The organism is Streptomyces sp. NPDC048295 (assembly GCF_040652135.1).
Classification (GTDB): domain Bacteria; phylum Actinomycetota; class Actinomycetes; order Streptomycetales; family Streptomycetaceae; genus Streptomyces.
Genome location: NZ_JBEZLL010000003.1, coordinates 334,024 through 390,573 on the forward strand (window position 1 = coordinate 334,024; position 56,550 = coordinate 390,573).

Annotated in this window: 52 protein-coding genes (2 of these 52 cut by a window edge); 32 read left to right on the forward strand and 20 right to left on the reverse strand. The window is 72.0% G+C overall.

The annotated features are described in order from the left end of the window. Both AB0D53_RS06160 and AB0D53_RS06165 read right to left on the reverse strand, forming a co-directional pair. Positions 1-386, reverse strand: the 5' portion of a protein-coding gene (locus AB0D53_RS06160) for a hypothetical protein (RefSeq protein WP_362440735.1). It extends 211 nt beyond the left edge of the window; 386 of the gene's 597 nt are visible here — the first part of the coding sequence; the start codon lies at positions 384-386; its stop codon lies beyond the left edge, outside the window. 154 nt (positions 387-540) lie between these two features. Continuing rightward, positions 541-1,158 carry a hypothetical protein gene (locus AB0D53_RS06165; RefSeq protein WP_362440738.1) on the reverse strand — a complete coding sequence of 206 codons (618 nt, stop codon included), beginning with the start codon at positions 1,156-1,158 and terminating at the stop codon, positions 541-543. 222 nt (positions 1,159-1,380) lie between these two features. Between AB0D53_RS06165 and glmS the strand changes: the two genes are divergently transcribed. The 8 genes from glmS (at position 1,381) to AB0D53_RS06205 (ending at position 8,956) form a co-directional block, all read left to right on the forward strand. Continuing rightward, entirely contained in the window at positions 1,381-3,228 is a 1,848-nt protein-coding gene (gene glmS, locus AB0D53_RS06170; protein ID WP_362440741.1) for a glutamine--fructose-6-phosphate transaminase (isomerizing), read from the forward strand. 21 nt (positions 3,229-3,249) lie between these two features. Beyond that, positions 3,250-3,657, forward strand: a complete 408-nt coding sequence (locus tag AB0D53_RS06175; protein WP_329818666.1) for a holo-ACP synthase — start codon at positions 3,250-3,252, stop codon at positions 3,655-3,657. 4 nt (positions 3,658-3,661) lie between these two features. Next, the gene (locus AB0D53_RS06180; protein ID WP_362440744.1) at positions 3,662-5,113 is read left to right on the forward strand and encodes an NAD(P)H-hydrate dehydratase; all 1,452 of its coding nucleotides are present in this window, start codon (positions 3,662-3,664) and stop codon (positions 5,111-5,113) included. Positions 5,114-5,163: 50 nt separating this feature from the next. Beyond that, positions 5,164-5,550 (forward strand): DUF488 family protein, encoded by a 387-nt coding sequence (locus tag AB0D53_RS06185; RefSeq protein WP_362440747.1) that lies wholly within the window; start codon positions 5,164-5,166, stop codon positions 5,548-5,550. Positions 5,551-5,612: 62 nt separating this feature from the next. Further along, a complete protein-coding gene (gene alr, locus AB0D53_RS06190) occupies positions 5,613-6,767 on the forward strand; it encodes an alanine racemase (RefSeq protein ID WP_362440750.1) in 1,155 nt (384 codons plus the stop codon). A gap of 93 nt (positions 6,768-6,860) precedes the next feature. Then, a complete protein-coding gene (locus AB0D53_RS06195; RefSeq protein WP_362440753.1) occupies positions 6,861-8,117 on the forward strand; it encodes an alpha/beta hydrolase in 1,257 nt (418 codons plus the stop codon). Continuing rightward, entirely contained in the window at positions 8,086-8,616 is a 531-nt protein-coding gene (gene tsaE / locus AB0D53_RS06200) for a tRNA (adenosine(37)-N6)-threonylcarbamoyltransferase complex ATPase subunit type 1 TsaE (protein ID WP_362440756.1), read from the forward strand. Before AB0D53_RS06195 ends, tsaE begins: the two co-directional genes overlap by 32 nt. Positions 8,617-8,746: 130 nt before the next feature. Next, positions 8,747-8,956, forward strand: a complete 210-nt coding sequence (locus AB0D53_RS06205; protein ID WP_362440759.1) for a hypothetical protein — start codon at positions 8,747-8,749, stop codon at positions 8,954-8,956. A 24-nt stretch (positions 8,957-8,980) separates the two neighbouring features. Here the strand turns inward: AB0D53_RS06205 and AB0D53_RS06210 are convergent, their stop codons facing one another. After that, complete coding sequence (locus AB0D53_RS06210; protein WP_362440762.1) at positions 8,981-9,538, reverse strand: L,D-transpeptidase; 558 nt, start codon at positions 9,536-9,538, stop codon at positions 8,981-8,983. A gap of 153 nt (positions 9,539-9,691) precedes the next feature. Between AB0D53_RS06210 and tsaB the strand changes: the two genes are divergently transcribed. The 4 genes from tsaB to AB0D53_RS06230 are packed head-to-tail and all read left to right on the forward strand — an operon-like array spanning position 9,692 to position 12,235. Beyond that, positions 9,692-10,354: a tRNA (adenosine(37)-N6)-threonylcarbamoyltransferase complex dimerization subunit type 1 TsaB gene (gene tsaB, locus AB0D53_RS06215; RefSeq protein WP_329818676.1), complete on the forward strand. Its 663-nt coding sequence runs from the start codon at positions 9,692-9,694 to the stop codon at positions 10,352-10,354. Then, on the forward strand, positions 10,351-10,866 hold the full coding sequence (gene rimI / locus AB0D53_RS06220) for a ribosomal protein S18-alanine N-acetyltransferase (protein ID WP_329818677.1): 516 nt from the start codon (positions 10,351-10,353) through the stop codon (positions 10,864-10,866). The genes tsaB and rimI overlap by 4 nt, the downstream gene beginning before the upstream one ends. Beyond that, on the forward strand, positions 10,866-11,972 hold the full coding sequence (gene tsaD, locus AB0D53_RS06225) for a tRNA (adenosine(37)-N6)-threonylcarbamoyltransferase complex transferase subunit TsaD (protein WP_362440767.1): 1,107 nt from the start codon (positions 10,866-10,868) through the stop codon (positions 11,970-11,972). Before rimI ends, tsaD begins: the two co-directional genes overlap by 1 nt. Further along, positions 11,969-12,235, forward strand: a complete 267-nt coding sequence (locus AB0D53_RS06230; RefSeq protein ID WP_362440770.1) for a hypothetical protein — start codon at positions 11,969-11,971, stop codon at positions 12,233-12,235. The genes tsaD and AB0D53_RS06230 overlap by 4 nt, the downstream gene beginning before the upstream one ends. Before the next feature lie 30 nt (positions 12,236-12,265). Here AB0D53_RS06230 and AB0D53_RS06235 read toward each other — a convergent pair whose 3' ends face one another. After that, positions 12,266-12,958 (reverse strand): helix-turn-helix domain-containing protein, encoded by a 693-nt coding sequence (locus AB0D53_RS06235; protein ID WP_362441052.1) that lies wholly within the window; start codon positions 12,956-12,958, stop codon positions 12,266-12,268. 219 nt (positions 12,959-13,177) lie between these two features. Between AB0D53_RS06235 and AB0D53_RS06240 the strand changes: the two genes are divergently transcribed. The 5 genes from AB0D53_RS06240 to AB0D53_RS06260 all read left to right on the forward strand — a co-directional run bounded on the left by AB0D53_RS06240 (position 13,178) and on the right by AB0D53_RS06260 (position 17,740). Continuing rightward, a complete protein-coding gene (locus tag AB0D53_RS06240) occupies positions 13,178-14,800 on the forward strand; it encodes an MFS transporter (RefSeq protein WP_362441055.1) in 1,623 nt (540 codons plus the stop codon). Positions 14,801-14,841: 41 nt separating this feature from the next. After that, a complete protein-coding gene (locus AB0D53_RS06245) occupies positions 14,842-15,207 on the forward strand; it encodes a YciI family protein (RefSeq protein ID WP_362440773.1) in 366 nt (121 codons plus the stop codon). 87 nt (positions 15,208-15,294) lie between these two features. Further along, entirely contained in the window at positions 15,295-16,560 is a 1,266-nt protein-coding gene (locus tag AB0D53_RS06250) for a sigma-70 family RNA polymerase sigma factor (RefSeq protein ID WP_362440776.1), read from the forward strand. A gap of 98 nt (positions 16,561-16,658) precedes the next feature. Then, positions 16,659-17,324 (forward strand): hypothetical protein, encoded by a 666-nt coding sequence (locus tag AB0D53_RS06255; protein ID WP_362440779.1) that lies wholly within the window; start codon positions 16,659-16,661, stop codon positions 17,322-17,324. Between the two features lie 50 nt (positions 17,325-17,374). Further along, a complete protein-coding gene (locus tag AB0D53_RS06260; RefSeq protein WP_329818684.1) occupies positions 17,375-17,740 on the forward strand; it encodes a hypothetical protein in 366 nt (121 codons plus the stop codon). Positions 17,741-17,756: 16 nt separating this feature from the next. On the opposite strand, the gene AB0D53_RS06265 is transcribed toward AB0D53_RS06260, so the two are convergent. Further along, entirely contained in the window at positions 17,757-19,049 is a 1,293-nt protein-coding gene (locus AB0D53_RS06265) for a class I SAM-dependent methyltransferase (protein WP_362440783.1), read from the reverse strand. Positions 19,050-19,164: 115 nt separating this feature from the next. On the opposite strand from AB0D53_RS06265, the gene AB0D53_RS06270 reads away from it, so the two are divergent. Continuing rightward, positions 19,165-20,172, forward strand: a complete 1,008-nt coding sequence (locus tag AB0D53_RS06270) for a polysaccharide deacetylase family protein (protein ID WP_362440786.1) — start codon at positions 19,165-19,167, stop codon at positions 20,170-20,172. Positions 20,173-20,377: 205 nt separating this feature from the next. Here the strand turns inward: AB0D53_RS06270 and AB0D53_RS06275 are convergent, their stop codons facing one another. Then, positions 20,378-20,854 carry a DUF6234 family protein gene (locus AB0D53_RS06275; RefSeq protein WP_362440789.1) on the reverse strand — a complete coding sequence of 159 codons (477 nt, stop codon included), beginning with the start codon at positions 20,852-20,854 and terminating at the stop codon, positions 20,378-20,380. 316 nt (positions 20,855-21,170) lie between these two features. Here AB0D53_RS06275 and groES point away from each other — a divergent pair, with 316 nt between their 5' ends. Both groES and groL read left to right on the forward strand, forming a co-directional pair. Next, entirely contained in the window at positions 21,171-21,479 is a 309-nt protein-coding gene (groES, locus tag AB0D53_RS06280; protein ID WP_018101172.1) for a co-chaperone GroES, read from the forward strand. A 98-nt stretch (positions 21,480-21,577) separates the two neighbouring features. Beyond that, positions 21,578-23,203 (forward strand): chaperonin GroEL, encoded by a 1,626-nt coding sequence (gene groL, locus AB0D53_RS06285; RefSeq protein WP_093540721.1) that lies wholly within the window; start codon positions 21,578-21,580, stop codon positions 23,201-23,203. A gap of 80 nt (positions 23,204-23,283) precedes the next feature. Here the strand turns inward: groL and AB0D53_RS06290 are convergent, their stop codons facing one another. From AB0D53_RS06290 to AB0D53_RS06315, 6 genes are all read right to left on the reverse strand, one after another. Next, a complete protein-coding gene (locus tag AB0D53_RS06290) occupies positions 23,284-23,997 on the reverse strand; it encodes an ester cyclase (protein WP_362440792.1) in 714 nt (237 codons plus the stop codon). A 129-nt stretch (positions 23,998-24,126) separates the two neighbouring features. Next, positions 24,127-25,155, reverse strand: a complete 1,029-nt coding sequence (locus AB0D53_RS06295; protein ID WP_362440795.1) for a hydroxyacid dehydrogenase — start codon at positions 25,153-25,155, stop codon at positions 24,127-24,129. A gap of 36 nt (positions 25,156-25,191) precedes the next feature. After that, positions 25,192-26,046, reverse strand: a complete 855-nt coding sequence (locus AB0D53_RS06300) for a carbohydrate ABC transporter permease (RefSeq protein ID WP_072486674.1) — start codon at positions 26,044-26,046, stop codon at positions 25,192-25,194. Further along, the gene (locus AB0D53_RS06305; protein WP_362440800.1) at positions 26,043-26,936 is read right to left on the reverse strand and encodes a sugar ABC transporter permease; all 894 of its coding nucleotides are present in this window, start codon (positions 26,934-26,936) and stop codon (positions 26,043-26,045) included. The genes AB0D53_RS06300 and AB0D53_RS06305 overlap by 4 nt, the downstream gene beginning before the upstream one ends. After that, positions 26,936-28,264 (reverse strand): sugar ABC transporter substrate-binding protein, encoded by a 1,329-nt coding sequence (locus tag AB0D53_RS06310; protein ID WP_362440803.1) that lies wholly within the window; start codon positions 28,262-28,264, stop codon positions 26,936-26,938. Before AB0D53_RS06310 ends, AB0D53_RS06305 begins: the two co-directional genes overlap by 1 nt. A 283-nt stretch (positions 28,265-28,547) precedes the next feature. Beyond that, positions 28,548-29,639: a substrate-binding domain-containing protein gene (locus AB0D53_RS06315; RefSeq protein WP_362440806.1), complete on the reverse strand. Its 1,092-nt coding sequence runs from the start codon at positions 29,637-29,639 to the stop codon at positions 28,548-28,550. Positions 29,640-29,880: 241 nt separating this feature from the next. On the opposite strand from AB0D53_RS06315, the gene AB0D53_RS06320 reads away from it, so the two are divergent. Then, positions 29,881-31,410, forward strand: coding sequence for a right-handed parallel beta-helix repeat-containing protein (locus AB0D53_RS06320; RefSeq protein WP_362440809.1), 1,530 nt, complete (start codon positions 29,881-29,883; stop codon positions 31,408-31,410). Between the two features lie 8 nt (positions 31,411-31,418). Here AB0D53_RS06320 and AB0D53_RS06325 read toward each other — a convergent pair whose 3' ends face one another. Then, a complete protein-coding gene (locus AB0D53_RS06325; protein WP_362440812.1) occupies positions 31,419-32,192 on the reverse strand; it encodes an SDR family oxidoreductase in 774 nt (257 codons plus the stop codon). A gap of 35 nt (positions 32,193-32,227) precedes the next feature. Next, positions 32,228-32,902, reverse strand: a complete 675-nt coding sequence (locus AB0D53_RS06330; protein ID WP_362441058.1) for an MOSC domain-containing protein — start codon at positions 32,900-32,902, stop codon at positions 32,228-32,230. Between the two features lie 107 nt (positions 32,903-33,009). Here AB0D53_RS06330 and AB0D53_RS06335 point away from each other — a divergent pair, with 107 nt between their 5' ends. Then, a complete protein-coding gene (locus AB0D53_RS06335) occupies positions 33,010-33,900 on the forward strand; it encodes a LysR family transcriptional regulator (RefSeq protein ID WP_362440815.1) in 891 nt (296 codons plus the stop codon). 96 nt (positions 33,901-33,996) lie between these two features. Here AB0D53_RS06335 and AB0D53_RS06340 read toward each other — a convergent pair whose 3' ends face one another. Continuing rightward, on the reverse strand, positions 33,997-34,329 hold the full coding sequence (locus AB0D53_RS06340; protein ID WP_329818700.1) for a WhiB family transcriptional regulator: 333 nt from the start codon (positions 34,327-34,329) through the stop codon (positions 33,997-33,999). Positions 34,330-34,742: 413 nt separating this feature from the next. Here AB0D53_RS06340 and AB0D53_RS06345 point away from each other — a divergent pair, with 413 nt between their 5' ends. The 4 genes from AB0D53_RS06345 (at position 34,743) to AB0D53_RS06360 (ending at position 39,101) form a co-directional block, all read left to right on the forward strand. After that, complete coding sequence (locus tag AB0D53_RS06345; protein WP_003948568.1) at positions 34,743-35,354, forward strand: response regulator transcription factor; 612 nt, start codon at positions 34,743-34,745, stop codon at positions 35,352-35,354. 298 nt (positions 35,355-35,652) lie between these two features. Beyond that, a complete protein-coding gene (locus AB0D53_RS06350; protein ID WP_072486721.1) occupies positions 35,653-36,228 on the forward strand; it encodes a sigma-70 family RNA polymerase sigma factor in 576 nt (191 codons plus the stop codon). A 139-nt stretch (positions 36,229-36,367) separates the two neighbouring features. Continuing rightward, positions 36,368-37,870 carry an IMP dehydrogenase gene (guaB, locus tag AB0D53_RS06355; RefSeq protein ID WP_329818701.1) on the forward strand — a complete coding sequence of 501 codons (1,503 nt, stop codon included), beginning with the start codon at positions 36,368-36,370 and terminating at the stop codon, positions 37,868-37,870. 106 nt (positions 37,871-37,976) lie between these two features. Then, the gene (locus AB0D53_RS06360; protein WP_072486665.1) at positions 37,977-39,101 is read left to right on the forward strand and encodes a GuaB3 family IMP dehydrogenase-related protein; all 1,125 of its coding nucleotides are present in this window, start codon (positions 37,977-37,979) and stop codon (positions 39,099-39,101) included. Positions 39,102-39,171: 70 nt separating this feature from the next. Here the strand turns inward: AB0D53_RS06360 and AB0D53_RS06365 are convergent, their stop codons facing one another. After that, entirely contained in the window at positions 39,172-39,747 is a 576-nt protein-coding gene (locus tag AB0D53_RS06365) for a hypothetical protein (RefSeq protein WP_362440821.1), read from the reverse strand. A gap of 104 nt (positions 39,748-39,851) precedes the next feature. Next, entirely contained in the window at positions 39,852-41,114 is a 1,263-nt protein-coding gene (locus AB0D53_RS06370) for a nucleotide sugar dehydrogenase (RefSeq protein WP_362440824.1), read from the reverse strand. Between the two features lie 258 nt (positions 41,115-41,372). Between AB0D53_RS06370 and AB0D53_RS06375 the strand changes: the two genes are divergently transcribed. Continuing rightward, positions 41,373-43,079 (forward strand): glycerol-3-phosphate dehydrogenase/oxidase, encoded by a 1,707-nt coding sequence (locus AB0D53_RS06375; RefSeq protein ID WP_362440827.1) that lies wholly within the window; start codon positions 41,373-41,375, stop codon positions 43,077-43,079. Here the strand turns inward: AB0D53_RS06375 and AB0D53_RS06380 are convergent. Then, positions 43,076-44,164 carry a serine hydrolase domain-containing protein gene (locus tag AB0D53_RS06380; RefSeq protein ID WP_362440830.1) on the reverse strand — a complete coding sequence of 363 codons (1,089 nt, stop codon included), beginning with the start codon at positions 44,162-44,164 and terminating at the stop codon, positions 43,076-43,078. The two genes, AB0D53_RS06375 and AB0D53_RS06380, sit on opposite strands and share 4 nt — an antisense overlap. Before the next feature lie 120 nt (positions 44,165-44,284). Here AB0D53_RS06380 and AB0D53_RS06385 point away from each other — a divergent pair, with 120 nt between their 5' ends. The 5 genes from AB0D53_RS06385 (at position 44,285) to AB0D53_RS06405 (ending at position 54,803) form a co-directional block, all read left to right on the forward strand. Next, positions 44,285-46,273, forward strand: a complete 1,989-nt coding sequence (locus tag AB0D53_RS06385) for a protein kinase (protein ID WP_362440833.1) — start codon at positions 44,285-44,287, stop codon at positions 46,271-46,273. Positions 46,274-46,454: 181 nt separating this feature from the next. Beyond that, complete coding sequence (locus AB0D53_RS06390) at positions 46,455-49,355, forward strand: protein kinase (RefSeq protein WP_362440836.1); 2,901 nt, start codon at positions 46,455-46,457, stop codon at positions 49,353-49,355. Between the two features lie 129 nt (positions 49,356-49,484). Then, entirely contained in the window at positions 49,485-51,158 is a 1,674-nt protein-coding gene (locus tag AB0D53_RS06395) for a serine/threonine-protein kinase (RefSeq protein ID WP_362440839.1), read from the forward strand. A gap of 140 nt (positions 51,159-51,298) precedes the next feature. After that, positions 51,299-52,927 (forward strand): succinic semialdehyde dehydrogenase, encoded by a 1,629-nt coding sequence (locus tag AB0D53_RS06400; protein ID WP_362440842.1) that lies wholly within the window; start codon positions 51,299-51,301, stop codon positions 52,925-52,927. A 49-nt stretch (positions 52,928-52,976) separates the two neighbouring features. Beyond that, positions 52,977-54,803 (forward strand): GMC family oxidoreductase, encoded by a 1,827-nt coding sequence (locus tag AB0D53_RS06405; protein ID WP_362440845.1) that lies wholly within the window; start codon positions 52,977-52,979, stop codon positions 54,801-54,803. Positions 54,804-54,883: 80 nt separating this feature from the next. Here the strand turns inward: AB0D53_RS06405 and AB0D53_RS06410 are convergent, their stop codons facing one another. Both AB0D53_RS06410 and AB0D53_RS06415 read right to left on the reverse strand, forming a co-directional pair. Next, positions 54,884-55,909, reverse strand: a complete 1,026-nt coding sequence (locus AB0D53_RS06410; RefSeq protein ID WP_362440848.1) for an LAETG motif-containing sortase-dependent surface protein — start codon at positions 55,907-55,909, stop codon at positions 54,884-54,886. A 531-nt stretch (positions 55,910-56,440) separates the two neighbouring features. Then, a protein-coding gene (locus AB0D53_RS06415; protein ID WP_362440851.1) for a chorismate mutase crosses the window boundary here: on the reverse strand, positions 56,441-56,550 show its end. 208 nt of this gene lie beyond the right edge of the window; the window shows 110 of its 318 coding nt (coding positions 209-318); its start codon lies off the right edge, out of view; it ends in the stop codon at positions 56,441-56,443.

Sequence of the window (56,550 nt, forward strand, 5' to 3'; positions counted from 1 at the left end):
GGGAAGCCGAATCCGGAGCTGTCGCCGGTGCGGGAGTCCGTGTAGTCGCCGCAGACGTGCGTGGCGCTGAAGGTGCCGTCCTCGGCGAGGACGAGCCGGCCGCCCTGTCCGTCCTGCCAGACGCCCACCAGTTGACTGTGCGTCAGCACGAGTGGCGGGCCGTCCGGTTCCGGGGGGATGTTCACGAAGCGCAGCAGGATCACCAGGGCGAGCAGTCCCACGGGGACGAGCACCAGGAGGACCGCCCCGACGCCCAGCCCCAGTGCGACGGCGGCCCCGTTCGACATCCCGCGCCGGGGCGGCGGCGGGCCCGGGAACGGCCGGGAGGGCCGGAGGTCCCAGGGCGGGCGCCGCGGCGGTGTGACCGGCCCTTCGGCATCCGACACGCGCCCCACCCCCGAATTCCCGTCCCGCCGACCGGAATCGGTGCCGGTCGGCGGCGACGCCATGATGCACCCGGGGCCACCCGCCGCCGACGGCGGGGTCCGGTGTCCGCTCCCCGGCGGCGGACACCGGACCCGGCTCACGGTCTCCGCGGGATCAGGGCTTCTCGCCCTCGGCGTCGACGACGGCGGCCTCGACCCGGGCGTCGCCGGTCAGGATCCGTCCCGCCCTGAAACCGGACGCCGGGCCCTGCGCCTTGCCGCTGGAGAGTTCGTACGTGTAGTCCTCGGTGACCACGAAGCGCTGACCCACGTGGCCGGAGTCGTGCGGGTCGGGCAGGATCTCCCGCTGTTCGTGGCCGCTGTCCTCCTTCCGGGTGATGGCGATGGCCTCGCGCCCGGCCGCGTCCTTCACCAGGTGGCCGGTGACCCGCACGCCGGGGATGGTGGCCATGGCGCGGTGGATCCGGGCGAGGGCGGCCGGAGCGACCGGGCAGGCCTCGGCCATCGGTCCGATCGCGCGGAAGCTGTGCTGTGCCCTGCCCTCGGGCGGGCCGTCGGCCGTGCGGCCGGTCGGACAGAACGAGCGGATCGTCGTCGGCAGCCGCGCCGGGTCGTCGGGCAGCGTGTTCGCGTCCCGGTGGACCTCAGGTGCCGTGCGGGAGTCCTCGTCCTTGCCGTTCCCGGCCGCGGCGGAGCTGTCGTACGGCACCCGGTCGGGCTCGTACGTGACGGGGCCGCTGACCCCGGAGTCGTCGTGGAGCAGCTGCCGCACCGGGCTCGCGTCCGCGGCGGGCGGACCGCCGGCGCCGCGCGGTGCGGGGAGCGTGCCCTTCGCGGGCGGGCATGGGCCGAGGACAGGGCCTGCGGACCCGGCGGGGCGGCTGGGTCCGGGGCCCGGCCGCCCGCCGCTCGCCCCACACCGTCCTCCCTGCCGCCCCGTTCGCCTTCTGCGACGATGCGAAGAAGAGGGGTAGATGGCCAGGAAGGGAACGGTATGTGTGGAATCGTCGGTTACGTCGGAGGGCAGTCGGCGCAGGACGTCGTCGTTGCGGGTCTCAAGCGCCTTGAGTACCGGGGCTACGACTCGGCGGGCCTCGCCGTGCTCGCGGACGGCGGCCTGGCCGCCGCCAAGAAGGCCGGCAAGCTCGTCAATCTGGAGAAGGCGCTGGCCGAGGCACCGCTCCCGGCCGGGACCACCGGGATCGGACACACCCGCTGGGCCACCCACGGCGCCCCCACCGACACCAATGCCCACCCGCACCTCGACAACGCGGGCCGCGTCGCCGTCGTGCACAACGGGATCATCGAGAACTTCGCCGCCCTGCGCGCCGAACTCGCCGAGCGCGGCCATGAGCTGGCCTCCGAGACCGACACCGAGGTCGTCGCCCATCTGCTGGCCGAGGCGTACTCCTCCTGCGCCGACCCGGCGGAGGCGATGCGGCAGGTCTGCCGCCGGCTGGAGGGCGCGTTCACCCTCGTCGCCGTGCACGCGGACACGCCCGGCACCGTGGTCGGGGCCCGGCGCAACTCGCCGCTCGTGGTGGGGGTGGGTGAGGGCGAAGCGTTCCTGGCCTCCGACGTCGCCGCGTTCATCGCGCACACCCGCTCCGCGATCGAGCTGGGCCAGGACCAGGTGGTCGAGCTGCGCCGCGAGGGGGTCACCGTCACCGACTTCGACGGGCGGCCCGCCGAGGTCCGTGAGTACCACGTGGACTGGGACGTCTCCGCCGCCGAGAAGGGCGGCCACGACTACTTCATGCTCAAGGAGATCGCCGAACAGCCCAAAGCCGTCGCCGACACGCTCCTCGGCCGGATCGACGGCTCGGGCTCGCTCCGCCTCGACGAGGTGCGCATCCCGCCGCACGAGCTGCGCGAGGTCGACAAGGTCGTCATCGTGGCCTGCGGCACCGCCTTCCACTCCGGGATGATCGCCAAGTACGCCATCGAGCACTGGACCCGCATCCCCTGCGAGACCGAGCTGGCCAGCGAGTTCCGCTACCGCGACCCGATCCTCGACCAGCGCACCCTGGTCGTCGCGATCTCGCAGTCCGGCGAGACGATGGACACCCTGATGGCCCTGCGGCACGCCCGGGAACAGGGCGCCAAGGTCCTCGCCATCTGCAACACGAACGGCTCCACCATCCCCCGGGAGTCCGACGCCGTGCTCTACACGCATGCCGGGCCCGAGGTCGCCGTCGCCTCCACCAAGGCCTTCCTCACCCAGCTGGTCGCCTGCTACCTCGTCGCCCTGTACCTCGGACAGATCCGGGGGACGAAGTGGGGCGACGAGATCCGCACCGTCATCCGCCAGCTCTCCGAGATCTCCGGCGCCGTCGAGAAGGTCCTGGGGACCATGGAGCCGGTACGCGAACTCGCCCGCTCCCTCGCCGGTCACGACACCGTGCTCTTCCTGGGCCGCCACGTCGGCTATCCGGTGGCCCTGGAAGGCGCGTTGAAGCTCAAGGAGCTCGCGTACATGCACGCCGAGGGCTTCGCCGCCGGTGAGCTCAAGCACGGCCCGATCGCGCTCATCGAGAACGGCCTCCCGGTCGTCGTGGTGGTGCCGTCGCCGCGCGGCCGGTCACTGCTGCACGACAAGGTCGTGTCGAACATCCAGGAGATCAGGGCCCGCGGCGCCCGCACCGTCGTCATCGCCGAGGAGGGCGACGAGGCGGTCGTCCCGTACGCCGACCATCTGATCCGGATTCCCGTGACGCCCACGCTGCTCCAGCCGCTGGTGTCGACCGTGCCCTTGCAGGTCTTCGCCTGCGAACTGGCGACGGCACGCGGCAACGACGTGGACCAGCCGCGCAATCTCGCGAAGTCCGTGACCGTGGAGTGATCCCCGGTCCGGCTAGCTTGCATGCATGCAAGCAAGTCGGCGAGGGATGAGGGAACACGCGTGATCATCGGGGTCGGGATCGACGTGGCCGAGATCGAACGGTTCGACGCGGCACTGGAACGTACGCCGCAGATGGCCGAGCGGCTCTTCTTGGAGCGGGAGTTGCTGCTGCCCAGCGGCGAGCGGCGCGGCATCGCCTCGCTCGCCGCCCGGTTCGCGGCGAAGGAGGCCCTCGCGAAGGCGCTCGGCGCGCCCGCCGGGCTGCTCTGGACGGACGCCGAGGTGTACGTCGAGGACAGCGGGCAGCCCCGGCTGCGGGTCCGCGGCACCGTCGCCGCCCGCGCCGCCGAGCTGGGCGTACGGCACTGGCACGTCTCGCTCAGCCATGACGCGGGGGTGGCGTCGGCCGTGGTGATCGCGGAGGGTTGAGCACATGCGTACCGCCTACAGCGTCGATACCGTACGGGCCGCCGAGCGGGCCCTGATGTCCCGGCTGCCCGAGGGCGCGCTGATGCAGCGCGCCGCCGCCGGACTCGCCGCGGCCTGCGCCGATGTGCTGCGGCGGCGCGGCCGGGTGTACGGGTCCCGGGTCGTCCTCCTCGTCGGCAGCGGCGACAACGGGGGCGACGCGCTGTACGCGGGTGCCCGGCTCGCCCGCCGGGGCGCCGGGGTGCGCGCCGTGCTCACCGCGCCGGACCGCGTCCACAAGGGCGGCCTCGCGGCCCTCCTCGCGGCCGGCGGACGGATCGCCGAGGGCGCGGACGCCTGGGGCGGCCACATCGATCTCGTGGTGGACGGGATCACCGGCATCGGCGGACGGGGCGGGCTGCGGCCGGACGCCGCCGAGCTGGTGCGGGCCCTCGCGGCGACCGGCGCGCCGCTCGTCGCCGTCGACCTGCCCAGCGGCGTCGAGGCCGGCACCGGCGAGGTGCTCGGCGAGGCGGTGCGCGCCGATGTGACCGTCACCTTCGGCACGTACAAGCCGGGCCTGCTCGTCGACCCGGCCGCCGAACGGGCCGGCGCGCTGCACCTCGTCGACATCGGGCTCGGGCCCGAACTGCCCGGGGTACCCGAGCTGGAGGTGCTCCAGTACGCGGACGTCGCGGCCCTGCTGCCCGTCCCGGGGGCCGAGAGCGACAAGTACCGGCGCGGGGTCGTCGGAGTCGTCGCCGGTTCCGCGCGCTACCCGGGGGCGGCGGTGCTGGCCGTCTCCGGGGCGCTGCGGGGCGGCGCGGGGGCCGTGCGGTACGTCGGCCCGGGCGCGGCCGCGGTGATCGCCCGTCACCCGGAGACGCTGGTCCACGCGGGGCCGCCGTCGAAGGCGGGGCGGGTGCAGGCCTGGGTCGTCGGGCCCGGACTCGGCGACGGCGCGGAGGCCGCCGAGGCGGTCCGGGACGTGCTGGCGGCCGATGTCGCGGTGCTGGTGGACGCGGACGGGCTGCGGCTGCTGGACGCCGGTGCCGTGCGCGCGCGCACCGCGCCGACCGTGCTCACCCCGCACGCCGGCGAGGCCGCCGCGCTGCTCGGCGTCCCGCGCGAGGAGGTCGAGGCGGGCCGGCTCGCCGCGGTACGGGAACTGGCCGCCCGCTACCGTGCCACGGTCCTGCTCAAGGGCTCGACGACCCTGGTCGCCGGTGACGGCCCGGACACACCCGTACGGGTCAATCCCACCGGCACCTCCTGGCTGGCCACGGCAGGCAGCGGCGACGTCCTCTCCGGGCTGACCGGCTCCCTGCTCGCCGCGGGCCTCGCCCCGCGCGACGCCGCGTCGGCCGGCGCCCATCTGCACGGACTCGCCGCCCGCCACGCCTCCGACGGCTCGCCCGTCGCCGCGCAGGACGTCGCGGAGGCGATCCCGGTGGCGTGGCGGGACGTACGGGCCTGAGTGATCATGGGCCCGGCGGGGACCGACCGCAGCCGACAGGAGGGCCGACCGTGGGCAGCAGCAGCGACGTACGCGTACGCCGGGTGTACGAGCCGAAGGAGGACGGCGACGGCACCCGCGTCCTCGTCGACCGGCTCTGGCCGCGCGGCGAGTCCAAGGAGAAGGCCGCGATCGACAAGTGGCTCAAGGACATCACCCCGTCGAACGAGCTCCGCGACTGGTACCACGAGGACCGCACCGAGACCCGCTACGACGAGTTCGTCGAGCGCTACCGCACCGAACTGGCCGACCCCGCCCACACGGCGGCCGTCCATGAACTGGTCGAACTGGTCCGGGCGGGCGGCCCGGTGACCCTGGTCACCGCCGTCAAGGACGTACCGCACAGCCATGTCCCGGTCATCGTCGACCAGCTGGAACACGAGCTGCGCCGTCGCTGAGGGGCTGTCGGGTGACCTGCCGCCCGAGGGCGCTGCCGTACGCCTCTGAGAGACTGGGCGCGATGAACGAGACTGCGTCCTTGAGAGCCCGTGCCGAGATCGACCTCGACGCACTGCGCGCCAACGTGCGTGTGCTGCGCGCGCGGGCGGGCGGCGCGCAGCTCATGGCCGTCGTCAAGTCCGACGCCTACGGGCACGGCGCGGTGCCCTGCGCCCGCGCCGCGCTGGAGGCCGGGGCGACCTGGCTGGGCACCGCGACGCCGCAGGAGGCGCTCGCCCTGCGGGCGGCCGGACTCGGCGGCCGGGTGATGTGCTGGCTGTGGACCCCGGGCGGCCCCTGGCGCGAGGCCGTCGAGGCCGACATCGATGTATCGGTGAGCGGGATGTGGGCCCTGCGCGAGGTCGTCGCCGCCGCCACGGAGGCGGGCATCCCGGCCCGGATCCAGCTCAAGGCGGACACCGGCCTCGGGCGCAACGGCTGCCAGCCCGCCGACTGGCCGGAGCTGGTCGCCGCCGCCCGGGCCGCGGAGGACGCGGGCACCGTCCGGATCACCGGCCTCTGGTCCCACTTCGCTTGCGCCGACGAGCCCGGCCACCCCTCCATCGCCGCCCAGCTGGCCGTGTTCCGGGACATGGTGGCGCACGCGGAGAAGGAGGGCGTCGACCCCGAGGTGCGCCACATGGCCAACTCCCCGGCGACGCTGACGATCCCCGAGGCGCACTTCGACCTCGTCCGGACCGGGATCGCGATGTACGGCATCTCGCCCAGCCCCGAGCTGGGCACCCCGGCCGACTTCGGGCTGCGCCCCGTCATGACGCTCGTCGCGTCGATCGCCCTGGTCAAGCAGGTGCCGGCCGGCCACGGGATCAGCTACGGCCACCACTACACGACCTCCGCCGAGACCACCCTGGGCCTGGTGCCGGTCGGCTACGCGGACGGCATCCCGCGCCACGCCTCCGGCCGCGCCCCGGTCCTGGTCGGCGGGGTCACCCGGCGGATCGCCGGCCGGGTGGCCATGGACCAGTTCGTCGTCGACCTCGACGGGGACGAGGTCGAGGTCGGCAGCGAGGCGGTGCTCTTCGGCCCGGGGGACCGGGGCGAGCCGAGCGCCGAGGACTGGGCGCAGGCCGCCGACACGATCGCGTACGAGATCGTCACCCGGATCGGCACCCGTGTACCGCGTGTGCATCTGCACGCGGTCCCGGCCGGGTCCTGACCGATCGCCCACCGCCGACCGGGCACGATCTGATCACGACCGGAACGGACCGGCCCTGACCTGACGGACACGAGCGACGAGGAGCGCGGCACGGTGAGCGAGATCAGCGCGGGGGACGCGGCGGCGACGGCCGCCGCTGCGGCGGCCGGCTGGCGCCGGGCGGGTATCGCCGGAGCCGCCATAGGCGTGATCGCGGCGGGCGCGGCGGCCGGTGTCGCGGTCGAGCGGCTCACCGTCGGCCGGGGCATGCGCAGGAGGGCCAGGCTGGCCCTGGACGCCACCGGGCCGTACGGCTCGCTGCGCGGACTGCCGGGCCGGGCCACCGCCGACGACGGCACCGAGCTGTACTACGAGGTCGACGAGGTCGAACCGGACGGCGCCACGGGGACCGCCGCGGGCGGGGCCGAGCCGGCCGGCTCCGGAACGCGCCGCCGCAGGCTCTTCGGCCGCAAGGATCCCGCGCAGGTGACCGTGGTCTTCAGCCACGGCTACTGCCTCAGCCAGGACTCCTGGCACTTCCAGCGGGCGGCGCTGCGCGGTCTGGTGCGCACCGTCCACTGGGACCAGCGCAGTCACGGCCGCTCCGAGCGGGGCCGGGCCCAGGCGGACGGGGTGACGGTCGGCATCGACCAGCTGGGCCGCGATCTGAAGGCGGTGATCGACGCGGCGGCCCCCGAGGGCAGGCTGGTGCTGGTCGGGCACTCGATGGGCGGCATGACGATGATGGCGCTCGCCGACCAGTTCCCCGCGCTGGTCCGGGACCGGGTCGCCGCCGTCGCCCTCGTCGGCACGTCGAGCGGGAAGCTCGGCGAGGTCAGTTTCGGGCTGCCGGTCGCGGGCGTGAACGCGGTGCGGCGGGTGCTGCCCGGGGTGCTGCGGGCGCTCGGTTCCCAGGCCGAGCTGGTGGAACGGGGCCGCCGGGCGACCGCCGACCTCTTCGCCGGGCTGATCAAGCGGTACTCGTTCGGTTCGCGGGACGTCGACCCGGCGGTGGAGCGGTTCGCCGAGCGGCTCATCGAGTCCACCCCGATCGATGTGGTCGCCGAGTTCTATCCGGCCTTCACCGAACACGACAAGAGCGGCGCGCTGCCCGCCTTCCGCGACATGCCGGTGCTGATCCTGGCGGGCGACAAGGACCTGGTGACGCCCAGCTCGCACAGCGAGACCATCGCGGACCAGCTCCCGGACGCGGAGCTGGTCATCGTCCCGGACGGGGGCCATCTGGTGATGCTGGAGCACCCCGAGACGGTCACGGACCGGATGGCGGACCTGCTGGTACGCGCCGGAGCCGTGCCGCCAACGGCTAACGTTGGCGGACATGGAAGCACCGCACAACAGCCTGGCGGCTGAGGCCACCGAGGGTGCCGCGCCGGGCACCGTCACCGTCGGCCTGGCCGTCGACTCCCCCGAACAGATGCAGGCGCTCGGCCGCCGGATCGCCGCGATCCTGAGGCCCGGCGATCTCGTGATGCTCACCGGCGAGCTCGGCGCCGGGAAGACGACGCTGACCCGGGGCCTCGGCGAGGGCCTCGGAGTGCGCGGCGCGGTCACGTCCCCCACCTTCGTGATCGCCCGTGTCCACCCGTCGCTGACCGGCGGTCCGGCACTGGTCCACGTCGACGCGTACCGCCTGGGCGGCGGTCTCGACGAGATGGAGGACCTGGACCTCGATGTGTCGCTGCCGGAGTCGGTGGTGGTCGTGGAGTGGGGCGACGGCAAGGTCGAGGAGCTCTCGGACGACCGCCTGCAGGTGGTGATCCACCGCGCGGTCGGCGACACGGACGACGAGCGGCGCGTGGTGACGCTGGTGGGGATCGGCGCGCGCTGGGCGGGACTGGGCGAGGTCTGAGCGCGGGGCCGGATTCCGACAGGCTGTCGGCAAATTGTTGCGCCGGGCGGTCCGGGCGTGGTCACATGGATGACGAGAGCTGGTTAGGCCTGCCTAACCACGCCTTCCGCCGGAGCCCCAGGAGGCATCCATGACGACGTCCGCCGAACGTGAAGTGCCGCCGCCGCCATCGATGAAGGACCTGCTGGCGGCCTGTGCCGCGGCCACGGCGGTTTCCACGCCGCCCCCGTCCGCGGACGCCGGTGAGGGCGAGGGCGAGAGGGAGGACGAGGGCGACGGAGCTCCGGCCGCCCCCGGGCCCCGCTCCGGATCCGATCTTCCCGGGCCCAGGGAGGCCTGAGGCGGCCCAGGGAGGCGCGGGGGCCTACGGGACGACGACGACCTTCGTGGTCACCATCGCGAAGTCCCACATCGCGTCCCCGTCGGCCCGGGACATCCGCACGCCACCCGTCTTCAGCGTCGGGTCCGGGCTCTCCATCGAGCCGTCCACCGCCGCGCTGAACCCGACGGACGCGTCGTCCACCATCGCGAACCGCACCACGTGCTCGATCATCACGCCGTCCGAGCCCTTGGTGGGGGTGCCCTGGCGGGTGTTCACCTGATAGGTCCCGGGCCGCGGGCTGAGCGCGCTCGGCATGACCTCGAAGGTCCGCTCCACCTTCCCGTCCGCGTCGACGAGCCACACGCGGCGGTCCTCCAGGGCGTACACGACCCGCTTCCCGGTGCCGGAGTGCGCCGGGAGCGCGGCCGGGCGCGACTTCTCCTTCGGCTTCGCGTGCTCGGTGGCGGTGGCGGAAGCCTTCGGTTTGGGGGCCGCCAGGTTGTCGGGGGCGTTCGCCGATGCCTGGAAGGCCAGGACGCCGACGGCGACGAGCGCCGCCGCAGTGAGCCCGGCCACGATTCCCGAGCTGCCCCTAGACACCGTGCGCGCCCCTTTCGCTTCCGTATGTCGTACAAGCGTTTAGCGTTTACGTCGTACCCGCGTGTGCACGGTGACGGTAGCAGCCGGGACCGGTCGTGCCGGGACGCCGTACGGGGCGCAGTGCCCCCGTCGGCGGAGCCGTAGGCTGTTTGCGTGCTCTTGCTCGCCGTGGATACCGCCACCCCCGCCGTCACCGTCGCCCTTCACGACGGGACCTCCGTCGTCGCCGAGTCCGGACAGGTCGACGCCCGAAGGCACGGGGAGCTGCTGCTGCCCGCCGTCGACCGGGTGCTCGCCGAGGCCGGCGTGAAACTCGACGCCGTGACGGACGTGGTCGTCGGCGTCGGCCCCGGACCGTACACCGGGCTCCGGGTCGGTCTGGTCACCGCCGCCACCTTCGGCTCCGCCCTCTCCGTCCCCGTGCACGGGCTGTGCACCCTGGACGGTCTCGCGTACGCAGCGGGCCGGGCCGGGCTGGAGGGCCCGTTCGCCGTCGCGACGGACGCCCGCCGCAAGGAGGTCTACTGGGCGAGATACGACGACCCGCGCACCCGGGTCACCGGGCCCGCCGTCGACCGGCCCGCCGACATCGCCGAACAGCTCGCCGGGCTTCCGGTCGTCGGAGCGGGCGCGGTGCTCTACCCCGAGGCGTTCCCGGACGCCCGGGAGCCCGAGCACGTCAGCGCCGGCGCGCTGGCCGCCCTCGCCGCCGAGCGGCTCGCCGCGGGCGCGGAGCTGCTGCCGCCGCAGCCGCTCTACCTCCGCAGGCCCGACGCCCAGGTGCCGAAGAACTACAAGGTGGTCACCCCGAAGTGACGAGCACGACTGCCGTTCTGCGCGAGATGCGCTGGTGGGACATCGATCCGGTGCTGGAGCTCGAACACGAGCTGTTCCCGGACGACGCCTGGTCAGCCGGCATGTTCTGGTCCGAGCTGGCGCACGCGCGCGGCCCCCGGGCCACCCGCCGCTATGTCGTCGCCGAGGACCTCGTCACCGGCCGGATCGTCGGCTACGCGGGCCTCGCCGCGGCCGGCGACCTCGCCGACGTGCAGACGATCGGGGTCACCCGCGACCACTGGGGCGGCGGCCTCGGCTCCGTGCTCCTCACCGACCTGCTGAAGCACGCCACGGCCTTCGAGTGCGCCGAGGTGCTGCTCGAAGTCCGCGTCGACAACACCCGGGCCCAGAAGCTGTACGAACGCTTCGGCTTCGAGCCGATCGGCTTCCGCCGCGGCTACTACCAGCCGGGGAACATCGACGCACTCGTCATGCGCCTCCACGTACAAGAGCACGTGCAAGAACACGTACAGGAAACAGAGACTGACTGATGGCTGACGAACCGCTCGTACTCGGCATCGAGACCTCCTGCGACGAGACCGGCGTCGGCATCGTCCGCGGTACGACGCTGCTGGCGGACGCCGTGGCGTCCAGCGTCGACACGCACGCCCGCTTCGGCGGCGTCGTCCCGGAGATCGCCTCCCGCGCCCATCTGGAGGCGATGGTCCCCACCATCGAGCGCGCCCTGAAGGAGGCCGGGATCAGCGCCCGCGACCTCGACGGCATCTCCGTCACCGCGGGCCCCGGGCTCGCGGGCGCGCTGCTGGTCGGCGTATCGGCGGCCAAGGCGTACGCGTACGCGCTGAACAAGCCGCTCTACGGGGTCAACCACCTCGCCTCGCACATCTGCGTCGACCAGCTGGAGCACGGCCCGCTGCCCGAGCCGACGATGGCGCTGCTGGTCAGCGGCGGCCACTCCTCGCTGCTGCTCGCGCCGGACATCACCAATGACGTACGGCCGCTGGGCGCGACCATCGACGACGCGGCGGGCGAGGCCTTCGACAAGATCGCCCGGGTGCTGGACCTGGGCTTCCCCGGCGGCCCGGTCATCGACCGGCTGGCGAGGGAGGGCGACCCGGCCGCGATCGCGTTCCCGCGCGGGCTCACCGGCTCGCGCGATGCCGCCTACGACTTCTCCTTCTCCGGTCTGAAGACCTCGGTGGCCCGCTGGATCGAGGCCAAGCGCGCGGCGGGCGAGGAGGTGCCGGTACGGGACGTGGCGGCGTCCTTCCAGGAGGCCGTCGTGGACGTGCTCACCCGCAAGGCCGTCCGGGCCTGCAAGGACGAGGGCGTCGACCACCTGATGATCGGTGGCGGGGTCGCGGCCAACTCGCGGCTGCGGGCGCTGGCCCAGGAGCGGTGCGAGCGGGCCGGCATCCGGCTGCGGGTGCCGCGCCCCGGGCTGTGCACGGACAACGGCGCGATGGTCGCGGCGCTGGGCGCGGAGATGGTCGCCCGCAACCGGCCGGCCTCGGACCTGGAGCTGTCCGCGGACTCCTCGCTGCCGGTGACCGACACCCATGTGCCGGGCGCCTCCGCACACGGCCACGACCACGACCACGTCCACGAGATCAGCAAGGACAACCTCTACTCATGACCGTCGCACTCATGTGGGAGGCCCGTGCCGTGGCGGGCCGGGGCGCCGAACTCCTGGAGTGGGCGCGGGCCCGGTCGGCCGAGCTGGCCCGTGAGCCGCTCCGCCGCGAGCTGCTGCGCGCCCCGCAGGACCGGGTCCTGGTCATCACCTGGTGGGTGGGGGAGTACGGCGACGAGCTGCCCGAACTCCCGGAGCCCGACGCCGAGCTGATCACCCGTCCGGTGCACCGCTGGCGCTTCGAGTCGCTGGGCAGCGGCTTCTAGGGAGCGGACCCGGCGCCGGCCGACCGCCCCTCAGCCGGTGGCGGTCGCCCGCTCGATCAGTCCCCGGACGATCGCGTCCAGTTCGTCCGCCACCTCGTAGTCGGCGGCGTACGCCCGCCACTCGTCCTTGATCGCGGCGAGCCGGGGCAGCGTCGCCGCGTCCTCCTCCGTCACCATCTCGGGGAAGCAGCGTCTGCCCGGAGGCGTCCGCGTACGGCGTTCGGCGGCCCGGCGGAAGACCAGGTCGCCGTAGACGTAACTCCAGATCGTCCGGTACGCGCGTACCGCCTGGGCGGGGGAGAGGCCGCAGGCGAGCGCCGAGTCGATGATCTCCTCGACCATCCACAGCGCGTTCTTGTCCGTCAGCTCGCCCAGCGCCAGGACGTCCAGCACCCACGGGAGCCGGGCCAGGATGCCGTGCATGTGCACGGCCACGACGAGCAGCCGCTCGCGCGGGTCCTCGGGCAGCTCGGGGCGGGGGAAGGCGGCCGCGGTGCCCGACAGGGTGAGCATCAGCAGCTCGTCCTTGTCCTGCACGTAGTGGTAGAGCGCCATCGGGGTGGAGCCGAGCTCCTTCGCCACCCGTCGCATGCTGAGGGCGTCCACGCCCTCTTCCTCGATGATGCGGCGCGCGGTGGCGACCATCGCGTCCGGGTCGAGCCTGCGTGGCCGCCCCACGGACCGCTTCGAAGGCGCCTGCTTCTTCGCAGGCGCCTTCTTTATGGGTGCCTGCTCCGTCGGTGCCTGCTTCTTCTCGGTCCCTGCCACCTCGGCATTGTCTCCCGTACCACTGCTCCCGCTCCTTCCCGGGGCCCCTCGCACGTAATTTCTATACGCGTATAGTAATGACTCGACCGTACGACCGCGAGGGAAGGGGACGTCGTGAGCGATCAGTCACGGCATACGCGTTGGCTGCTGGCGGTGGCTCTCACCGTGCAGTTCATGGTGGCGTTGGACATGTCCGTGGTGAACGTCGCGCTGCCGGACATGCGCGGCGATCTCGGCTTCACACCCCAGGGGCTGCTGTGGGTGGTGAACGCCTACGCGCTGGCCTTCGGCGGGCTGCTGATGCTCGGCGGGCGGCTCGCCGACCTGCTCGGCAGCCGCCGGATCCTGACGGCGGGCCTGGTGCTGTTCGGCGTGGCGAGCCTGGCGGGCGGACTCGCCCGGTCGCCGGGCGGGCTGATCGCCGCGCGGGCGGTGCAGGGGATCGGCGCCGCCGCGCTCGCCCCGGTCGCCTTCGCCCTGATCGCCCTGGCCTTCCCGGCCGGGCCCGCCCGTTCCCGCGCCCTGGGGCTGTGGGGCATGGCGGGCGCGGCGGGCGGCGCGGTCGGCGTGCTCGCGGGCGGGGTGCTCACCGATGCGGCGGGCTGGCGCGCGGTGATGCTGGTGAATGTGCCGATCGTGGGGTTCGCGCTGGTGGGGGCCGTGCGCAGCGGACTGCGGGGCGAGCCGGCCCGTGGCAGCGGCCGGCTCGACGTGGCGGGAGCGCTGCTGGCCACCGCGGGTACGACACTGCTGGTCCTCGGGCTCGTACGGACATCGGCCGACGCATGGGGGTCGGCCCGGACGCTGGGCACGCTCGGCGCCGCCGTGCTGCTGCTGACCGTCTTCCTCGTCGTCGAGCTGCGGGCCCGCACCCCGCTACTTCGTCCCGGGCTGCTGAGGGGGCGGCCGGTGCTGACCGCCAATGTCGTCTGCCTGCTGCTGAGCTCCGGGCAGTTCGCCGCGTTCTACTTCGTCTCGCTCTACATGCAGCAGGTGCTCGACTACGGGCCGACCGCCGCCGGAATCGCCTTCCTGCCGTTCTCGGCGGGCGTCGTCGCCGGCTCGCTCGTCGCCACCCGTACGGTCGCGGCGCTCGGCACCGGACGGCTGCTGGCGCTCGGCGGCTTCCTGGCCGCGCTCGGCCTGGCCGGATTCGCGGCGACGGCGCGGGCGGACGGCGGCTTCCTGTACTCGATCCTCGGCCCGTCCCTCGTCTGCAGCATCGGCATCGGGATGTGCTTCGTACCGCTCGGCACGGCGGCCACGACCGATGTGGCGCCCGAGGAGACGGGCATGGCCTCCGGGCTGCTGAACAGCTCCCGCCAGGTGGGCGGCTCGCTGGGGCTCGCGGTCCTGGTCACCGTCGCCGCCCGGGTCACCGGCGACGGGAACCGTCCGGCCGACCTGGCGGCCGGGTACTCGGCGGCGTTCTGGGTCTGCGCCGGGCTGCTCGCCGTCGCGGCACTGGTGGCCCTGGTGCTGCTCCCGGGACGGGGGCGGGAACGGGCGGCTGCGGCGGGGGCCGCGGCGACCGGCGCGGAGACGGCTGCGGCGACCGGCGCGGAGACGGCTGCGGCGAACGGCGCGGAGACGGCCGCGGCGAACGGCGCGGAGACGGCTGCGGCGAACGGCGCGGAGACGGCTGCGGTGACCGGCGCGGAGATGGCCGCGGTGACCGGCGCGGAGATGGCCGCGGTGACCGGCCCGGAGACCGCTCCGGTGGCCGGTCCGGAAATTTCTCAGAAGAATTTCCAGGGAACTGTCGATCCGGCCGGGTCCCGTTCGACGCAAGGGTGAGAGGCGGGGAAAGCCCCCGCCCGTTCGACCTGGGAGTCACCATGCCGCGCTTCATGTCACTGATCCGTATCGACGAGCAGAACCCCTTCGACGCCCCGGACCCCGATTTCGAGAAGCGCATGGGCGCCCTGTTCGAGGAGATCACCAAGGCGGGCGTCATGCTGGAGACGGCGGGGCTCACCCCCACCTCCCAGGGGACCAGGGTCACCTGGTCCGGCGGGAAGCTCACCCACACCGACGGGCCCTTCACCGAGACCAAGGAGGTCGTCGGCGGCTACGCCATCCTCCAGGTCAAGGACAAGGAGGAGGCCCTGGAATGGACCCGGCGCTTCCTGCGGTGCCACCCGGAGAACTGGACCGTGACCTCCGAGGTCCGCCAGATCGACGAGGCCACCCTGGGCGCCTGAGGGCCTGCCGCGTGGCCTCCGGCCGGGCGGCCACGCCCTGGTGCGCGTGCTTGCCGCGGCCCGGTACGGCTGCTGTGATGAGTGATCATGACGGCAGCAAACGCGACCGCGGCGGTCGAGGCGGTCTTCAGGATCGAGTCCGCGCGGATCATCGCGGGCGTCACCCGCATCGTGCGCGACGTCGGCATCGCCGAGGAACTCGCGCAGGACGCGCTGGTGGCCGCACTGGAACAGTGGCCGGAGTCAGGTGTCCCGGACCGGCCGGGCGCCTGGCTCATGGCCACCGCCAGGAACCGCGCGATCGATCTCGTACGCCGCAAGGAGACCTACGCGCGCAAGCTCGCCGAGGTGGGGCGGGCCCTTGAGGACGTGCCGCCGCCCGAGCCCGCCGCGGCGGACGACATCGATGACGACCTGCTCCGGCTGATCTTCACCGCCTGTCACCCGGTGCTCTCCACCGAGGCCCGGATCGCCCTCACCCTGCGGCTGCTCGGCGGCCTCACCACCGACGAGATCGCCCGGGCGTTCCTGGCCCCCGAACCGACCGTCGCCCAGCGCATCGTCCGGGCGAAACGGACCCTGGGCCGCGCGGGCATCCCCTTCGAGGTGCCGTACGGGCCGGAGCGCGCGGCCCGCCTCGGCTCCGTGCTCGAAGTGATCTACCTGATCTTCAACGAGGGGTACGCGGCGACCGCGGGCGACGACTGGCTGCGCCCGGCGCTGTGCGAGGACGCGCTGCGGCTGGCCCGGGTGCTCGCCGGTCTGATGGAGCGGGAGCCCGAGGTCCACGGACTGGCCGCGCTGCTGGAGTTCCAGGCCTCCCGCACCGCCGCCAGGACCGGGCCGGACGGTGCGCCGGTGCTGCTCGCCGACCAGAACCGGGCCCGCTGGGACCACCTGCTGGTGCGGCGCGGGGTCGCGGCCCTGGAGCGGGCCGTGGCGGCGACCGGGGAGGGCGCCGGGCTCGGCCCGTACACCGTGCAGGCCGCGATCGCCGCCTGTCACGCGCGGGCGGCGACGTACGCGGACACCGACTGGGCCACCATCGCCGCCCTCTACGACCGTCTCGCCGCGATCGCACCGTCCCCGGTCGTCGAACTGAACCGGGCCGTGGCGGTCTCGATGGCGCACGGCCCGGAGGCCGGTCTCGCCCTGGCCGACGCGCTGGCGGACGATCCGGCGCTCAAGGACTACCACCTGCTGCCCAGCGTCCGCGGCGATCTGCTCGCCAGGACGGGGCGCGAGGAGGAGGCCAGGGCGGAGTTCCTGCGGGCGGCCGCACTGACCCGCAACGAACGGGAACGGGCGATGCTCCTGGACCGCGCAGGGCATCCGGACCGCGACGGCCGTTGAGTCCCGGCCGCCGCACGGGCCGGCCGGGCTGCGCGGGCCGGGCCCGGAGCCGGTGCGCGACAACTGAGCCGGCCCGCGCGGTCGATAGGGTCTGCCCCATGTCTCGCCGCGCTCAACTGCCGCCGCCGCCACCGCCCGTGGAGATACGTTCCTGGCCCGACCGGAAGGCCCTGCTGACCGACCGGGCCGCGGTGCTCGGCATGTTGGTGAAGGCGCATCTCTCGCCGGGCCGGCTGGCGATGCTGTGGCTGTGGGGAGCGCTCTGCGCGCTCGGCTGGCTGCTGGTGGGCACGGCGCTGATCACCTTCGAGGAGTCCTACGACGTCATCAGCGCCGGGATCGGTGCGCTCCTCGCCGTCCTGGGCGTCGGCTGCGTGGTGCCCGCGGCCGTCCTCGTCGTCGTCGGCCTGCGCCGCGACATCAGGATCCGCCGGCTGCTCGACGCCTGGGGCGGCCTGGACCGCGATCCGGCGCGCGACGCGGCCCTGCGGATGCCGGGCGCCTCGCTCGCCTGGCTGCTGATGTCCTTCGCGCTCTGCGCGGCCGGGCTGTACACCTGCTTCGCGGTCCCGGCCGGCGGCACGCTGGAAGGAAGCGCCTACGGCCTGGCCGTCCTGGTCATGGGGCTCGGGCTGACCGGCTGGATCGTCGGACTCATCGGCCTCGTCAAGGCATTCGCCCACCGGCGCTGGGTGCTGCGGGTACTGGCCGGGGCGCCCGCCCCGGAGCCGCTGTTCTCCGTCGGGGGCGGTGCCCACCGCTGACCGCGGAACTATCCTGACGGGACACATGGGTCACGCCGGGGGAGGGCGACATGGAGTGGTACTGGTGGGTGCTCATCATCTTCTGGACGGGCGGCTTCGGATGGGCCGTCGACAACGTCCGTACGGCACTGCGCAATCGGCACGACCGCAAGCTGGAACTGCTGGAGGCCTCCAAGCAGGAGAGGCTGGCCCTCGAAGCGGCGAACAGGGCGCCGGAGCCGGTCTGCGGCTGCACGCACCATCTCGCCAAGCACGACAAGCAGGGCAAGTGCCATGAGCGGGTCGAGGTGCCGACGGCCTGGGACGAGTCCAAGAAGCCGGTCCGCTTCGAGTCCGGGCAGTGCAACTGCCAGCAGTACGTGGGCCCCCAGCCGCTCTCGCAGGTGTACGCGGACGAACTGACCGACCTCGCCTGACCGGCCGCCCGGCGCCTCAGGCCGGGCCGGTCAGCGGGTGGCCGATCAGCATCGTCGGCGCTCCGGCCACCCGGGTCAGGAAGACCGTCGCGGAGTTCGGCCCCTGGAGCTTCATCCGGCGTCGCAGCTCCTCCGGTTCGACCGCCGAGCCGCGCTTCTTGACGGTCAGTACGCCCACCTTCCGCTCCCGCAGCAGCGCCTTCAGCTTCTTCATGTTGAAGGGCAGCTCGTCGGTGATCCGGTACCCGGAGGTGTACGGGGACTCGTACGGCCGGTCGCTCGTGATGTACGCGATGGTCTCGTCGATCAGCCGGCCCTCGCACCGCGCGACGACGTCGGCGACCAGATGGGCGCGGATGACGGCGCCGTCCGGCTCGTACAGATAGCTGCCGACCGGACCGACGGGCGGGGCGGGCAGCGGGGCCCCGGACCACAGCGTGGCCCCGGCGGGGAGCACGGTGGCGCGGTACGAACCGGCCGCGAAGCCCTCGCCGAACCAGAGCACCGCCTCCTTCACGTCCCCGCCGTCCGAGATCCATTCGGCCTCCGCCTGCGCCGGGATCGCCTCGTGCGGGATGCCCGGAGCGATCTTCAGCGCGGCGCGGGGGGCCGCGAGCGCGGCGGCGGTCGCCCAGGAGAGCGGCGGCGAGTACGCCTCGGGGTCGAAGATCCTGCCCCTGCCGCCGCGCCGGGCCGGGTCGACGAAGACCGCGTCGTACGGCGTGGTGTCGATCTCGGCGACATCGGCGCACCGCACCTCGATCAGCCCGTCCAGCCCGAGCGCGGCGGCGTTGGCGCGGGCGACCTCGGCCGTCAGCGGGTCGCGGTCCACGGCGAGCACCGAGATGCCCGCCCGCGCGAGCGCGATCGCGTCGCCGCCGATCCCGCAGCAGAGGTCGGCGACCGAGCGCACCGCACCCGTCCCGGCGAACCGCCGCGCGCGATGGGCGGCCACCGACGTACGGGTCGCCTGCTCGACGCCGTTGGGCGTGAAGAACATCCGGTACGCGTCCTCGGCGCCGAACTTCGCCACCGCCCGCTGCCGCAGCCGCGCCTGCCCCAGCGCCGCCGACACCAGGGCGGCCGGGTGGGTGCGGCGCAGCCGGGTGGCGGTGGCGAGTTCCTGGGCGGGGTCGTACGACCGCAGCTCGTCCAGGAGCGCGGTGCCTTCGGGAGTGCGCAGGGCCAGGAAGGCGGCGAGGGGGTCTCCCCCGCTCGATCCGGGCCGGGAGCCCGGGGAAGGGGCGGGGGCGTCGGACCGGTCGTCGGCGGACGGGTCGTTCGGGGCGAAAGCGTTCACCCGCCCCATTGTGAGCCAGCCGGGTAGACCGGCGGGCCCGGCGGCGGTGTCGGGCCGGCGGGCCGGTCACGTACTGGCAGGATGCGACGCCATGCAACTTGTGCGACAAAAGGAAAAAATGACCATGAAACGGAGCGGATCGGCCACGCCCGATTCCGGGCGGAGGCGGCGCCCCGGCGGGCGCCGGCCCGCCTGCGCCGTCCTGGTCGCGCTCCTGGTCGCCGCGGCCGGCTCCGGCTGCGCCTCCGGGTCCGGCGGGCAGCCGGGCGACACCGAGCACCGGGACCGGCCGGCCGCCGGGCACCCGGGCGGGGACCCCGCCCCGGACCCCGCCGCCGGGCATCCGGGCGGCCCCGGCCGGCTCGCCGGCCAGGACCGCGCGCCCGGCGCCCATGAGAACGCGAAGTTCAGCCCGGCCGTGCGGGCGGCACTCGCCAAGAAGTGGGGGCTGGGGAAGCCGCCGCTGATCGCCCCGCGGCCGCCCGCCGTGAAGCCGCGCATCACCACCCGCGAGGGCTTCGAGGTGAAGGGTGGCGACGACTCGCTGCCGCCGGTCTTCACCACCGTCCCGACCAAGGACCGCGTCGTCTTCCTGACGATGGACGACGGCTCCGAGAAGGACCCCGAGCTCTTGCAGATGATGGACGAACTGGACATCCCGTACAGCGCGTTCCTCAGCGACTACGAGGTGAGCGACAACTACGGGTACTTCGGCGAGGCGCAGCGGCTGGGCGTCACCCTCAACAACCACACGCTCAACCACCCCTATCTGCCCGGCCTCTCGTACGCCGGGCAGAAGCGCGAGATCTGCGGCCAGCAGGAGATCATCGAGAAGCAGTTCGGGAAGCGGCCCAGGCTCTTCCGCCCGCCGTACGGCAACTACAACGGGGACACGCTCCGCATCGCGAAGTCCTGCGGGATCAAGGCCGTGCCCCTCTGGAACGCCGAGGCGTTCCCGGACCACATGGAGTGGCGCGAGGGGGACCAGGACCTGCACCCCGGCGACATCATCCTCACGCACTTCCGGGGCCGCGCGGAATGGGGCGGCAGCATGGCCGACCTGGTCCGGGCGGTCATGAAGACCGTCACGGACCGGGGCTACGCCGTGGCCCGCCTGGAGGACTACGTATGAGGGGCGCGCACCGGCTGCTGGCCGGACTGCTGGTGGCCGGTGCGCTGGTGGCCGCCACCGGCTGCGCCCAGTCGGTGGACCCGATCGAACGGCTGGGCCGCAAGGCCGCACAGCGGGTGCACCATCCGTCGCCCACGCCTGCGGCGGGTCCGTCGGCCCGCGGCGATCACGGCGAGCCGGGGTCGACGGTCGTGATCTCCTGCCGTCAGCCGCCGGAGTCCCGGCACTCGCGGCTGTCGCCGCCGCTGAGGCACTGGTGGCCGGTCCGGCCCGGATCGTCCGAGGGGGCGGGCGCGGGCGCCGGGTGCGAGCGGCGGTAGTCCCCGTGCCCGGCCTGCACCGTCACCATGCACAGCACCAGCGCCGCCAGCAGCTGGATCACTCCCGCCCAGGGCCAGTTGCTGCGGATCAGCACGACGCCGAACAGACAGGTCACCGCGGCGATCGCGCCGAAGACGAGGACGGGTGTCCAGTCCATCGGCGGTGGGCCTGCCGCCTTCGTGCCGCCGGGTTCCGTGCGCGAAAGGGCCAGTTGGAGGGCGGCGACCGCACAGATCAGTGCCTCCAGAAGGACCATCAGCAGTCCGAGCACCACATCGAGGCAGCCGTTCACGGCGCGCGACGCGTACGGCCGCGGCCCGGACCGCTGGTCCGGCCGTGGGGAGGGGGAAGGGCGGGTCATGTCCACACGGTCGTACGGAACGGACCGGTCCGTCCGTACGTTGTCCTCATGTTGTCCGGACTGTTGTCCGGACCGTGCCCCGGTCGTCGCCTCCAGGGCCGTCGGAGCCGCCCGCCGGCGACGCCACGATCGCTCGAATTGGCACTCCGCTTGACCGAGTGCTAATCGCGGTCATAGTCTCGGTGCTGGCACTCACCACTGGAGAGTGCCAGCAGTACTGCGCGACTGGCAGGTCCGGCACCCGCGACGACGGATCGACCTGGTCGCCACCCCAAGACTGTTACCCCGTGAGATCTCCGAAGGGGGAGACCGGATCGTGTCGACCGCCAGCTCCAAGGTTGCGATCAAGCCGCTCGAGGACCGCATTGTGGTCCAGCCGCTCGACGCCGAGCAGACCACGGCCTCCGGCCTGGTCATTCCGGACACCGCCAAGGAGAAGCCCCAGGAGGGCGTCGTCCTGGCCGTGGGCCCGGGCCGCTTCGAGAACGGCGAGCGCCTTCCGCTCGACGTCAAGACCGGCGACGTCGTGCTGTACAGCAAGTACGGCGGCACCGAGGTGAAGTACAACGGCGAGGAGTACCTCGTCCTCTCGGCTCGCGACGTGCTCGCGATCATCGAGAAGTAATTCACCCACGTTTGCTTCTGTTCTGCGCCCCTGGCCCCCGCGAATAACCAGCCGGGTGGTCGGGGGCGCAGTTCGTTCGAGAGGAAAGCTCAGCTCCCATGGCGAAGATCCTGAAGTTCGACGAGGACGCCCGTCGCGCCCTTGAGCGCGGCGTCAACAAGCTTGCCGACACGGTCAAGGTGACGATCGGCCCCAAGGGCCGCAACGTCGTCATCGACAAGAAGTTCGGCGCTCCCACCATCACCAACGACGGTGTCACCATCGCGCGCGAGGTCGAGCTCGACGACCCGTACGAGAACCTCGGTGCCCAGCTGGTGAAGGAGGTGGCGACCAAGACCAACGACGTCGCGGGTGACGGTACGACCACCGCCACCGTGCTCGCCCAGGCGCTCGTCCGCGAGGGCCTGCGCAACGTCGCCGCCGGTGCCTCCCCGGCCGCCCTGAAGAAGGGCATCGACGCCGCGGTCAAGGCCGTGTCCGAGGAGCTCCTCGCGACCGCCCGGCCGATCGACGACAAGACCGACATCGCCGCCGTGGCCGCGCTCTCCGCGCAGGACCCGCAGGTCGGCGAGCTCATCGCGGACGCGATGGACAAGGTCGGCAAGGACGGTGTCATCACCGTCGAGGAGTCCAACACCTTCGGTCTGGACCTCGACTTCACCGAGGGCATGGCCTTCGACAAGGGCTACCTGTCCCCGTACATGGTGACCGACCAGGAGCGTATGGAGGCCGTCCTCGACGACCCGTACATCCTGATCCACCAGGGCAAGATCGGCTCGATCCAGGAGCTGCTCCCGCTGCTGGAGAAGGTCATCCAGGCCGGTGGCTCCAAGCCGCTGCTGATCATCGCCGAGGACGTCGAGGGCGAGGCGCTGTCGACCCTCGTCGTCAACAAGATCCGTGGCACCTTCAACGCCGTCGCGGTGAAGGCCCCGGGCTTCGGTGACCGCCGCAAGGCCATGCTCGGCGACATCGCCACCCTCACCGGTGCGACCGTCATCGCCGAGGAGGTCGGCCTCAAGCTCGACCAGGCCGGTCTGGACGTGCTGGGCACCGCCCGCCGCGTCACCGTCTCCAAGGACGACACGACGATCGTGGACGGCGGCGGCGAGCCCGGCGACGTCAAGGGCCGGGTCAACCAGATCAAGGCCGAGATCGACGCCACCGACTCCGACTGGGACCGCGAGAAGCTCCAGGAGCGCCTCGCGAAGCTGGCCGGCGGCGTGTGCGTGATCCGTGTCGGTGCCGCCACCGAGGTGGAGCTCAAGGAGAAGAAGCACCGTCTGGAGGACGCCATCTCCGCGACCCGCGCCGCGGTCGAGGAGGGCATCGTCTCCGGTGGTGGCTCCGCTCTGGTCCACGCCGTCAAGGTCCTGGAGGGCAACCTCGACAAGACCGGCGACGAGGCCACCGGTGTCGCGGTCGTGCGCCGCGCCGCCGTCGAGCCGCTGCGCTGGATCGCCGAGAACGCCGGCCTCGAGGGCTACGTCATCACCTCGAAGGTCTCCGAGCTCGACAAGGGCCAGGGCTTCAACGCCGCGACCGGCGAGTACGGCGACCTGGTGAAGGCCGGCGTCATCGACCCGGTCAAGGTCACCCGCTCCGCGCTGGAGAACGCCGCGTCCATCGCGTCGCTGCTGCTCACGACCGAGACCCTGGTCGTCGAGAAGCCGGCCGAGGAGGAGGCCGAGGCCGCCCACGGCGGTCACGGCCACTCGCACTGACGCGTAGCCGTTCAGGGCGCACAGCCGCAGAAGGCCCCCTGTCCCACCGCTCGGCGGAGGGACAGGGGGCCTTCGGGCGTTCAGGCGCGCGCCGCGGTCCCGTCGAGGGCGCCCAGCTCGCGCATCAGGCCCATGAGGTCCTCGTGCCACCAGCCTTCCTTGATCCTGCCGTCCTCGAACCGGAAGATCGTGGTGCCGGTCATGACGCACTGCCTGCCCGTGGGGGCGATGCCCATGAACGCGCCCTTGTGGGTGCCGGTCCAGGTCCACAGCGTCACGACGTCGTCACCCCCGCAGATCTGCCGGTCCAGCTCGAAGGTGAAGTCGAAGGCGGCCCGCCAGCGGGCGACGTCGGCGCGCAGCCGGCCGGAACCGACCATGGTCCGTTCCGGCCTCGCGATGCCGTGGTCGGTGTAGTCGGCCGCGAACACCTCGTCGATGGCGTCGAGATGACCGCCGACGGCGATCTCGTGGAAGAAGCGGCGGGCCTGCGCCTGGTTCAGCTGCTCGTCGCGGACCACGTCGAGGTCGGTGAAGGAGGGCATGCCGTCGCAGAGCGCCACCATCTCCCGGAAGATCCGCTCGGTCTCGGGCAGCCCGGAATTCGCCATCGCGTCCTCGTACGACGGGAATTCGATGATCTCCACGTAGTGGGACCCGTCGGAGCGGTCCTTGCCGACCAGGCTGTGCGTGGCGGCCCGGGTGCCCCGGTTCTGCTCGGCCCAGCGGTCCATGAGACGGTCCATGTCCTCGAACCGCTCCGTCTTGCAGTCGATAACTTGTACGAATCTCATGGCATCTCCCGGTCGCACGTTCCGGATGGGATGCCTCCAGTCTAGTGAGGCAGGGGCTTTCCGACGGCTCGGGACGACCGGGCCCGCAGTGGTCCGAAGGCTCGGACGGAACGGCTCGGGCGGAGTGGCTCAGGCGGAGTGGCTCAGGCTCCCGGAGTGCACGGGGTCCGCGAAGGGCAGGCCGGCCGCGAAGCGCTCCAGCTCGTCCAGCGCCTGGTCGGCCATCCGGTGCAGCTCATCGCCCAGCGAACCCGCGACATGCGGGGTGAGCAGCACATTGGGCAGGGTGTACAACGGCGATTGCGCGGGCGGGAGTTCGGGGTCCGTCACATCCAGCACCGCTTGCAGGCGGCCGGTCGTCAGCTCGGCCAGCAGCGCCTCCTCGTCGACCAGCGAACCCCGCGCCGTGTTGATCAGCGTCGTCCCGGTCGCCATGGCGGACAGTTGCGCCGCACCGATCAGATGGTGCGTCTCCGGGAGCTGGGGCGCGTGCACCGAGACGACGGAGCTGCTCGCGCACAGCTCGTCGAGCGAGGTGAGCCGCACTCCGAGCCGCGCGGCCTCCGGGCCGTCCACGTACGGGTCGTACAGCAGTACGTCCAGGTCGAAGGGGCGCAGCAGCTCGATCACGCGCCGGCCGATGCGGGAGGCACCGACGATGCCGACCGTACGGCGGTAGTTGCCCGCCCCGTCGAGCTCCGCGAGCCAGTCGTGGTCGGCGCGCAGATCGCGGTAGCGGTGCGCGGTGTGCAGCACCCGCTTGCCGGCGAACAGGATCGTGGCGAGGGTGAACTCGGCGACCGGCAGGGCGTTGGCCCCGGCCGCCGATGTGACGGCGATGCCGCGTTCCCAGCAGGCGTCGGTGATGTGGTGCTTGACGGAGCCCGCGGCGTGCACCACGGCCCGCAGCCGGGGCGCGGCCGCCAGGACCCCGGCGGTGAGCGGTGTCGCGCCCCAGCAGGTGAACAGCACCTCGGCCTCGGCGAGGGCGGCGGCCACCTCGGGCGTCGGGGCGGCCAGGTCGTGGCCGACGAGGTACGGGTCGGTACGGGTGAGCTCGGCCAGCCGGGTGCGGTGGCGGTCGGCGAGGAGGCGGTCGGCGATGCCGGGGCCCATCGCGAGCAGGGCCGTCGGCCGGTTGTCAGTGGCGTGGGGCATGGTGGAACTCGTACTCCTCAGGGCTCGCGGTGAGAGTCACTTGACGCTGCCGGCGGTCAGTCCGGCCTTCCAGTGCCGCTGCAGCGAGACGAAGGCGACGATCAGGGGGATGACGGCGAGGAGCGAGCCGGTGACGACGAGCGGATAGAAGCTCGGCTCGCCGTGGGTGTTGGTGTTCCAGGAGTACAGGCCGAGGCTCAGCGGGAAGAGCTTGCGGTCCGAGAGCATCACGAGGGGGAGGAAGAAGTTGTTCCAGATCGCGGTGAACTGGAAGAGGAAGACCGTCACGAAGCCCGGCATGACCATGCGCAGTCCGATGGACCAGAAGACGCGCAGCTCGCCGGCCCCGTCGATACGGGCGGCCTCCAGGGCCTCGTTCGGTATGTAGCCGGTGCTGAACACCCGCGCGAGATACACGCCGAACGGGTTGACCAGCACCGGGATCAGCACGGACCAGTAGGTGTTGACCAGGCCGGTCTTGGAGGCCAGGAGATACATCGGCAGGGCGAGCGCCGTGGTCGGCACGAGCACACCCATCAGTACGAGGCCGAAGAGCTTCTCCTTGCCCCGGAATTCGTACTTGTCGAAGGCGTATCCCGCGGCCACGCAGATCAGCGAGCAGACGATCGCCCCGCCGCCCGCGTACATGAGGCTGTTGAGGTACCAGCGGAAGTAGATGCCGTCGCCGTAGGAGGCCAGGTCGGACAGGTTCTGGCCGAGGTTGAAGCCCTCGAAGGAGAAGGCGTTGCCGGCGAGCAGACCGCCGGTGTCCTTCGTGGCGGCGGTGACCAGCCAGACGAGGGGGAAGAGCATGTAGACGACGGCGAGCACGAGGAAGCCGTTGACGGCGGTCTTCGACATCCAGCGGCCGCGGGAGGCGGGGGAGTTCATGCTTTCTTGCCCTTCCGGCCGGTGAAGCGGGTGACGACGAAGGACAGCAGCGCGGCCGTGAGCGCCAGCAGGATGGAGGCGGCCGCGGCGAGACCGTAGTCGTTGCGCTCGAAGGCCGCGGTGTACGCGTACATGTTCGGCGTCCAGGTGGAGGAGACGGCCGATCCGGTCCCCTTGTTGAGGATCAGCGGCTCGGTGAACAGCTGGAGCGAGCCGATGACCGTGAACAGCGCGACCATCACGAGGGAGGAGCGGATCAGCGGCACCTTGATGGAGAGCGCGGTGCGCCAGGCACCGGCCCCGTCGACCGTGGCCGCTTCGAGTACGGAGCGGTCGATGGCCTGCAACGCGGCATAGAAGATCACCATGTTGTAGCCGAGCCACTCCCACAGCGCGATGTTGACGACGGAGGGAAGGGCGCCTTCGGGGGAGAAGAAGTCGAAGCCGATTCCGCCAGACTCCATGGCGCTGACCACCGGGCTGAGCTGCGGGGTGTAGAGGTACACCCAGATCAGCGCGGCGATGATGCCGGGCACGGCGTGCGGCAGGAAGAGCGCGAGCTGGAAGAACCGGCGGGCGCGGGCCAGCGTGGAGTCCAGCAGAAGGGCGAGGGCGAGGGCTCCGACGAGCAGCAGCGGAATGTAGAACAGGCAGTATCCGAGGAGTACGCCGAAGCCCTCGCGGAACGCCCGGTCGCCCAGGGCCGCCGTGTAGTTGTCGAGTCCGCTGAAGACGGTCTCGGTGCCGCCGAAGCCCAGGCCGGACTGCTTCTCGGTGAACAGGCTGAGCCAGACCGCGTAACCGATCGGCAGCACCATGGCCACGGTGAACAGTACGAAGAAGGGCCCCAGCAGGATGGCGGCGGCTCTGTTCGTCCGGGCGCGCTTCATCAGCCTGCGTCCTCGACCTTCAGACCGCGCTTCTTCAGCTCGGCGACCGTGGCGTCGTGCCCGGCCTTCACGGCGTCCTTGATGGTGGTGCCGCCGCTCGCGACCTTGCCGAACTGGTCCTTCATGGTGGTGTTCGTCGTGCCGGTCGTCGGGCCCCAGCTCCAGTTCTGGCCGATCGACGTCGCGGCGCCCTCGAACACCTGGTAGATGTCCTCGCCGCCGTAGAACCCGGCGTCGAAGGACTTCTTGGCCACCGGGCGCAGGGCCGCCGCGGCCGGGAAGGCGCTCGAAGTGCCGGACTCGATGCGGGCCTTGATGCCTTCCTCGGTGGTCGACATCCAGGTGGCGAACTCGACCGCGGCCTCCGCCTTCTTGCTGGTCCTGGTCACCGCGAAGGTGGAGCCGCCGAGCATGCCGCTGGCCGGCTTGCCGTCCCAGCTGGGCATCGGGGCGACGGCCCACTTGCCGCTCTGCTCGGGGAGCGTGCCCTTGAGGACGCCCGCGCCCCAGGCGGCGCCGAGGTAGCCGACGGTGCCGCCGTTCTTGAGCGAGTTGGTCCACTCGGGGCTGAACGAGGCGTTGGAGCGGATCAGCTCGTCGTCGAGCAGACCCTGCCAGTAGTCGGCGACCTTGTTGGTGGCCGCGTCGGCGGTGCTGACCTTCCAGGTGTCGCCCTCGGGCTTGTACCACTGGGCGCCGGCCTGCCAGGCCATCGCCTGGAAGGTGGTCGGGTCATCGGGGAAGAAGGTGCCGATCCGGGCCTTCTTGTCGGCCTTCTTGATCTTCTCGGCGGCCTTGCGGAACTCGTCCCAGGTCTTGGGGACCTCGACGCCGTACTTCTCGAACAGGTCCTTGCGGTAGTAGAAGGACTGCGGCGAGGCGTCGAACGGAACGGCCCAGTTCTTGCCGCCGAGCGTCGTCAGCTCGACCGCCTGCGGCAGCAGCTTCTTCCGGATGTCCTCGGTGAAGTACTGGCCGATGTCCTGGAGCGCGCCCTGACTGACGTACTCCGGAAGCTGCGGGTACTCGATGGAGACCAGGTCGGGGGCGTTGCCCGCCTTCACCGCGTTGGAGATCTTGGCGTATCCGCCCGCGTTGCCGGACGGGATCTCCTCGTAGACCACCTTGATGTTCTTGTGCGAGGCGTTGAACGCGTCAACGACCTCCTTGGACCCCTTGGCCCAGCCCCAGAAGGTGATGCTGACGGGCTTGCCGTCGCTTCCGACGGCTGCGTCGTCGTCGCCGCTGCCGCCACAGGCCGTGAGAAGGGCGAGGGCGGTGGCGGTGCCGACTACGGCGAGGGACGTTCTGCTCGGACTGCGGCTCACAGCGAGGCTCCTGAACTGGCGGCGACATTGGCGTTGGCCGTGATCCTTGGACCAGTTGTGACCGAAGTCAAGAGCGAAAGATCGATTGATCGAAAAAAGATCAGATACGTTACGTCCGGAAGCGGGCGGAGTACGCTGCGGAACCGGACGGGAACCCGCTGGGAACCCGCTGGGAACCTGCTGAGAACCGGACGGGAACAGCGCGGGAACCGGCTGCGGGAGCCAGGCGCGAAACCGGGCGGGAAGGCCGCCGCGACGCCTGCTCCCGGGGCCGCTCGCGCGCCTACGGCAGGCGCGCCCCGCACGAGTCCCTGATCCTCAGCTGCGGCAGCAGCGTCAGATGCCGCCGGGGTACGTCCCCGCTCTGGCCCAGCCGCTCCACCAGCAGTTCCGTCGCGTGCCGGCCCACCTCGCGCTTGGGCGGCGCCACCGCCGTCAGCGGGGTGTCCGCGAGCGCCGCCACCTCGTCGTCGTAGGCGATCAGGGCCAGGTCCTCCGGCACCCGCACGCCCAGTTCGGCCAGGCGCTGCACCACCTGGATCGCGTCCACGTCGTTGTGGATCAGCGCCGCCGTCGCCACCCCCGACAGGACCGCCTCGCGCAGCGCCTGCACGGCCTGCTCGAAGGCGTCCGGGGCGAGTTCGGCCGGTACGGAATCGATCACGTCCTGCGGTGCGCGCAGCCCGAGCACGGCCAGGGCCTCCGCGTATCCGGACCGCACCGCGACGGCGGTCGGGGAGTCCGCGCGGGCCATCAGCAGCGGCGCCCCGTGCCCGAGGTCCACCAGGTGGCGGACGGCCAGCAGCACTCCGTGGGCGTGGTCCGAACAGACCCGGTCCAGGCCGTCCAGCGGGGAGCCCGCGGTGGGCCGGCGCTCCAGCAGCACGGTCGGCACGGGCAGCGAGGCGATCCAGTCGCCGAACGCGGCGGGGTCGCCCGGGTCCTGCCAGCCCGGCGCGACCAGCAGCCCCTCGGCGCCCGCGGAGAGCAGCCCCTCGGTGCGGGACTGGTCCTCCTGCGGCCGGTAGTCGGAGATCCGCAGGATGAGCCGGGCACCGGCCTTCGCGGCGGCCTCGTGGGCGCCGCGGATGACCTCCGCGAAGTAGTAGGTCGACGAGGGCGCGAGCATGCCGAGGACCAGACCGCTGCCCGTGGAGCCGGGTCCGGCGGCGGCGCCGGGGACGCTCTCCTGCGGCCAGGACACCGATCCGTGGACCCGGTCGAGGAGGCCGCGGCCGGCCAGCTCCTCCACGTCCCGGCGGGCCGTGACGGGCGAGACGCCCAGCTGCGAGGCCAGGTCCGAGACCCGGGCCGAACCCCGTTCCCGTACCAGCCCGAGCAGGCGGTCATGACGTTCAGCAGCACTTTCGCGCACGGCGGCAGTCCCCTCGCAAGTGTGTGGTCCGGACCCGCTCCCCGATCCGGCCTGGTCCAACAGAAAACCCTAGACCAACTTGATCGAACGATGGGAGTTTCGATCATTCAAACGGTATCCATTGACGTTCGATCAATCCGAGTCCAGGATTCCGGCGGTGCGGGCTTGTCCCGCCCCCACCCCGACTGTCCGCCCCCCCCCGACAGTCCGTCCCGACCCCGACTGTTCGTACGGAGGAATTGTGAGACATCGCGTCACCGCTGCGGCGCTCGCGGCCCTGACGGCCGCCGGCGGCCTGACCGTCGCGAGCCAGACCGCCGCACAGGCCGCGCCCACCGGCCGTACCTTCTACGTCGACTGCGCCGCGGACCCGGCCGGCGCCACCGGCGGCAAGCAGCACCCCTGGACCTCGCTCGCCGAGGCCAACGCGCACACCTACGGCCCCGGTGACCGCCTCCTGTTCAAGCGCGGCGCCACCTGCACCGGCACCCTCGCCCCCACCGGCACCGGCTCCGCCCGCGCCCCGTTCACCATCGCCGACTACGGCAACGGCCCGGCCCGCGCCAGGCTCGACGGCGCGGGCGCCCATGACGTCGTCCTGCTCGCCAACACCCAGTACGTGCAGCTCAAGGCGCTGGAGATCACCAACGCCGACAACCCCGGCAGCGAGCGCAACGGCGTCCGGCTCCGCCTCACCGACTACGGCGTCGCCCGCGGCTTCGACATCTCCGGCCTCTACATCCACGATGTGCGCGGCGGCGACTACAAGACGGTCTCCGGCTCCAGCGCGATCCACATCGCGGTCGAGGGCAGGACGAAGGCCAGCTGGTACGACGGTCTGGACATCGGCAACAACCGCATCGAGGACGTCGACCGCGAGGGCATCTACTTCAAGTCGACCTTCTCCAAGCGCGATCTGGTCGGCGAGCAGCAGGACCCGAACGTGTACCCGGGGAAGTGGACACCCAGCACCGGGGTCCGTATCCACCACAACACGCTGAAGTCCCTGGCGGGCGACGGCATGAAGCTCGACACGACCAGCGGCGCCCGCGTCGACCACAACCGGGTCGACGGCTTCCAGCTCCGCTCGCCCTCCGCCAACGCGGGCATCTGGACCTTCAACACCGACGACACGACCGTCGAGTACAACGAGGTCTCGGGCGGCGGCAACACCCACGACGGGATGTCCTTCGACGCCGACGGCGCCTCCCAGAACACCGTCTTCCAGTACAACTACAGCCACGACAACAAGGGTGGCTTCCTGCTGATCTGCCCGTACAGCGGCGCCAAGACCATCGGCACGGTCGCCCGCTACAACATCAGCAGCAACGACGGCGCCCGCCTCGTGCAGAACTGCTGGGGCCCGATCCTGGGCACCGAGATCTACAACAACACCTTCCACAACAAGGAGCAGATCCCCGGCTACCTCGTCCAGGACGACGCCGGCAGCCCCGCCACCACCCAGCACGAACTGTCCATCCGCAACAACGTCTTCGTGAGCGAGGGCACCGGCGGCTACGCCTTCAAGAACCCGACCCCCGGGCTCTCCTTCGACCACAACGCCTTCTACGGCATCGACATGACCCGCCCGAACCCCGGCGGCATCACGGCCGACCCGAAGCTCCGGGCCGACTTCCGGCTCGGCGCCGGCTCGCCGGCCCTCGCCGCCGGAGCCGTCATCGAGAACAACGGCGGCAAGGACTACTTCGGCAACGTACTGAAGCCCGGCGCCCCCAACATCGGCGCCTACGCGGGCCGCGGGATGCGGTAACCGACCGCTCACCGAGGACCGTACTTGCGGCCTGTCTTGGAGGTGACCCCTCCGAGCAGGCCGCGCGGCGTCACCTTCACGAGCCCCATCAGCGCCTTGTACCGGGGATCGGGAACCGAGACCGACTTGCCGCGGGCCAGATCGGCCAGGGCCGTCTCCACCAGCTTGTCCGCGTCGAGCCACATCCAGCCCGGGATGTTGCCGGTTCCCATCCCGGCCCGCTGGTGGAACTCCGTCCGAACGAACCCCGGGCACAGCGCCATCAGCCGCACCCCCGAACCGGCCATGTCCTTCGCCGCGCCCTGGGTGAACTGCACGACCCATGCCTTGGACGCGCCGTACGTCCCGCGCGGCACGAACGCGGCCACCGAGGCCACGTTGACCACCCCGCCCCGGCCGCGCTCCCGCATCCCGGCCGCGGCCGCCGAGGTCAGCCGCAGCACCGCCTCGCAGTGCACCTTCAGCATCTTCAGCTCATCGGCCATGGGCACTTCCAGATACTGGCCCTTGTTGCCGAACCCGGCGTTGTTGACCAGCAGGTCGACCGGGTGCCGACGGTCCGTCAACCGGTCCTCGACCGCGCCGATCCCCTCGTCCTCGGACAGATCGGCCCTCAGGACCTCGGCCTCGATGCCGTGCCGGTCGTGCAGCTCGGTCGCCTGCTCGCGCAGCCGCTCGGCGTCCCGCGCCACCAGCACCAGGTTGTGCCCGTCGGCCGCGAGCCGCCGCGCGAAGGCGGCACCGATCCCCGCGGTCGCGCCCGTAATCAGTGCAGTCGTCATACGCGGCACGTTAGTGCCTGTCCGCCACGCCGTGATCAGCTGTCCGCCGCCGGCTTCCCGGTGTACTTCAGCGCGGCACGCAAGGCCTCGGGATGCAACGCGTCCCCGGCCGCGAGCAGTTCGGGCAGCAGCTCCCGCCGCGTCGTGGAGGCGAGGAACTCCATTCGCACGGTGACGTCGTGGTCCGGGCGGTGCACGATCTCGACCGGGTCCCCGGCCCGGATCTCACCCGGCTCGATCACCCGCAGGTAGGCGCCCGGAGCGGCCGCCTGCGTGAACCGCCTGACCCAGCGCGGCTCGTCGAGATGACCGGCGAACGTACGGCACGGGATCCGGCCCGACGTCACCTCCAGCACCAGAGCGGGGCCGATCCGCCAGCGTTCGCCGATCCTCGCGCCGCTCACATCGAGCCCGGCGGTCGTCAGGTTCTCGCCGAACGCGCCATTGGCCAGCGGGCGGCCGAGCTCCCGCTCCCAGCCGTCGAGATCCTCACGGGCGAAGGCGTACACCGCCTGGTCGGAGCCGCCGTGGTGGCGCAGGTCGCACACCGCGTCCCCGGCCAGGCCACTGCCGCCGGTGCCCTTGGGCCCGGGGTCGCTGACGAGTACGGAGCCCTCGACGGGCCGCTTGTCGATGCCGGTCAGGCCCGCGGGGGCGTCGGTGTGGCCGACGGCCTCCGGCCGTCCCGTGTTCACGCTCAGCAGCCGCATCGGCTCTGCCGGTTCCATGGATGTCATAAGAGAACGCTAACCACTCGCCCCCCAAAGAAGCGCGGCAATAATTCACATACGATCCAAGATTCGCTTATGGTTGAGGGGTGATCGAAGCCCGTCATCTCCGTGTCCTGCGCGCCGTGGCCGCCACCGGCTCGTTCTCCGCCGCCGCCCGCGAACTGGGCTGCACCCAGCCGGCGGTCAGCCAGCAGATGAAGGCCCTGGAGGCCTCCGCGGGCACCACGCTGCTGATCCGTACGGGACGCGAGATGCGCCTCACGCAGGCGGGCGAGGCCCTCGTCCGGCACGCCTCCGGCATCCTCGCCGGGCTCACCGCCGCCGAGGAGGAGGTCGCCGCCATCGCCGGGCTGCGGGTCGGCCGGGTCCGGCTCGTCTCGTTCCCCAGCGGCAGCTCCACCCTGGTCCCCGGTGCCCTCGCCGCACTGCGTGAGGCCCATCCCGGCACCCGGGTCTCGCTGGTGGAGGCCGAGCCGCCGCGCTCGGTCGAGATGCTGCGCGAGGGCGACTGCGACATCGCGCTGGCCTTCCGCTACGGCACCTCCGGCACCGAGTGGGACGACCTGGTCGTCCGCCCGCTGCTCACCGACCGGCTGATCGGCCTGGTCCCCGAGGGACACCGGCTCTCGCGCTCGGCCGCGGTGGACATCGCCGACCTGGCCGGGGAGTCCTGGATCGCGGGCTGCCCGCGCTGCCGCCGTCAGCTGGTGGAGGTCTGCGAGGAGTCGGGCTTCACTCCCCGGATCGACTTCGCCACCGACGACTACCCGGCGGTGGTCGGCCTGGTCGGTGCCGGACTAGGGGTGGCCGTGCTGCCCGAGCTTGCGATCGAGTCGGTACGCCCCAAGGGGGCGCGCACCGTGACGGTGGAGCCGGCCATCGAGCGCGAGATCGTCGCGCTGACCCTGCCCGACCTGGCCCAGGTCCCGGCGGTCGCGGCGACCCTGGACCGGCTGTCCCTGGCGGCCGCCCGCTGAGCGGCCTGCCGATGGCCCGGCCCCGAGGTCATGCCCTCGCCGTGGCCGGGTGAATTGCCGAAACGATTCTGTTGTTGCGGTACGGGTACGGCGGGATCAGCCGTGCCCGGACGGGGACGGAACGCCCGAGGGTGCCGCCGCGATCAGCCGGCTGCGGGCCCGTCCCATGAGCTCCTCGCGCTCGTCCTCGGTCAGTCCGCCCCACACTCCGTAGGGCTCTCGCACCGCCAGGGCGTGTGCCGCGCACTCGGCGCGTACCGGGCATCGCATGCAGACCTCTTTCGCCGAGTGCTCGCGGGCGCTCCGTGCTGCCCCGCGTTCACCCTCCGGGTGAAAGAACAGCGAGCTGTCCACTCCGCGGCAGGCCGCCAGCAGCTGCCAGTCCCAGAGATCGGCGTTGGGTCCGGGAAGGCGGGAGAAATCTGCCATTGCTTGTCCCCTCGAAACCATGCTGAGTCGGAAACGTCGTTGTCGTCCGTCATCGACCGTGCCCACGACCGTACATCTACTGTGTAAGTAGATGTAAATATGACTGATTGCGAATCTATCCACAGACACCAGCAAAAGGGAAGAAAACCCGCTAAATGGGGCATACCTTCATACGAAGTTTCGGTTGAGCGTTGGATGATCCGCGCCGGTTCTCCTCCGTGTGCGCTTCCTCACGTAGAGTGCCGAACCCGCTTGTCCGACCCGTAACTCTTTCGAGTGACCGTCGTTGAGAGGGCGGAAGCGGTTGACGAAAAAAGCGATCGGGCAGGTGTCCGAGAGTGTCAACCGCACAGGTGACGACATGTAACAGCCTGGAGGCTCAAGGTGACGCGCATCAGCTGCGGAGGACGGTCATGACATCCGTCCTCGTCTGCGACGACTCCCCGCTTGCCCGGGAAGCGCTCCGTCGGGCGGTCGCGACCGTGCCCGGCGTCGAGCGGGTGACGACGGCGGCCAACGGCGAGGAAGTCCTCCGCCGCTGGGGCGCCGACCGTTCGGATCTGATTCTGATGGACGTACGCATGCCCGGTCTGGGGGGTGTGGAGACGGTCCGGCGGCTGCTCTCCGCCGACCCCGGCGCCAGGATCATCATGCTGACCGTCGCCGAGGACCTGGACGGGGTCGCGCTCGCGGTCGCCGCCGGCGCCCGCGGCTATCTGCACAAGGACGCCTCCCGTGCGGAGCTGCGCGCCACCGTCACCCAAGCGCTGGCCGATCCGACGTGGCGGCTCGCCCCGCGCCGGCTGCGGTCGGCCGAGATGGGTGCGGCGCCGACGCTCACCGCGCGTGAGATCCAGGTGCTCGAAGGAATGAGCCACGGCCGTTCGAACGCGGAGATCGGCCGTGAGCTGTTCCTCTCGGAGGACACCGTGAAGACGCACGCCAGGCGTCTGTTCAAGAAGCTCGGGGCCTCGGACCGGGCACACGCCGTGGCGCTCGGCTTCCGCTGGGGCCTGGTCCGCTGAGGTCCGGCCGTGGCCGGACCCCGATCGGTTTCCCCGTCCGCGTTCCGGCGGACGGGGCGACGTGACCGACGTGCGCGGGGCGGGCTCCGCTTCACCTGTGGAGCCCGTCGCGACGACGGTATGTGAAGCTTCCCGGCCGATGCCGCATCCTTGAGATGTGGAGTTCCTCGGGAACGATTCGGTCGAGCGGAAGGGGAGGGCGCAGGACATGACTTCCGGCGCACCCGCTCATAACGCTTCGGTGCACAACTACGGACGTGGCAGCACGGATGACGCGGCTCCGGGGCACCATGGTCCGATGCGCGACGACGAGACGACGGGAATCGGTGCCCTGGTGCACCGTGCCGTCGAGGGCGACGCGCAGGCCACCCACGATCTGCTGGCCCATGTCCATCCCCTCGCGCTGCGCTACTGCAGGTCCCGGCTGAACCGGCTGCCCGGTGATGCCCGCCACTTCGTGGAGGACCTGGCGCAGGAGGTCTGTGTCGCGGTGCTGATGGCGCTGCCGCGCTACAAGGACACCGGCAGACCCTTCGAAGCCTTCGTGTTCGCCATCGCGGGCCATAAGGTCGCCGATCTCCAGCGGGCTGCCATGCGGCACCCGGGATCGACGGCCGTACCGTCCGACGAGATGCCCGAGCGCCCGGACGATTCGCTGGGGCCCGAGGAGCGCGCCCTGCTCAGCAGCGATGCCGCCTGGGCGAAGAAGCTCCTCGCCAACCTCCCGGACAACCAGCGCGAGCTGCTCGTCCTGCGGGTCGCCGTCGGGCTGACCGCCGAGGAGACCGGACAGATGCTGGGCATGTCGCCGGGCGCGGTCCGGGTCGCCCAGCACCGCGCCCTGAGCAGGCTGCGGGCCCTCGCCGAGCAGTGAGCGGACCCGGCCGGACCCGTACGGAAGGTTCCGTACGAAGCTACAGAACCTCTGGGTGATCTTGCTCGTGGAATGAGACACCCCCGAAGGCCGTTAGCATGGACATCCGCACCGATCAAGGCCATTTGGGGAAGGTGTCATGACTGCAAACGTCGACGGAGTGCCCGAGAAATTCGCGACGCTCGGGCTGACATACGACGACGTGCTGCTGCTGCCCGGCGCATCCGAAGTGCTGCCCAACGCAGTCGACATCTCGTCCCGCATCTCCCGCAACGTACGCGTGAACATTCCGCTGCTCTCCGCGGCGATGGACAAGGTCACCGAGTCCCGCATGGCCATCGCCATGGCGCGGCAGGGTGGCGTCGGTGTGCTGCACCGCAACCTGTCCATCGAGGACCAGGTCAACCAGGTCGACCTCGTGAAGCGCTCCGAGTCCGGCATGGTGACCGACCCGATCACCGTGCACCCGGACGCGACGCTGGCCGAGGCCGACGCGCTGTGTGCCAAGTTCCGCATCAGCGGCGTCCCGGTGACCGACCCGGCGGGCAAGCTGCTCGGCATCGTCACCAACCGCGACATGGCGTTCGAGTCCGACCGCGGCCGCCAGGTGCGCGAGGTCATGACGCCGATGCCGCTGGTGACCGGCAAGGTCGGCATCTCCGGCGTCGACGCCATGGAGCTGCTGCGCCGCCACAAGATCGAGAAGCTTCCGCTGGTCGACGACGCGGGCGTGCTCAAGGGCCTCATCACGGTCAAGGACTTCGTGAAGGCCGAGCAGTACCCGAACGCGGCCAAGGACGCCGAGGGCCGTCTCCTCGTCGGCGCGGCCGTCGGGGCCAGCCCCGAGGCCCTGGAGCGCGCACAGGCTCTGGCCGGGGCAGGTGTGGACTTCCTCATCGTCGACACCTCGCACGGACACAACAGCAACGCGCTGAACTGGATGGCGAAGATCAAGTCCAGCGTCGGCGTCGACGTCATCGGCGGCAACGTCGCGACGCGTGACGGCGCGCAGGCCCTGATCGACGCCGGTGTCGACGGCGTGAAGGTCGGCGTGGGCCCCGGTTCCATCTGCACCACGCGCGTGGTCGCCGGTATCGGCGTCCCGCAGGTCACCGCGATCTACGAGGCCGCTCTCGCCGCCCGCGCGGCCGGCGTCCCGGTCATCGGGGACGGCGGTCTGCAGTACTCCGGCGACATCGGCAAGGCGCTCGCCGCCGGTGCCGACACGGTCATGCTGGGCAGCCTTCTCGCGGGCTGCGAGGAGTCTCCCGGCGAGCTCCTCTTCATCAACGGAAAGCAGTTCAAGTCGTACCGCGGCATGGGCTCCCTCGGGGCGATGCAGTCCCGAGGGCAGGGCCGCTCGTACTCCAAGGACCGCTACTTCCAGGCCGACGTGGCCTCGGACGACAAGCTGGTGCCCGAGGGCATCGAGGGCCAGGTGCCCTACCGCGGCCCGCTGGCCAACGTGCTGCACCAGCTCGTCGGCGGCCTCCGCCAGACCATGGGCTATGTGGGCGCCGCCTCCATCGACGAGATGGAGACCAAGGGCCGCTTCGTCCGCATCACGTCCGCGGGGCTCAAGGAGAGCCACCCGCACGACATCCAGATGACGGTCGAGGCACCGAACTACAGCAGGAAGTAACGCGACTGCACGGCGGAGGGGCGGGTCCGGGGTTCCCGGGACCGCCCCTCCGCCGTGTGTCGGGGATACTGGACAGCGCAGACGTAGAGGGAAAGGCCACACCATCGTGACTGAGATCGAGATCGGGCGCGGCAAGCGCGGCCGCCGGGCGTACGCATTCGACGACATCGCCGTCGTTCCGAGCCGCCGTACCCGCGACCCGAAGGAGGTCTCGATCGCCTGGCAGATCGACGCCTACCGTTTCGAGCTGCCCTTCCTGGCCGCTCCCATGGACTCCGTGGTCTCCCCGCAGACCGCGATCCGCATCGGTGAGCTCGGCGGCCTCGGCGTCCTCAACCTCGAAGGGCTGTGGACCCGGCACGCCGACCCGCAGCCGCTGCTCGACGAGATCGCCGAGATGCCCGTCGAGTCGGCGACCCGCCGCCTCCAGGAGATCTACTCCGCGCCGATCCAGGAGGAGCTGATCGGGCAGCGCATCAAGGAGGTGCGCGACTCCGGAGTCGTCACCGCCGCCGCGCTCTCCCCGCAGCGCACCGCGCAGTTCTCCAAGGCCGTCGTCGACGCGGGCGTGGACATCTTCGTCATCCGCGGTACGACGGTCTCCGCCGAGCACGTCTCGGGTGCCGCCGAGCCGCTCAACCTCAAGCAGTTCATCTACGAGCTGGACGTCCCGGTGATCGTCGGCGGCTGCGCCACGTACACCGCCGCCCTGCACCTGATGCGTACCGGTGCGGCCGGTGTCCTCGTCGGCTTCGGTGGCGGCGCCGCGCACACCACGCGCAACGTCTTCGGCATCCAGGTCCCGATGGCGACCGCCGTCGCCGATGTGGCCGGCGCCCGCCGCGACTACATGGACGAGTCCGGCGGCCGGTACGTGCACGTGATCGCGGACGGCGGCGTCGGCTGGTCCGGCGACCTGCCGAAGGCCATCGCCTGCGGCGCGGACGCCGTGATGATGGGCTCCCCGCTGGCCCGTGCGACGGACGCGCCGGGCCGCGGCCGGCACTGGGGCATGGAGGCCGTCCACGAGGACGTGCCGCGCGGCAAGCTGGTGGACCTGGGCTCGGTCGGCACCACCGAGGAGGTCCTGACCGGCCCCTCGCACACCCCCGACGGCTCGATGAACATCTTCGGCGCGCTGCGCCGGGCGATGGCGACGACGGGGTACAGCGACCTCAAGGAGTTCCAGCGCGTCGAGGTCACGGTGGCGGACTCGCAGCACCGCCGCTGAACGTCTCGGGCATGACGGGAGGGCCCGGACCGCGACGGCGGTCCGGGCCCTCCCGTGTGTGCGTCCGTGACTACTCGGCGGCCTTCTTGGCGCCGGAGAACGCGGCGACGGCCGCGATGACGAAGAAGACGTACGTGAGGAAGTTCGAGTCGGCCTTCCACGCCTCGTTCAGCAGGCTGAAGTGGTCGAAGAAGAGCTCGGAGACGGTGACCGGGAGTTCCTTGGCCGCGATCATCGCCTCGCCGAGCAGCTGGCCGAAGTAGACGGCGACCAGCGAGAGCAGGGCGCTGACGACCGGCAGCGCGGGGTTGCGGCCGCCGACCTTGCCCGAGGCGAAGCCGACGACGAAGCCGACACCCACGGCCGCGTAGCCGATCTCGTGCTTGGTGGCGCCGATGATGGCGCCGTAGATGGCCGCGGCGACGACGGCCGCGACGACGGCGGCGACCAGGCCGAGGCCGATGTTGTCGCGTGCGGGGGCCGGCGGGGTGAAGGGCGCGCCGCCGAACGGGGCGCCGGGCTGCTGGCCCGCGAAGGGGTTGCCGCCGGGCTGGGCGCCGGGCTGCTGGCCCGCGAACGGGTTGCCGCCGGGCTGGGCGTTGTACGGCTGCTGCGGCTGGTCCGACGGTGGCACGGGCTGGCTCATGGTGATATCCCCCCTGGGACGGATGCGCACGACTGTGCGAGAAGTGACGCCGCAGGCTAGCAGCAGCCTGTGACATCTCCTACCGAAATCCTGGGGAGAGATGTTTAAAGCCGGTGTGCGGCCCCCGCCGGGGTCGCGCCCCGGGTGTCCAGGAGGAGTTGGGCCTTCACGGCGAGGCCCTGGAGGTCGTACGTACGGTGGTGCTGGAGCAGCACCGTGAGGTCGGCGCTGGACGCCGCTTCGTACAGGGAGTCGGCACGCGGCACCGGGAGCTCGCGCACCCGCCAGTCCAGGACGTGCGGGTCGTGGTAGCCGATCTGGGCGCCCATGTTCATCAGCCGGCTCGCGATCTCCCGGGCGGGGGAGCCCTCCTGGTCGGCGAGGTCGGGCTTGTAGGTGACCCCGAGCAGCAGGACCCGGGCGCCGCGGACGGACTTGCCGTGTTCGTTCAGCAGGGTGGCGCAGCGCTGGATCACGTACTGCGGCATCCGGTCGTTGATCTCCTGGGCGAGCGAGACCATTCGCAGGGGGTGGCCGGGGGTGCGGCTGTTGTACGGGAGGTAGCCCGGGTCGACGGGGGCGCCGTGGCCGCCGACGCCGGGGCCGGGGCGGAACGGCTGGAAGCCGAAGGGCTTGGTCTCGGCGCACCGGATGACGTCCCACAGATCGACGCCGAGGTCGTGGCAGAGCACCGCCATCTCGTTGACCAGGGCGATGTTGACGTGCCGGAAGTTGGTCTCCAGGACCTTCGTCATCTCGGCCTCGCGCGGCCCGCGGGCCCGGACGACCTTGTCGGTGAGCCGGCCGTAGAAGGCGGCGGCGGACTCGGTGCAGGCGGGGGTGAGGCCGCCGATGACCTTGGGGGTGTTGGCGTAGACGTGGTTCCGGTTGCCGGGGTCGAGGCGGCTGGGGGAGCAGGCGAGGTGGAAGTCGCGGCCGGCGCGCAGCCCCGAGCCCTCTTCCAGCAGCGGCAGCAGGTAGTTCTCGGTGGTGCCGGGCGGCACGGCCGATTCCAGCAGCACGGTGGTGTGCGGGCGCAACCGGGCGGCGAGTGCGCGGGCGGCGTCGCCGACGGCGGTGAGGTCGATGGTGCGGTCGGCGCCGAGGGGGGCGGGCGCGCAGATCACCGCGGTGCGGACCCGGCCCAGTTCGGCCGGGTCGGTGGTGGGCCGGAAGCCGCCCGAGAGCATCCGGCGGATCTCGGAGGCGGTGAGCGATCCCTCGACGGGGGTGCGGCCGGCGGAGAGTTCCGTGTAGGCGTGTGGATCGGTGTCGTAGCCGATGGTCTGCACGCCTGCGGCCACGGCGGCCTGGGCGAGGGGCAGGCCGAGGTGGCCGAGTCCGATGACTGCGAGGTCTGCGGGCATGTGGATGGGCCGTCCTTCCCGGTCGGTCTATGGACCATGAGGGCAGAAAGCGCAACCGCTGTGGACAGCGCAATGTCACACTAGGCTTAAATATGACCTATATGTCGCATTGCTGGCCTTCTGTCGTCCTGGTGTTGTCCACAGGCGGTGGCCGAAGTCGGGGACGGCGGACAGAATCGAGAGGTGGGCACGGGCCGCCCCGACCGGGACGGGGCGTGTCGCCGTGCCGGACCACCCCGATCGACCCGGGAGGCAGCAGTGAGGACAGCGACACTGGGACCTGCGGAACGCGCCGAGGCGCTGGCCGCGATGGCCGAGCGCGAACTGGACGTGCTGGTCGTGGGAGCGGGCGTGGTCGGCGCCGGTACGGCGCTGGACGCGGCGACGAGAGGACTCTCGACCGGCCTGGTCGAGGCCCGCGACTGGGCGTCGGGCACATCGAGCAGGTCGAGCAAGCTCATCCACGGCGGGCTGCGCTACCTGGAGATGCTCGACTTCGCGCTCGTCAGGGAGGCGCTGAAGGAGCGCGGGCTGCTCCTGGAGCGGCTGGCCCCGCATCTGGTGAAGCCGGTGCCGTTCCTCTACCCGTTGCAGCACAAGGGCTGGGAGCGGCTCTACGCCGGTTCCGGAGTGGCGCTCTACGACGCGATGTCGGTGTCATCGGGCCATGGCCGCGGCCTGCCCGTGCACCGGCATCTCTCCCGCCGCCACGCCCTGAGGGTCGCCCCGGCGCTGCGGAAGGACGCCCTGGTCGGGGCATTGCAGTACTACGACGCGCAGATGGACGACGCCCGCTATGTGGCGACCCTGGTGCGCACCGCCGCCGGTTACGGCGCGCATGTGGCCAACCGTGTGCGGGTGACCGGTTTCCTCAGGGAGGGCGAGCGGGTCGTCGGCGTCCGGGTGGAGGACGTCGAGGCGGGCGGGGAGTACGAGGTCAGGGCCAAGCAGGTGGTCAACGCGACCGGGGTCTGGACGGACGACACCCAGGCGCTGATCGGGGAGCGCGGACAGTTCCACGTCCGGGCGTCCAAGGGCATCCACCTGGTGGTCCCCAAGGACCGCATCCACTCCTCTACCGGCCTGATCCTGCGGACCGAGAAGTCCGTCCTCTTCGTCATCCCGTGGGGGCGGCACTGGATCATCGGGACGACCGACACCGACTGGGACCTGGACAAGGCGCACCCTGCGGCGTCCAGCGCCGACATCGACTACCTGCTCGAACATGTCAACTCGGTCCTGGCCACGCCACTGAGCAGGGACGACGTCCAGGGTGTCTACGCCGGGCTGCGGCCGCTGCTGGCCGGCGAGTCCGACGCCACCAGCAAGCTCTCGCGCGAGCACACGGTGGCGCATCCCCTGCCGGGACTCGTGGTCGTGGCGGGCGGCAAGTACACGACGTACCGGGTAATGGCGAAGGACGCCGTGGACGAGGCGGTGCACGGTCTGGACCAGCGGGTGGCGGCCTGCGTCACCGAGGAGATCCCGCTGCTGGGGGCGGAGGGATACCCGGCGATGTGGAACGCCAGGGCGAGGATCGCGGCCCGCACCGGCCTCCATGTCGCCCGGGTGGAGCACCTGCTCAACCGGTACGGCTCGATGACCGAGCAGCTCCTCGAACTGATCGTCGCCGATCCGGTGCTGGGGGAGCCGCTGCCCTCGGCCGACGACTACCTGAAGGCCGAGATCGTCTACGCCGCCTCGCACGAGGGGGCCCGCCACCTCGACGACGTACTGACCCGCCGGACCCGGATCTCCATAGAGACCTTCGACCGGGGCACGCGCAGCGCCCGGCTCTGCGCGGAACTGATGGCGCCGGTGCTGGGCTGGGACGAGGGGCAGATCGACCGGGAGGTCGAGCACTACGAGAAGCGGGTGCAGGCGGAGCGGGAGTCGCAGCGGCAGCCGGACGACCTCACGGCCGACGCGGCGCGGCTCGGCGCTCCGGACATCGTGCCGATCTAGGAACTCCGGGAGTTCTGCGGCCGGTCGCAGAACTCCGCGTCCAGCAGCGCCGCTTCGAGGGCTTCCGAGTCGGCCAGGGTGTCCGTGTCGACGCGGAAGGTCATGGTGTGGCCACCGTCGCGCGTGGCGGCGGTGCGGACGTAACCGCCCGCGATGTGGCCGTTGTGACCCCAGACGGTGACGCCGCAGGAGAGCTTCTGCGGATAGATGCCCGCGCCGTAGACGCCGTGCGTGGCCCGGGTGTTCAGCAGGACCTTCAGCTGGGCGGGCGCGAGGAGACGGCCGCCCAGCAGGGCCGCGTAGAAGCGGTTCAGATCGTCGAGGGTGGAGATCAGCTCGCCGGCCGCGCCTGCCGTGCGCGGGTCGAGCGCGGTGACGTCGCGCAGGCGGCCGTCGGCCGGGTCGCGGGTGTAGCCGCGGCCGTGCGGGGAGGGCAGCGTGGTACGGGCACCGGGAAGGGAGGTGCCGGTGAGACGGAGGGGGGTGAGGATGCGGTCGCGGATCTCGGTGGCGTAGCCGTGTCCGGTGACCCGTCGGACGACGAGTCCGAGTACGGCGTAATTGGTGTTGGAGTAGGCGTAGTGGCCGGGGGCGACCGTCGGACGGTGGGCCAGGGCCACGTGGACCGCCGCGGTGGCGGAGAGGGGGTGGGCCGAGAGGTCGGCGGTGTAGTCGTAGAGGCCGCTGGTGTGGCTGAGCAGGGCGCGCAGGGTGATGCGGCGGCCGTCGTTGCCGTTGCCGCGCACCAGCCCGGGCAGCAGTCGCTGGACCGTGTCCGACAGGCGCAGCTTCCGTTCCCGGACGAGCTGGAGGACGACCGTGGCGACGAAGGTCTTGGTGATGCTGCCCGCCCGGAAGTGGTCCGCCCGTCGGATGCCGGTCCCCGTCGAGCGGTAGGTGTCGTACGGTGCGGAGGAGGTGCGGCGGGCCAGCAGCGCCGCCGTGGGAGCACCGCCGTCGGCGACGAGCCGGGGGAGATGGGCGGCTGCGGGGGTGAGGTGTGGTTCGCTGGGCAGGGGCACTGTTCCGAGCCCGAACAGCGCCAGCACCAACGGGGCGGCGAACAGCGCCCTGAGTATCGGCATGGCAGGGATTCCCTTCCTCCGGGCACATCATGGCGGCCGTGTGGACCCGGCACCATGGCCGGTGCCGGGGTGAGGGACAATGAACGCTCTGCCAGGGCGGGTTGATCGCAGAGGGGACGCATGTCGGAGGCGGAGCAGGCACGGGAGCCCCAACGGGACAAGGACGGACGTCTCCTTGCGGGGCGCTACCGGCTCGGGGAGGTGCTCGGCCGGGGCGGTATGGGCACGGTCTGGCGTGCCGTCGACGAGACGCTGGGCCGCACGGTCGCGGTCAAGGAACTGCGGTTCCCCTCGGCCATCGACGACGACGAGAAGCGACGGCTCATCACACGCACGCTGCGTGAGGCGAAGGCGATCGCCAGGATCCGCAACAACGGCGCGGTGACGGTCTACGACGTGGTCGACGAGGACGACCGGCCGTGGATCGTGATGGAGCTCATCGAGGGCAAGTCCCTCGCCGAAGCCGTGCGCGAGGACGGTGTGCTGACGCCGAGGCGTGCCGCCGAGGTCGGCCTCGCCATCCTCGACGTGCTGCGCTCGGCGCACCGCGAGGGCATCCTGCACCGCGATGTGAAGCCGTCCAACGTGCTGATCGCCGAGGACGGCCGGGTCGTGCTGACCGACTTCGGCATCGCCCAGGTCGAGGGCGACCCGTCCGTCACCTCCACGGGCATGCTCGTCGGCGCCCCCTCGTACATCTCTCCCGAGCGCGCCCGCGGCCACAAGCCGGGTCCGCCCGCCGACCTCTGGTCGCTCGGCGGACTGCTGTACGCGAGCGTCGAGGGCTCCCCGCCGTACGACAAGGGCTCGGCCATCGCCACCCTGACCGCGGTGATGACCGAGCCGCTCGACCCACCGAAGAACGCCGGTCCGCTGGAGGAGGTCATCTACGGCCTGCTCGCCAAGGACCCAGAGCAGCGGCTCGACGACGCGGGCGCCCGCGCCCTGCTCGACGGCGTGATCCACGCCCCCGAGAAGCCGGACCCGGTGGTGCCCCCGCCCGCCGAGGCCACCCAGGTCATGACGCTGCCCGAGTCGCCGGCCGAACCCCGCGCCAAGGCGGCGTCGAAGGCCACGGAACAGGGCGAGGGCACGCGGGACCGGCTGCGGGGCGCACTGCGCTCGGTACGCAACGCGAAGGGGACACCGGCCGCCGCGGCCTCGGCCACCGTGCCGCCCAAGCCCTCCGGCTCCCCCTCGGCCGGTGGCGCGGGCACCCCCGCGAAGCCGGCCCGGCCCGCGGCCGCCGCGGCCACGGCCTCCACCGTCGTACCGCCGCAGCGCCCGGCGACGTCACCGGTCACCCCGCCCCGGGCGTCCATCACGGACGTGGTCCCGCGCCGCACCCTGGCGATCATCGCGGCGGTGATCGTGCTCGCCGTGATCGGTACGATTCTCGCGCTCACGGTCGGCGGCGACGACACGAACAACGCGGGCGACAAGGGCGGCAAGGGCGACAAGTCCACCTCGGCCGGGCCCTCGGCGTCGACCGGCGGCTCCACGGAGACCGACAGTGGCAGCGGCAAGGACCAGGGCAAGGGCCAGGACCAGAGCGGCGACCAGAGCCAGAGCCAGGGGCAGGGCGAGGGCGAGGACAAGGGCAAGGGCAACGGAAAGGACGGCGACAAGGGCGGCAAGCCGGGTGACGCGCTGCCCGCCGGATTCAAGAAGGTCACGAACAAGAAGTTCCACTTCACGATGGCCATGCCCGAGGACTTCCGGTTCGATACGACGGCGGGCAGCAACTCAGGTGGCATCTACAACGTCAGCGGCGGCTTCCCCCGTGTCCAGGTCGACTACACCGATTCGCCCGGTGGCGACGCGGCCGCGGCCTGGAACGCCGCGAAGCCCGGCGTCGCCGCCAGCAGCAACGGCTACCGCCATCTCAACATCAAGAAGGTCCAGTACAACAGCTACCCGACCGTCGCCGACTGGCAGTTCGAGCGCACCCAGCACGGCCAGCGGGTCCGGGTGCTCAACCGGGGCTTCAAGGTCGACGCCACCCACGGCTACGCGATCATGATCAGCTGCAAGGCGGACGAGTGGGACGACGCGGAGTGCCGGGCGCTGCGCAGGACCGCGTTCGACACCTTCAAGCCCACCGACTGACCCAGGGGGAAAAGGGCCGGGATGCGACGACCCGGCCGCGTGGCCGTCACTTGCCACGTATCGTGAGAGCCTGAAGACCGTACGCAGCCAGAACGGTGGGTCAATTGCACGGTAAGTGACCGCAATTGATGGATCGACGCGGTCTTCGCGGCCGGGGGAAAGCGCGCTCTGGGGAGGCGTCGTGGACGACTACGCGGGTCGGGTGCTTGCCGACCGCTACCGCCTTCCGCTGCCTTCGCACGATGAGTACGAAGCGGTCGAGACCCGGGCGTTCGACACATACAGCGGGCAGGAAGTCCTGGTCCGTCAGGTGCCGTTGCCCGAGGTGGTGGACGCCGAGGTGCTCGACGCCGACGGTCCGGCGCCGATGGCCCGCCGAGCCACCGGCCGGGCCGTGCGCGCGCCCGCGGACCCGGCGGTCCGGCGCGCCGTGGAGGCCGCGCAGGCGGCGGCCCAGGTGCCCGACCACCCCAGGCTCGCCCAGGTCTTCGACGTGTTCGCCGAGGAGGGCTCGCTCTGGATCGTGAGCGAACTCGTCCCGGCCCGCCCGCTCGCCGCCCTGCTCACGGAGCGGCCGCTCAACCCCTTCCGGGCCGCCGAGATCGGTTCCGACGTGCTGACCGCGCTGCGGGTGCTGCACGCCCACGGCTGGACCCACCGGAACATCACCGTCCGCACGGTGCTGATCTGTGACGACGGCCGCGTCGTGCTGACCGGCCTGGCGGCCGGTGCGGCGGAGGAGGCGCTCTGCGGCTACGTACCGACACCGCAGCCCGACGAGGACGAGGACGGATACGGGCACGAGAGCGGATACGGGCACGACGACGAGGACGGCTTCCGCCGCCCGGCGATCGCCGAGGGCCCGGCCGGGACGTACGCACCGCCCCCGCCGGCCATACCGCCCATGCCGGCCGTGCCCGCCCCTCCGGCCGGGGTACCGGTCTCACGCGGCCCGGCGGCGATAGAGGCGGGCCGGGCGACCGGCGGCCCCCACGACGATGACGACACCGATCCGCGCGGTGAGGATCTGCCCGGCGCGGGCCCGTACACGGACGATGCGCACGGCGAGGAACCGTACGGCGAGGACCCGCACGACGACGGCGACCGCCCCGACGGCCCCCGCGGCGGGACGACGGACGCCGCGCACCTGCGGGCGGCACGCGCCGGGGCCATCGCCGCCTACCGCGAGGGCGCCCGCGCCGCCGCACGCGTCACCGAGGACCGGCACCGCACCGGGGCGGCCGGGGCGGAGGACACCGGCAGCCTGCCGGTCCAGCGTTCCGCACGGCCGGAGGGAACCGGACCGGCCGCCCCCCGGAGCCACGCCACCGACGACCGGTACAGCGACGACGCGTACACCGACGACCCGTACAGCGACGACGCGTACACGAAGGGCCCGTACACCGACGACCCGTACAGCGACGACGCGTACACGAAGGGCCCGCACGCCCACGACCCGTACGCCGAGGCATCCCACGCCGAGACATCCCACGACGAGGTCTCCCACGACGACTGGGACGACGACGGCGACGAGGACGGCCGGCCGCCCGCGCGGCGGCTGCATCTCACCGGTTCCTGGAGCGACGGCCCCATGTCCGGGCGCCCCGTCCCCGCCGGAGGCTCGGACGTCCGGCGCCGCGACGACACCCCGGCCCTGCCCGCGCACCTCCCCGGCGGGCAGCGGCAGCCGGACCGCTGGGACGAGGCCGCCGGGAGCGGCCGTACCGGCTCCGCCTACCGGGGCCCCGCCACGCCCCTCGCCGCCGAGCGCGCCCGGCAGGCCCGGATCGCCGTGGTCGGCGCGGTCACCGAGCGCTGGGCGCCCGAGCAGGCCGGCCCTGTCCACGAGAACTGGCGGCTGGCCCCGCCGATCGGACCCGCCACCGACCTCTGGGCACTGGGCGCGCTGCTCTACCGCGCCGTCCAGGGCCACGCCCCCTACCCCGAGGAGAACGCGGCCGAGCTCGTCCAGATGGTGTGCGGGGAGCCGCCCGCCTTCGCCGAGGAGTGCGGCCCGCTGCGCCCCGTCGTCGAGTCCCTGTTGCGTCAGGACCCCACCGAGCGCCCGGACTTCGAGGAGCTGAGCGGCTGGCTGCGCTCCCTGGTGCGTTCGGCGCCCGAGCCCGAGGCCGGGCTGGACGTCGTGCCCCTGCCGTCCGCCGACAGCGCCCGGCTTCCCGTCGTGCGTCGCCGGGGCGAGCTGGTCCGCAGACGGCGCGGCAGGAACGCGGCGCACGGCCGCCACCGCCACACCAGGGGAGCCGACCGGCAGGACGGCCCCGGGCCGGAGAAGGCCGCCCGGACCCCCTACCCTCCCCAGCCCCCGCGGCCGCTGCGCGAGCCCAAGGGCCCCAAGGCACTGCGCACCCCGCCCCGCCCCCAGGACGGCGAGCGGCGGGCGCCGCGGCGGCTCGGGCGGCTGCTCCTGGCGCTGATCCTGCTGGCCCTCGTCGCGGCCATCACGTACGCCGTGATGTTCATGCCCAAGGCGGGCACCGAGCCGGGCAAGGGCTCCACGGGCCCGGCATCGTCGACGTCCGGTTCGCCGGAGCCCGGCACCGGCGACTCCGGGGCCTCGCCGTCACCCGGTGCGCAGCAGCCGCAGACCAGCCGCTCCGCCGTCGCGCTCGCCCCCGGCTACACCCTGCGCAAGGACGCGGAGGGCTTCGAGGTCGGCGTGCCCAAGGGCTGGCAGCGCAGCCCCGCCAACGCGGACCGTCAGATCCGCTACGGCCGCGACGGCTTCAGCCTGCTGATCGTCCCGGGCCGCGACACCGTCAAGGCGGGCGGCGACGACCCGCTGGCGTACCAGGCCGACAAGGAGCTGGAGTTGCAGCAGTTCCGCGACTCCACCTGGTCGGGGTCGAGCGGGCTGCGCCGGATCGACGTCGGGCGACAGGCCATGGCGGAGGGCCAGTTCACCTGGCAGGACGCGTCGGGACGCGAGGTGTACGCCCGCAACCTCGTGATGGCCGTGGGCGGCCGGTACCACATCATCCAGGTCATCGGCCCGGAGAACCGGCGCGAAAAGGTTTCGGACATCTACGAACAAGCCATCTCCTCCTACCGCGTGACGCACTGAACTCTCTCCGTGCATCACCCGGCCGGTGGGAAGCGACAAGCATCACAGTGCGGTCTCGTGGGCGGTGCGAGGTTCCGTGGTCGTGCGTCCGCTCCGTAATCTGGCACCCGAGGAACGGGGCGGGGACACGTGGATCGATCACAGAACACGGACACGGGACTGTTGCTGGCCGGAAGGTACCGGCTGGGCGAGGTCCTCGGGCGCGGCGGCATGGGCAAGGTCTGGCGCGCCCACGACGAGGTGCTGCACCGCACCGTCGCCGTGAAGGAGTTGACCGCCGGTCTGTACGTCGCGGAGGCCGACCGGATCGTGCTGCACGCCCGCACGCAGAAGGAGGCCCGCGCGGCCGCCCGGATCACGCACCCGGGCGTGGTCACCGTGCACGATGTGATCGAGTACGACAACCGGCCCTGGATCGTCATGCAGTACGTCGACGGCCCGTCCCTCGCGGATGCCGCCAAGGAGTCCGGCGAGATCGAGCCGCGCGAGGCCGCCAGGATCGGCCTCCATGTGCTGAGCGCCCTGCGCGCCGCGCACGGGGCGGGGGTCCTGCACCGCGACGTGAAGCCCGGCAACGTGCTTCTCGCCAAGGACGGCCAGGTGCTGCTCACCGACTTCGGGATCGCCGCCATCGAGGGCGACTCGACCATCACCAGGACCGGCGAACTGGTCGGCTCCATCGACTACCTGGCGCCCGAGCGGGTACGTGGCAGCGACCCGGGCCCGGCGTCCGACCTGTGGTCGCTCGGCGCCACGCTCTACACCGCGGTCGAGGGACGTTCGCCGTTCCGCCGCACGTCCCCGATCTCCACCATGCAGGCCGTCGTCGCCGACGAACCCCCGCCGCCCGCGCAGGCCGGCCCGCTGGCCTCCGTGATCACCGCGCTGCTGCGCAAGGAGCCGGACGAGCGTCCGTCGGCCGCGGAGACGGAGCGGATGCTGCTGGACGCCATGGAGGGCCGTGCCCCCGTGGCCGCCCAGGCGTACGTGCCGACGCAGAGGGTTCCCGACGAGGTCCTGCGCTCGCTGGGCCCGGACGGTCCCTCCGCGCCCGCAACCACTCAACTGCCCCACCAGGCGACCCCCGCACCGGCACCGGCACCGGCCCCGACGGTCCGGCGCAGCCGCTGGCGCACGGCGGTCCTGGTCATCGCGGCCGCGGCGCTGGTCGGCGGCGGCGCGGGACTCGCCGCGATGAAGTACGGCGACTGGACGCGGGACACCACCGGACGCGACGGCACGGGCACGCACGCGCCCGTCGACCCCGGGAAGCGTGACACCGGGAAGCCCGACACCAAGGCCCCGTCCTCGGCCAAGCCCGATGCGCGGGTGAAGGACGTGCCCGACGGCTGGAAGCGGGTGAACGACCCCGAGGGCTTCAGCCTGACCGTGCCCGAGGGCTGGGAGCGCCGGGCGGACGGCAACCAGATCGACTACACCCCGGACAACGGTGTGCACTACATCCGGATCAGCATCGACCCGTCGCCCGACTTCGACAACCCGTACATGCACATGGTGACGAGCCTGGAGCCCCAGCTCGCCAAACGGCTGCCCGGCTACGAGCGCAAGACCCTGCACTCCAACACGTACCGGGACCGGCCGGGTTCGCTCTGGGAGTTCACCTGGACCGAGACCAAGGACCATCCGGGCCCGCGCCACGCCATCGACCAGATGTACTTCGGCGAGGAGGGCGGTCCCGAGTACGCGCTGTACATGACGGGCCCGGCGGAGGACTGGGACACGACCCGGGCGCAGTTCGACACGATCCTGCGCGGATGGCGGGCGCCCGGCAGCTCCGGCTGAGGTCCGCCGGACCGTTCCGCGAGCACAGGGCTCCTGATCAGGGGCTTTGTTGCCAGTGATCGCTGGCTCGTTTGTGGGGAGTGTGAAAACCCGTTACTCACGGGTACCCAAAGCGTGCGGCTGGACGTACTCTCGCCCTCATGACGGACTCGCAGGCCTCCACGTCCACCTCCGCAGCCCCGCTCGGCACCAATCCGGTGGCCGTCGCCCCCGCAGGGGTGCGCACCGCCGCCGATGTGGTGACCCCCGATGTGGTCGCCCGGCTGACCCGGGGCGTGGCCGGATCGGGCCGTACGGCCAACCACACCCCCTTCACCGGGGAGAAGCTGGCCGACCTGCCGGAGTCCACCCCCGAGGACGTGGCGGGCGCCTTCGAGCGGGCCCGGGCCGCCCAGCCCGCCTGGGCCGCGACCCCCGTCCGCGCCAGGGCCGCCGTGCTGCTCCGCTTCCACGACCTCGTCCTCGACCGCCAGGCCGAGGTCCTCGACCTCATCCAGCTGGAGACCGGCAAGGCCCGGCTGCACGCCCACGAGGAGGTGCAGGCCGTCGCCGTCGCGGCCCGCCACTACGGGCGCAAGGCCGGCTCGTACCTGAAGCCGAAGCGGCACACCGGAGTCGTGCCGACCCTGACCAAGGTCACCGAGCTGCGCCAGCCGCGTGGCGTCATCGGACAGATCGCCCCGTGGAACTACCCGTTCGAGCTGTCCGTCGGCGACGCGCTGCCCGCGTTCGTCTCCGGCAACGCCGTCGTGATGAAGCCCGACACGGAGACCGCGCTGACCGCGCTGTGGGCCCGTGACCTGCTGATCGAGGCCGGACTGCCCGCCGAGGTCTTCCAGGTCGTGCTCGGCGAGGGACCCGTCGTGGGCCCCGAGGTCGTCAAGCACGCCGACTACGTCTCGTTCACCGGCTCCACCCGCACCGGCCGCGAGGTCGCGCAGGGTGCGGCGGCCCGGCTCGTCGGCGTCTCGCTGGAGCTCGGCGGCAAGAACGCCATGCTGGTCCTGAAGGACGCCGACGTGGAGAAGGCCGCCGCGGGCGCCGTCCGAGCCTGCTTCTCCTCCGCGGGTCAGCTCTGCATCTCCATCGAGCGGCTGTACGTCCACGAGTCGGTCGCCGACGACTTCGTGGCCCGCTTCGCCGCCCGCACGAAGGCCATGCGGCTCGGCAACTCCCTCGCCTACGGAGCCGACATGGGCTCCCTGGTCGGCGAGCGCCAGCTGGAGACCGTCACCCGGCATGTCGCCGAGGCCGTCGAGAAGGGTGCCCGGCTCGTCGCGGGCGGGGTCGCCCGGCCCGACATCGGCCCGCTGTTCTACGAGCCGACCATCCTCGACGGCGTCGAGGCCCCGATGGCCGTCTGCAACGAGGAGACCTTCGGACCGGTCGTCTCCATCTACCGCTTCACCGACGAGGACGAGGTCGTCGCCCTCGCCAACGCCACCCCGTACGGCCTGAACTCCAGCGTCTGGACCAAGGACTCCCGGCGCGGCCACCGGGTCGCCGCCCTGCTGCGGACCGGCACCGTCAACATCAACGAGGGGTACGCCCCCGCGTACGGCAGTGTGCAGTCCCCGATGGGCGGCATGAAGGACTCCGGCCTCGGCCGCCGGCACGGCTCCGAGGGCATCCTCAAGTACACCGAGGCGCAGACCGTCGCCCAGCAGCGGCTGATCCCGCTCGCCCCGTCCTTCGGTATGGACGACGAGAAGTACGCGGCGTTCATGAGCGCCAGCCTCAAGGCGATGAAGGCGTTCCGCCTGCGCTGACACCGGTGGCACCGCAGCACCCTCCGTCCGTTCCGCACCGAGGAGAGCCATGTCCCAGGACAGCCCTGCCCAGAATCGGCCCGTCGCGCCGGAGAACACCGACGACGACGCCTACGACTACGACGTGCTCGTCGTCGGTTCGGGCTTCGGCGGTGCGGTGTCGGCCCTGCGGCTGACCGAGAAGGGGTACCGCGTCGGGGTGCTGGAGGCGGGCCGCCGCTTCACCCGGTCCGAACTGCCCAGGAACTCCTGGGACCTGAAGAACTTCCTGTGGGCCCCGGCGCTCGGTCTGTACGGCATCCAGCGCATCCATCTGCTGGGCAACGTCATGGTGCTGGCGGGCGCGGGCGTCGGCGGCGGTTCGCTGAACTACGCCAACACCCTGTACGAGCCGCTCGCGCCGTTCTTCGACGACCCGCAGTGGAAGGACATCACCGACTGGCGCGAGGAGCTGGGCCCGTACTACGACCAGGCCAAGCGGATGCTGGGGGTCCGGCTCAACCCGACCATGACCCCGTCGGACGTCCACCTGAAGGCGACCGCGCAGGCCATGGGCATCGGCGACACCTTCCACATGGCGCCGGTGGGCGTCTTCTTCGGGGACGGCGAGGACGGCGACGGTACGGCGAAGGCCCGGCCGGGCGGCGAGGTCGCCGACCCGTTCTTCGGCGGGGCGGGGCCCTCCCGCAAGGCCTGCACCGAGTGCGGCGAATGCATGACCGGCTGTCGGCACGGAGCGAAGAACACCCTCAACGAGAACTACCTCCACCTCGCTCAGAAGGCGGGCGCGGTCGTCCACCCGATGACCTCGGTCGTCGCGGTCACCGAGAACTCCAGGGGCGGCTACGCGGTCAAGACCCTTCCCACCGACAACCGGAAGAAGGGGAAGGGCCGTACGTTCACCGCCCGCGAGGTCGTCGTGGCCGCGGGCACGTACGGCACCCAGACGCTGCTGCACCGGATGAAGGACACCGGCCTGCTGCCCCGGATATCGTCCCGGCTCGGCGAGCTGACCCGCACCAACTCCGAGGGCCTGGTCGGCTCGCAGACCAGCGACCGGCGCTACCGGAAGAAGCACGGGGCCGCGCGGGCCGACTTCACCCGCGGCGTCGCCATCACCTCCTCGATCCACCCGGACGAGAACACGCACATCGAGCCGGTCCGCTACGGCAAGGGATCCAACTCCATGGGCGCGCTGACCGTCCTCCAGGTGCCGTACGGCGCGCACCGGGTGCGCAGGTGGCTGCTCGAACTGGTCAAGCACCCCACGCTCGCGGCCCGGTCGCTCTCCAACCGCCGCTGGTCGGAACGGACCATCATCGGGCTCGTCATGCAGTCGCTCGACAACTCCCTGACGACGTACCGCAAGCCGGGCGGCGTGGGGAAGGGCCTGCTCACCGCCCGGCAGGGGCACGGCGCGCCCAACCCGACCCAGATCGAGGCGGCGACGCGCAGCGCCACGCTGCTCGCCGAGGAGATCAACGGCTTCGCGGGGTCGAACGTGGGCGAGCTCATGGGCACCCCGCTCACCGCGCACTTCCTCGGCGGCTGCCCCATCGGCGCCACCTCCGACGACGGGGCGATCGACCCGTACCACCGGCTCCACGGACACCCCGGCATCTCGGTGGTCGACGGCTCGGCGGTCTCCGCGAACCTCGGCGTCAACCCGTCGCTCACCATCACCGCACAGGCCGAGCGGGCCATGTCCTTCTGGCCCAACAAGGGCGAGGCGGACCCGCGTCCGGCGCAGGGCGAGGCGTACGAGCGGCTGTCCGCCGTCGAGCCGCGGTCACCGGCCGTGCCGGAGGACGCCTTCGGCGCGCTGAGACTGCCGTTCCTCGGGCTGCCGGCCGTCCCGCCGAAGAAGAAGCCGTAAGGACCGGTCGCAAGGGCAGCAGAAAGGGGCTGCACCCCCCTCCGAGTGCAGCCCCTCCATGCTCACGGTGAACCGGCGCGTCACACGCCGGCATCACCGTTCCTGCGGCGCCGCACGATGAACATCGCGCCCGCGCCGAGTACCACGGCCGCCCCGCCCGCGGTGGCGAACACCGGCAGTGCGGAGGACGAACCGGTCTCCGCGAGGCTGCCGGAGACCTTGCCCGTCGGGTTGTCGGCCGGCTTCGTGGACGGGACCGGGGCACTGCCACCGGTCTGCGGCGTCGAACCGCTCCCGCCCGACTCCACGATCTTGAACTTGTAAGCGATGTCGCTGACGCCCGTGCAGTCCTTGTCGCCCACGTACAGACCGGCACCGAGCGTGAAGCCGGCGCCGACGGGGGCGGTCGGCTTCACATTGATGCGCAGCGGGATGTCGACCTCGTACCCCGCGGGCATCTCGTCGGACCGGCCGACGTAACCGACCGCGCGGCCGTCCTCGCTGAGCTCCACCCACTTGTCGGTCTCCGGGTCGAGTGCCTGGAGGCTGACCTGCTTCGAGCGGAAGAGGTCGTTGCCCTCCTCGTCGGAGGAGGCGCCCGCGAAGTAGTCGATCTTCTTCACGGTGGACTTCGAGGAGTTGTAGACGTTCATCTTGAACGTGTGCCAGCCGCTGCCCCGGGCGATCCGGCCGGGCAGGCCGTTGATGGAGATGTCCAGGTCGGACTTGGCGCACTCCGCGGGCTCCGCCGGGTCCTCGGACTCCGACGGGGTGGCGGACGCGGACGACGAGGCGCTCGCCGAGTCCGTCGGGGTCGCGCCGACGGCTTCGTCCGGGGCCGGGCCGGTGCTGCCGGCGGACTCGGACTCCTCGCCGGGACCGGGCTCGCCGGGGTCTTCGGAGGACTCCTCGGCGGGCGTGGAGGCGGACGCGTCCGGCTCGGCCGCCGGGGTCCCGGAGCCGCTCGGCGAAGGCGAGCCGGTGGCCTCCGCGGCGGCCGTGGTCCCGTCCGTCGCCACGGCGAGCGCGGCGGGGGCGGCCAGGACCGCGGCGGGGGCGATGACCGCCGTGGCGGCGGCGAGCGCCAGGGCGCGGCGAAGCTTCATGGTGACCTCAGGAGTCCGGCGTACCGCGAGCGGCGGTACGGGGGCGGTACGGGCCCGTCATGAGGGGGCATGAGCGGGGCCGGTGGTTCCGCATGGTTGACCAGCGGTCCGCCGCAAAGGTTGTCCGGTTACTCACAGAACCTTTATGTGACGCCGCTCACGCCCGGGTCCGAGGGGAAGCGCCCGAGGGAAAGGGGCCGAGGGAAAGGGCCCCCGGGCCGGGAAGCGGCCGGTGGGGGCCCTGGGAGGCCGGACGCGGCCGGCTCCGGGCGTCCCCGGAGCCGGCCGTTTCCTGGGGTGACCGGTCTGCTGTCCCCTGCCGACCGGTCACGCACGCTGGGGCGCGGTCCCACGGCGTACCTGCGGTACGCCACACGCTCCAGCGGAGCCACGCGTGGTTTCCTTCCAGAGCCGCCCCTGGCTGGCACGGACACCGGGACCAACGAAGCCGCGCGGGCCCCGGTCACGCGCCGTACGGGTGAGAGTGGGCCCGAACTGGGATACGCCGGGGTACCCGCGGCCCGCCGGGTGTCAGGCCCGGCCGCGGCACAGCTCCAGCAGCGTCATGGCGAGCGAGGTGCCGGGCCTGCCGAGCGCGTCCCGGTACGAGGCGAGGATCTCCATCTCGCGCGAGAGGCTGA

Excerpts from the sequence above, each read along its gene's own strand:
- glmS (WP_362440741.1), top strand. The coding sequence starts at position 1,381 with ATGTGTGGAATCGTCGGTTACGTCGGAGGGCAGTCGGCGCAGGACGTC.
- AB0D53_RS06175 (WP_329818666.1), top strand. The coding sequence starts at position 3,250 with ATGCATGCAAGCAAGTCGGCGAGGGATGAGGGAACACGCGTGATCATC.
- AB0D53_RS06180 (WP_362440744.1), top strand. The coding sequence starts at position 3,662 with ATGCGTACCGCCTACAGCGTCGATACCGTACGGGCCGCCGAGCGGGCC.
- alr (WP_362440750.1), top strand. The coding sequence starts at position 5,613 with ATGAACGAGACTGCGTCCTTGAGAGCCCGTGCCGAGATCGACCTCGAC.
- tsaE (WP_362440756.1), top strand. The coding sequence starts at position 8,086 with ATGGAAGCACCGCACAACAGCCTGGCGGCTGAGGCCACCGAGGGTGCC.
- AB0D53_RS06205 (WP_362440759.1), top strand. The coding sequence starts at position 8,747 with ATGACGACGTCCGCCGAACGTGAAGTGCCGCCGCCGCCATCGATGAAG.
- tsaD (WP_362440767.1), top strand. The coding sequence starts at position 10,866 with ATGGCTGACGAACCGCTCGTACTCGGCATCGAGACCTCCTGCGACGAG.
- AB0D53_RS06230 (WP_362440770.1), top strand. The coding sequence starts at position 11,969 with ATGACCGTCGCACTCATGTGGGAGGCCCGTGCCGTGGCGGGCCGGGGC.
- AB0D53_RS06240 (WP_362441055.1), top strand. The coding sequence starts at position 13,178 with ATGGTGGCGTTGGACATGTCCGTGGTGAACGTCGCGCTGCCGGACATG.
- AB0D53_RS06245 (WP_362440773.1), top strand. The coding sequence starts at position 14,842 with ATGCCGCGCTTCATGTCACTGATCCGTATCGACGAGCAGAACCCCTTC.
- AB0D53_RS06250 (WP_362440776.1), top strand. The coding sequence starts at position 15,295 with ATGACGGCAGCAAACGCGACCGCGGCGGTCGAGGCGGTCTTCAGGATC.
- AB0D53_RS06255 (WP_362440779.1), top strand. The coding sequence starts at position 16,659 with ATGTCTCGCCGCGCTCAACTGCCGCCGCCGCCACCGCCCGTGGAGATA.
- AB0D53_RS06260 (WP_329818684.1), top strand. The coding sequence starts at position 17,375 with ATGGAGTGGTACTGGTGGGTGCTCATCATCTTCTGGACGGGCGGCTTC.
- AB0D53_RS06265 (WP_362440783.1), bottom strand. The coding sequence starts at position 19,049 with ATGGGGCGGGTGAACGCTTTCGCCCCGAACGACCCGTCCGCCGACGAC.
- AB0D53_RS06270 (WP_362440786.1), top strand. The coding sequence starts at position 19,165 with ATGAAACGGAGCGGATCGGCCACGCCCGATTCCGGGCGGAGGCGGCGC.
- AB0D53_RS06275 (WP_362440789.1), bottom strand. The coding sequence starts at position 20,854 with ATGACCCGCCCTTCCCCCTCCCCACGGCCGGACCAGCGGTCCGGGCCG.
- groL (WP_093540721.1), top strand. The coding sequence starts at position 21,578 with ATGGCGAAGATCCTGAAGTTCGACGAGGACGCCCGTCGCGCCCTTGAG.
- AB0D53_RS06290 (WP_362440792.1), bottom strand. The coding sequence starts at position 23,997 with ATGAGATTCGTACAAGTTATCGACTGCAAGACGGAGCGGTTCGAGGAC.
- AB0D53_RS06295 (WP_362440795.1), bottom strand. The coding sequence starts at position 25,155 with ATGCCCCACGCCACTGACAACCGGCCGACGGCCCTGCTCGCGATGGGC.
- AB0D53_RS06300 (WP_072486674.1), bottom strand. The coding sequence starts at position 26,046 with ATGAACTCCCCCGCCTCCCGCGGCCGCTGGATGTCGAAGACCGCCGTC.
- AB0D53_RS06305 (WP_362440800.1), bottom strand. The coding sequence starts at position 26,936 with ATGAAGCGCGCCCGGACGAACAGAGCCGCCGCCATCCTGCTGGGGCCC.
- AB0D53_RS06325 (WP_362440812.1), bottom strand. The coding sequence starts at position 32,192 with ATGACGACTGCACTGATTACGGGCGCGACCGCGGGGATCGGTGCCGCC.
- AB0D53_RS06330 (WP_362441058.1), bottom strand. The coding sequence starts at position 32,902 with ATGCGGCTGCTGAGCGTGAACACGGGACGGCCGGAGGCCGTCGGCCAC.
- AB0D53_RS06340 (WP_329818700.1), bottom strand. The coding sequence starts at position 34,329 with ATGGCAGATTTCTCCCGCCTTCCCGGACCCAACGCCGATCTCTGGGAC.
- AB0D53_RS06345 (WP_003948568.1), top strand. The coding sequence starts at position 34,743 with ATGACATCCGTCCTCGTCTGCGACGACTCCCCGCTTGCCCGGGAAGCG.
- AB0D53_RS06350 (WP_072486721.1), top strand. The coding sequence starts at position 35,653 with ATGCGCGACGACGAGACGACGGGAATCGGTGCCCTGGTGCACCGTGCC.
- guaB (WP_329818701.1), top strand. The coding sequence starts at position 36,368 with ATGACTGCAAACGTCGACGGAGTGCCCGAGAAATTCGCGACGCTCGGG.
- AB0D53_RS06365 (WP_362440821.1), bottom strand. The coding sequence starts at position 39,747 with ATGAGCCAGCCCGTGCCACCGTCGGACCAGCCGCAGCAGCCGTACAAC.
- AB0D53_RS06370 (WP_362440824.1), bottom strand. The coding sequence starts at position 41,114 with ATGCCCGCAGACCTCGCAGTCATCGGACTCGGCCACCTCGGCCTGCCC.
- AB0D53_RS06380 (WP_362440830.1), bottom strand. The coding sequence starts at position 44,164 with ATGCCGATACTCAGGGCGCTGTTCGCCGCCCCGTTGGTGCTGGCGCTG.
- AB0D53_RS06385 (WP_362440833.1), top strand. The coding sequence starts at position 44,285 with ATGTCGGAGGCGGAGCAGGCACGGGAGCCCCAACGGGACAAGGACGGA.
- AB0D53_RS06400 (WP_362440842.1), top strand. The coding sequence starts at position 51,299 with ATGACGGACTCGCAGGCCTCCACGTCCACCTCCGCAGCCCCGCTCGGC.
- AB0D53_RS06405 (WP_362440845.1), top strand. The coding sequence starts at position 52,977 with ATGTCCCAGGACAGCCCTGCCCAGAATCGGCCCGTCGCGCCGGAGAAC.
- AB0D53_RS06410 (WP_362440848.1), bottom strand. The coding sequence starts at position 55,909 with ATGAAGCTTCGCCGCGCCCTGGCGCTCGCCGCCGCCACGGCGGTCATC.